We start from the raw sequence: 57671 nt of genomic DNA, 5'->3' as shown, positions 1-57671 counted from the left end.
TGATTTTACTCAAGATGATCTAGCAGGAGCGAGCCCGTCGTTAGTCAGCATGGGTGATACAGTCTTATTACCTGAGGCCGGTATAGATCTTAAAGAGTATATGTCTGATTTAGAGCAAAATCTGATTCAACAGGCACTGGATAACAACAGTGGTGTTGTGGCCAGAGCTGCTGAGCAACTAGCTATACGTAGAACAACCTTGGTCGAAAAGATGCGTAAATACGGCATGCAGCGTTAAATTAATGTACTTACTATAAGGTTAATAATTAAGTATTGGTTTCTTGTTTTTTTTTAGTTCTTATTGCTTATAAGTGATCGTATTGTGTACTATGTGCATACCTGTTTAGATTAATTACTAATAAACAGTGCGAATTATTGTGCTTGATCATGTCTACAAGGAAGTCATGGCAGTTCTAAGTAAGAATTAATACGAGTAATCCTATAGGACCCGTACTATGAAGTTTTCTACTAGCGAGCTTTCAGCTTTCGCTCTTTTTAAGCGTATGACTATCTGTTCTTCAGTTGCTTTATTAGTGGCTTGTGGCGGCAGTGATAACAAGTCTGAGGCAGCAGCCTCACCAAGCCCATCTCCTGTTGTAAGTACATCTCCTGAAGCTAGCCCTGAGCCAAGTTCAGAGCCAAGTTCAGAGCCAAGTTCAGAGCCAAGTTCAGAGCCAAGTTCAGAGCCAAGTTCAGAGCCAAGTTCAGAGCCAGTAGGCCATGACCTGAGTGATCTAGATTTCAGTTTTGAGTCCGGCCTATTAGACGATGCTTATTGGCAGTCAGGTATTGGTTCTGCGAGCATCAGTTCTGGTGACGCGAGTCAAGGCACTTATGCTCTAAGTTTTGCAGGTGGTACCGCTGGAGATAGTGCAACTATTACAATTGCTGCTGATGAGCTAGTGGCTAATACAAAATACATTTTTAGTTTTGATATAAAGGGCGAGTCTAACTACGATACGTTTTCTGTAAACCTCTATGAAGAAGGTACTGTTGATGCTGTCGCGACAGCAGGCTTTCCTCGATCACGTGTTCCAAATAGTACTGAATATTTTGATCGTGCTGTAACTTTAATGACTCCTGCAAGTATTACAGGTAAAGCACTGACTTTAGAAGTTGCTATTACCCATTATGCTGATAATGCTGAAGCCAATCAGTTGGATAATTTTAGTTTAAATGCAGCCGCCACACCTATCTACGAAGACGGCTTTGAAACCCAAGATATTTCTTCTATTACCTCTACAAATGCGACACTTGCAGTTAATACAACAGCCCCGATTTCCGGTGCTGCCTCTTTAGAGTTTGTTGGTTCTGCAAATGGTTATTTTGTCGATATTCCCCTGACAGGTATTAGTTTAGAAGCTGGTAAGCGCTACGCAGTAAACCTTAATACAACAGTGGTTGCTAATGGTGGTAATGGCGGCCCACTATGGGTATCTATTATTGATGTTAACTCATGGGATGCAGGTTCGAGCTCTTACTTAGGTATGGTAGGATCGAATAATGGCTCTGATATTAATTACACTAATATTAGTCAAAATGACACACTGTTTAACTCCACAGTGATTTTGGATTTTACTGACGAAGTTTATGATTGGTCAGCAGCGACTGCTCCTACTTTACGAATTACGGATGCTTATTTTGGTGCTCTTAATTATCAAGCGTTAGTAGATGACATCATTATTACAGAACTTTAAGCGCTAAGCTTGTTCTTATAAAAAATGCCGGTATCTACCGGCATTTTTTTTGTCTGTTAGCTTGTGCTTAGTTTTATAGGGTTCAAGTAGACAGTTTTTTGACAGCTTATATCAAAAAAATCTTTAACTTACTGATAAATAACAAAAAAATACATTGGCAAACTCTTTGCTCTATTACTTAAGTCGTCAAAACTTAAGTGGTTTCGCCCTTGTTAGCACACGCTTCCAATACCTCGTCTAAAGATCAAACAGAACAGCAGCAAAGTCTGGCTGCGGCGTTTAATTTCTTTAATGAAACAAGTACTCAGCTCGAGAGTTCGTATCGTGCCTTGCAGAACAGGGTACAGGTATTAAGTGAAGAGCTGAGTCACAGTGAGCTTGAACTTGAGAATGAGCATCATCGGCATAACCAGTTAGAAGAGCGTATGCAGGCGCTTTTACACTTTTTACCTGGTGGCGTTTTAGTGCTTGATGAAGCGGGTCTTATTGTTGAGGCAAATCCTGCAGCAGAAAACATGTTAGGTCGTAAGCTTACAGGCAAAATATGGCGCAACATTATTCACAAGTGCTTTAAGCCTCAGAATGATGATGGTTTAGAGGTAAGCACCCACAGTGGCCGTAAGCTGAGTGTATCAACATCGTCGTTGATGGATCAGGGCCAAATCATCTTACTGACCGACCAGACTGAAACCCGGGCCTTGCAAGAGCACTTAAGCCGTAATGAGCGCTTATCTGCAATGGGTAAGATGGTCTCAGCCTTGGCCCATCAAATTCGAACTCCTTTAAGCGCGGCATTACTGTATGCCTCTCACCTGCGCGATGAAAAGTTAGAGCCAGAGCTTCATACGCGTTTTGCTGATAAATGCGTCAGCCGCTTACGTCATATGGAGCAACAAGTTCGCGACATGATGTTATTTGTTAAAAGTGAGCTGCCCCTAAATAACACCATTAGCGTGGCTGAACTAGAGCGGCAACTTAAGTTGGCATCCGAACATTTAGTTGAGCAATCGGGTATTTCTTTTATTTGGGAAAATCACTGCACAGAGTCGGGGTTGAAGTGCCATCAAGATGCTTTGGTGTCTGCCCTTATGAACTTGATTAATAACGCCTTGCAAAGTTTGGAAGCGGTAAGTGCTGCAAGTTTGCGAATTGTTTTTTTGGTGAATACAGAAAAATCCGAGCTTGTCGTGTCGATCCAAGACAATGGTGCAGGCATGAATAAAGAAACAATGGAGCGGATTAAGCAGATGTTTGTCACCACTAAAGCGAATGGTACAGGTTTAGGACTTGCGGTTGTGAAAGCCGTAACCCGCGCCCACGGTGGTGTGTTTGAACTCAAATCGAGTGAAGGCTCTGGCTGCGAAGCGATTGTGCGTCTTCCCCTTGTTATTAATGAATCAGAAAGTGTTTGAGGTAGTGATGTCTGAGCGTACAAAGTCAAGAATACTCGTGGTTGAAGACGATACCGATTTACGTGAAGCGGTGGTTGATACCTTATTATTAGCCAAGATGACATGTGTAGAGGCGGATTGCGCCGAGCAAGCTATTACTGTGCTGAAAAAGGACCTCGACTTCGATTTGATCGTCTCCGATGTCAATATGGGAGAAATGTCAGGCCATGATTTATTGCTTATGGTCAGAGAAAACTGGCCACAAATCCCCGTATTACTCGTAACGGCTTATGCCAGCGTGGAAGATTCTGTACGCGCTATGAAAGATGGGGCAGTTGATTACCTCGTTAAACCTTTTTCACCAGATGCCTTATTGGAGTGTGTCGCTCGTTTTTGTCATAGCAAGCCTGTGAGATCCGATAGCCCAGTTGCAGAAGCAGAATGTAGCCGACAGTTACTTAAACTAGCTGAACGAGTCGCTCAGAGTGATTCAACCGCTTTACTTATGGGTGAAAGTGGAACCGGTAAAGAGGTACTTGCGCGTTATATTCATGAGCATAGCCCTCGTTGTGATGGACCATTTGTTGCCGTCAATTGTGCGGCTATTCCCGAAAATATGCTTGAGGCTACGTTATTTGGTTATGAAAAGGGTGCTTATACCGGGGCCTTGCAGAGCACGCCAGGAAAGTTTGAGCAAGCCAATGGCGGCACTATCTTATTGGATGAAATATCTGAAATGGAACTGGGCTTACAGGCTAAGTTATTGAGGGTATTGCAAGAGCGAGAAGTTGAGCGTCTCGGTGGCCGTAAAACCATAAAATTGGATGTGCGAGTGGTAGCGACGTCGAATAGAGACATGCGCTTAGAGGTGGAAGAGGGCAAGTTTCGTGGTGACTTGTATTTTCGTTTGAGTGTTCTGCCCTTAGCATGGGCTCCCTTAAGGGAGCGGCAAAAAGACATATTGCCACTGGCGATGGGGCTGTTGGCTAAACATGTTCAGAAGCAACACAGGGGCTCTGTCAATTTAAGTGCTGAAGCACGTCAGGCCTTGCTTGACTATTCTTGGCCTGGCAATGTTCGGGAGCTCGATAACGTAATGCAGCGTGCCTTAATTTTGCAAAGTGGCACTCATATAAATGCGGCTGACTTGGGTTTGGATCTCGATCAGCTCTACAGCACAACAAACATGGCGGCTAGCCATAACGCAACTATGAGCAGCGCTATTGAATCTTCGCTCGCTTCAGACTCTTCTGATACGTTAACGGATGTAGAAAGTGGTATGGAAGAAAGTGGTGCTCGCTTGGGCTCTGACATGCGCCGACATGAATTTGACATCATTGTTAAAACCTTGAAGCAGGAGAGGGGCAGCAAAAAGAATACGGCGCAGCGCTTAGGCATAAGCCCTCGAACCTTACGTTATAAAATGGCTCGCTTGCGAGAGTTAGGTTTTGATATCGAAAGTGTTATGGCTTAGGCATCTTATGAGTCGAGAAACTAAGATGACGTAACTTTCATAAGATAGTCATATAACTGTCATTAGTTCTAGGCAGCATAGCAACTGTTCACTCAGTCAACATGTTAGAGGGCAGTTATGGAAATGGAAACTATTGAACTAAGTAATGATGTTCAGCAGTCGATCGATGATTCATTCTGGTCTGCATTTAGCAGCCCGCTTAATGGAACGGACTCACGCAGACGATTAGAAGATAAGCTTGAAGATCAGCGTTTACGCAAAGCGCTAATGGATTACGACTTCGATTTTTAGTCTTAAAGAAAGCGCGCTGCTATAACCTTTGCCGTTAATAGATTCAGAGCGCATAGTCTTATTGTTAAAGCACGTGAGCCTAGTGGGTTTAGCGTGCTTTTTAGTTTCCGCCTTCAATTCTTATTCTGTTTATCTTCCAGTTTTACTCTATTTGAGCTGAATATTTTAGCTTCTAGCGTTGTTATCTTTTAGCTTTCGGCAACACCCTTCCTGCGGCAATCTTTGGCCTACTTTATGCAGAGTCCCTTATACGCTTGAAAAAGCCAATTCTTTGGCAGTGATAAGAGAGCTTCATATGACAGATAGAATTGATGTAAATCGACTGCTTGTTGAAATGCGTGCGATGAAAAATCAAGCACAAGCATTTGGCAATGTTAACAATGTGGATGTCTCTTCATCGTCTCGAGTCGCGCCAAACGAAGGTGTTAATGGGCCGCGCTTTAATGACGTATTAGCCAGTGCAGTTGATAAGGTTAATGAAGTTCAGCAGGCATCAAAAGCGATGAGCAACGCCTATCTGCAAGGAGATTCAAATATAGATGTTACCGATGTCATGATTGCATCGCAGAAAGCGAGTGTGGCATTTGAATCTATGGTTCAGGTACGTAATAAATTAGTTGAAGCGTATCGTGATGTTATGAATATGCCGATTTAATTGGCCTGAGCAGCGACGGAAAACACTATGGCAGAAGCCACTGCATCGAGTAATGACTTAATAGAAGGTTTTAATAACCTTAATTTAATACGACAAGCCGGCTTAATGATTGGCCTTGCAGCGAGTGTGGCCTTAGGTTTTGCAATTGTACTTTGGAGCCAAGGAGAAGATTGGAAGCCTCTTTACGGTTCTTTAGATAGGCTTGACTCTTCAGAAGTAGGGCGAGTACTCGATTTTAGCGAAATTCCTTACAAAATTGATGGCTCAACGGGTGCTCTGCTTGTTCCTGTTGAGGATGTTCGTAAAGCTCGTATTGTACTGGCAGACAATGGTATTAAAGGTGATCAAAACTACGGTTACGAATTATTAGATCAAGAGCAACAGTTAGGCACTAGCCAATTTATGGAGGCGATAAAATATCGCCGTGGTTTAGAAGGTGAACTGGCTAGGACCATTGCAAGTGTTAATTCAGTACGCAGCGCTCGTGTTCATTTGGCTATCCCTAAGCAAACAGTTTTTATCCGAGACGGTCGCGAACCCAGTGCTTCTGTCTTTCTTGATTTGTATCCCGGTCGCCCCATTGATCCAAAGCAAGTACGAGGTATCGCCAACCTAGTTGCTTCAAGCGTACCTGAAATGGATTTAGAGAATGTCACCATCGTCGATCAAAAGGGCAATTTGATGTCCGTTGAGATGGAAGATGCCAAACTTGCCCAAGCCACCCAGCATATTGAATACACCCGAAAAATAGAAAACGACATGATTTTAAGGGTACGTCGTTTATTGTCACCAATCGTTGGCGAAGGCAATTTTAAAACTGAAGTGGCGGCCGATATAGACTTCACTGAAATCGAACTCGCAGAAGAAAGTTTTAATCCCGATTTACCGGCTATTCGTTCAGAACACAGTGTCGATGAGCAGCAAGTTGGTGCCGCTGGAGCCGGAGGTGTGCCGGGGGCCTTGGCAAATCAGCCTCCTGCTGATGGCGCTGCCCCAGAACAAGCCGCCCCAGGCGCAGCCGGGGCCGAAGGTGGACAAGCACCTGGGCGTTCACGTTCTCAATCGGTTAAAAATTATGAGTTAGATCGTACCGTTAGTTATACCAAACATGAAAAAGGGCGTTTACGTAGAATTACTGTTGCGGTTGTTGTTGATGATAAGGAAAGAATCAACCCTGAAACCGGTGAAGTTGAATATACCCAATGGACGGATAATGAAATTGAGCGTCTTTCTATATTAGTTCGAGATGCAGTTGGTTACAGTGCCGTCCGTGGGGACAGTGTCAATATATTAAATGAGCGTTTTATGCCTTTGCCTGAATTTGAGGGTGCAGAAGAGCTGCCAATTTGGGAGCAAGACTGGTTTATTAAACTAGCTAAGCAGCTAGGCGGCGTATTGATTATTGCTCTGCTTGTTATCGGCTTGCTTCGGCCTGTGCTTAAAAGTTTGGCATCTTCTGGCGTGCAGGCGCGTGCAGAGGATGAGGCTAAAGAGTTAGCTGCTCTACAAGCTTCTGGCTTAGATAGCTTTGATTCTTTATCAGATGAAACGGTCACATTAACTGGAGGTGATGCCTTAGCGCTGCCTTCACCAGAAGAAAGCTATGAGCAACAATTAAATGCAGTAAAAGGCTTAGTTGCTGAAGATGCTGGCCGAGTGGCTCAAGTAATTAAACGTTGGATTAATGAAGAATGAGCAATACCGCCCCTGTTCCTGCTGGTGATGCAAAGCCTAAGGTCACTTTAGATAAAGTTGATCAAGCGGCTATTTTATTGATGTCTATGGGTGAAAGTGCTGCGGCTGAAGTACTTAAGCACATGGGGCCTAAAGAGGTACAGCGTTTAGGTACGGCGATGGCCGGTTTAACCAATGTGCAGCAATATGAAGTTGAAGTGGTGTTAAACAACTTTATGGAAGAGGTCAGTACACAAACCGGCCTTGGCATGGGAGCTGATGGCTATATCCGTAACATGCTTGTCAGCGCCTTAGGTGAAGATAAAGCTCATGGTTTAATTGATCGCATTTTATTGGGGGGGAACACCACAGGCTTAGACACTTTAAAATGGATGGAGGCTCGCTCAGTTGCCGATATTATTCGCAATGAACACCCTCAAATTCAGGCTATTGTACTTGCTTATTTAGACGGTGATCAAAGTGCTGAAGTATTGCAGTTCTTTCCCGAAAAAGTGAGGCTTGATGTTATGTTACGTGTTGCGTCTTTAGATACGGTGCAACCAAGTGCCTTACAAGAATTAAATAACATTCTTGAAAAACAATTCTCCGGTAATGCAGGCTCACAAACTAAAGACATTGGTGGATTTAAAACGGCTGCGGAAATCATCAATAACCTTGATAGCTCGGTTAGTGGTGAGCTAATGGATAGTATTCGTGAGGTAGATGAAGATCTCAGTGTGCAAATTCAAGATCTTATGTTTGTCTTCGATAATCTTAAAGATGTTGATGATAGAGCGATTCAAGCACTGCTACGTGAGGTTAGTTCAGATGTACTTATTCTTGCCCTTAAAGGGGCTGATGATATGTTACAAGAGAAAATCTTTGACAATATGTCTAAGCGTGCAGCAGAACTCCTTAAAGATGATCTTGAAGCGAAAGGCCCAGTCAAATTAAGTGATGTTGAAAATGCACAAAAAGAAATCCTAACTATTGCTAGAAGGATGGCAGATGCCGGTGAAATTACCTTAGGTGGCGGTGGTGAGGAAATGATCTAAGCATGAGTGACAATCCAAGTAATAAAAGTGGATCAAGCAAAGAGCGTATTCCGTATGAAGATTTAGAGGGATCATCCGTTAAGGGGTGGGCACTGCCTTCTATGCAAGGACGAGCGATTAAGCCTAAGAAAAAAAATACGATAAAAAAAGACAAGGTTAAAATAGAGAATGTTCCTGCCAGCGAAAGCGTTCAACCACTTACAGCTGAACAACTTCAAGATATCAGTGAGCAAGCAAGGAAAGAGGGATTTCAACAGGGCTTAAAAGAAGGTACTGAGCAAGGTTTACTCAAAGGTCAGAAAACCGGTGAACGGACAGGGCATCAACAAGCTTATAAACAAGCAGAAAAAGAAATACAAGCGCTTCAATCTCAGCTGGAAAATTGTGCACAGCGACTCTTTGAGCCTATGCAAAATCGTGAGGCCTTACTTGAGAATGTTATTGTAGACATGGCTTTAAAATTAGCCTCACGCTTAGTTGCCGATGAGATCGCAGCATCACCTGAACGATTGCTTGCTATTGTTCACAAAGTAATGGCTTCAGTGCCTAAGTCAGCAAAAGAGATTCACCTGCGATTAAATAGTAAAGATGCTGAATGTATTCGTTCTTTAGTGCCTGAAAGCAAGCAATGGCAGCTTGAGATCGACGATAACTTAAGCTCAGGAGGTCTTATTGTTAATACTGAAAGTAGTCATATTAACTTTAGTGTAGAGCAACGTTTACAAGAGTATCTAGACAAAAGTAGCCAACTAACAAATCATGAACATGCTTTAAATGATGTTCCTGATTACCATGTAGAAAGTGATTTAGTTCAGCGAGAAATACAAAATCTGAATTCTGAAACTAATACTGGTAATCAGCAAGAAGCTGACGCGCTTGTCTCAGAGGCCCTTGAAGTAGAACTACTATCAGATAAAACAATAGAAACGGTTACAGAAACGCCCCCCTCAAATCAAGATGACTCTCTGACTGAGCAAGTTGACCCCAAGGTTAAGAGCGACAAAATAGGCGATAAAAATGCTTGAGTTGGGTGATGATTTATTGACACGTTTACAACCTAAGCTTAATTATGATGCTCTGCCAAATTCACCACTGAGTATCGGGCGTTTAACTCGAATGGTTGGGTTAACAATGGAGGCGGTGGGCTTAGATGTACGTGTTGGTCATCATTGTCTTGTGATAGGCAAAGAAGGCAAAAGCGTTGAAGCAGAAGTCGTCGGTTTTGATAAAGAAATAAGCTATTTAATGCCTATTCAGCGTATCGAAGGTATGCAACCAGGAGCCTTGGTCAAACCCGTCGATAGGCGTTCTAATTTAGTTATGGGTGAACACCTATGTGGTCGAGTTCTTAACGGTTTAGGTCAGCCCTTAGATCAGTTAGGGCCGCTCGATGAAGTGAGTCGTGACGATTTTAAAATTAAGCATATTAATCCCCTACATAGACATCCTATTGATGAACCCTTAGATGTAGGTATAGGTGCTATTAATGGCTTGTTAACCGTAGGTAAAGGTCAGCGTATAGGTCTTTTTGCCGGCAGTGGTGTTGGTAAAAGTGTCTTGCTGGGCATGATGACTCGTTTTACCGAAGCCGACATTGTGGTTGTGGGCTTAATTGGTGAACGTGGACGAGAAGTCAAAGAGTTTATTGATCACATCCTGGGTGAAGAGGGCTTAAAAAAAGCGGTTGTTATTGCTTCTCCTGCAGATGATGCTCCTTTAATGCGTTTAAGAGCGGCTGAGTTAGCTTCCCGAGTGGCTGAGTACTTTCGCGATTGCGGCAAGAATGTCTTACTGCTGATGGACTCTTTAACTCGTTATGCTCAAGCCCAGCGAGAAATTGCTCTTGCGACAGGTGAGCCGCCAGCAACCAAAGGCTATCCTCCATCTGTATTTGCTCATATTCCTGAGCTAGTCGAGCGCGCTGGCAATGCTGAAAAAGGTGGTGGTTCTGTTACTGCTTTTTATACAGTGCTAACAGAGGGGGATGATCTACAAGATCCTATTGCCGACTCTGCTCGAGCGATACTTGATGGCCACATCGTACTGAGCCGCTCATTAGCTGAAGAGGGGGTCTACCCTGCGATTGATGTAGAGGCTTCAATCAGCCGTGTCATGCCTAATATTGTAGAACCTATGCGCTTGCAACAAGCTCAAGCAATCAAACGTTTATTGGCACTCTATAGGGCCAATAAAGACCTAGTTACAATTGGTGCCTATACTCAAGGTAGTGATCCTATACTTGATGAAGCTATTCAAAAACAGCCTAAAATTATGGACTTTGTGCGTCAAGAATTGGGTAGTGGTCGTGATCTAGCCACAAGCTGGGGGCAGTTAGAAACCTTATTAGCAGCACCTTCAGCGCTAAGTGCAACAGCAGAAGCACCAGTTCAAAGCCCTTTGCGAGGCCAGCATAAGCAAGTGAGTCAGGGGGCGATTAAGCCTTAATTTCTCCTTTTAAGAGTGAATAAGTTGTGGCGGATAGTAAAAGTAAACGAATCAAGCTTCTCCTTAAACTCGCTCAACAAAAGTGTGATGAAGCCGCTCAGCAGTTTACTCAACAGCTTGAAATCTTGGAGCAGCAAACACAGCAGCTTGCCACTTTGAAGCAATATTATGCGGATTATGAAAAGCAGTTTTCACAGTTCCACATGCGCCCAGATGAACTAGAAAAAGCACGAACCTTTCTTGCGCATTTACAAGATGCATGTAGCTCCCAAGAGCGGGTTTTAGAGCAGGCACAAGCGCAATGCCAAAGAGCTAAGGAACACTGGCAAAAAGAACATCATCGCAACCAAGCAATTGATGACTATCGTCTTCGCCATCAGCAGGAGCAGCATTCTTTGAGGCAGAAGCAAGATCAGAAACTAATCGATGAGCAAGTCATGCTGCGTTACCGCCGTAATTGATGCCTATTTCTTAGCAAAACCACATGTGCTGTCTACACTTAGGGCAGTGAGATAAACACAAGCGAGAGGAACGCATGCCCGATAAGCTCGAATTCACCCTTCCAGAAAGCTTAACGATTGCACAAGCTCATGCGCTACACGATGAATTAGAAGCGCTGATAGAAAAAAAAGAAGCAGATGAACTTGTCTTGCATGCAAGCAATGTTGGTCGGGCTGATACAGCGGGCATGCAGTTAATGTTGGCACTTGTGCGCTTTGGTAAAGAGCGTCAAATGAGTATTTCATGGGACCAACCATCTGAAAAAATAATCAGCGCGGCCAAGATACTGGGAATCCACTCCGAACTCGGTTTGCACTAAGGTATTGATGATCTAAGGAGTAACACGATGGCTAAAATTCTTGCGGTTGATGATTCTGCATCAATGCGACAAATGGTGAGTTTTACGCTTAAGGGGGCTGGGCATGATGTCATTGAAGCTAGTGATGGCGCTGAAGCGTTAAAACTTGCAGAAGGTACAAGCGGGATAGATCTGGTGATATCTGATATTAATATGCCGAATATGGATGGTATTGCACTTATCAAACACCTTAGGGCTTTGCCTTCTTATAAATTCACGCCCATTTTAATGCTGACAACAGAGTCCAGCAGTGACAAAAAGAATGAAGGGCGTGCAGCTGGTGCTACAGGCTGGATCGTAAAACCGTTTAATCCCGAGCAGCTATTGGCCACAATTGGCAAGGTGCTTTAATGAGCTAAGGAGGCCGGGATGTCTATCGATCTCGAACAATTTCATCAGGTGTTTTTTGAGGAGAGTATCGAAGGCTTAGATATTATGGAATCGGCATTAATGGAGCTTGATGTCGATGCCATTGATGATGAAACCATTAATGCTATATTTCGTTGTGCTCATAGTATTAAAGGTGGTAGTGCTACTTTTGGTTTTACATCTATATCTGCTTTTACGCATATTCTTGAAACCTTACTCGATCAAGTTCGTTCCTCCAAGCGATCCCTGACGGTAGAAAACATCAATCTATTATTACAGTCTGTTGATTGCATGCGTGACATGCTGGGCTTGTTAAAAGTAGGTGATGATAGTGATACTCAGCAAGCTATTGAGCTAACAAAGCAGTTTAAATCGCTTCTTGAAAGTGAGGTTCATGATAATACTGAAGAGCCTAAATCTAATAAGCCTGAACCATCTAAAACTCGAGAATGGCATATAACTTTCTCTCCTTATTCTGATATTTTTCGATCTGGTAACGACCCTTTAAGGAATATATCCGCACTTTCTGAACTCGGTCATATAAGTTGTGTATGTAATTCAGACAACTTACTTAGTTTAAGCGAGTTGGACTCGGAAAGGTCTTATCTTTCTTGGCTTATTACTCTAGTTAGTGACTGCTCAGAAGAAGATATTAAAGAAGTTTTTGAGTGGGTCGAAGATGAGTGTGATTTAACTTTATCCCAGCAAGGAGCTTCTTTACTACCAGATGTGCCAATATCAAGTGAACAGAACCCATCTCAAGATTGGTTGATTAACTTCAAGCCCTCTTTAGGTTTGCTAAGAACAGGTAATGATGTTCTAAAGTTATTTGAAAACTTGGCTGAACTAGGTTTGGTAGAAGTTGATGTTGATGCTTCTTCCTTGCCTGAGTTAATTAGCATGGATGCCGAGAGCTGCTATTTAAGCTGGGCTATTAAATTACTGGGATCTAAAGCAAATGAAGACGACATTCACGAGGTGTTTGAATGGGTCTCTGATGATTGTGAGCTTGGAATAAGCCTTGTTGAGCAGGGAAACAAGGATGAGAATGCCATCAGTGCATCCAGCTCATCGGCTAAAGAGCAAACAAAAATAATGCCTAAGCCGAAACCTAGTAGTAAGAAGAGCAGTAGTGATACCTCTTCTATTCGAGTAGGTATTGATAAAGTGGATAACCTCATCAATATGGTGGGTGAACTTGTTATTACTCAGAGTATGTTGGGGCAGTTAGGAACGCAATACGAATTAGATCGAGTTCCGAAATTAATGGAGGGGCTCAGTCAGCTTGAACAAAATACACGGGAGCTACAAGAAAGCGTCATGAAAATACGCATGCTTCCTATTAGTTTTGTATTTAGTCGCTTCCCTAGAATGGTTCGAGATCTAGGTCAAAACCTTGGTAAGTCAGTTGAGCTTGTACTTACGGGTGAAAACACCGAATTGGATAAAACGGTGATGGAAAAAATAGGCGATCCGCTAGTCCATTTGGTTAGAAATGCTGTGGATCACGGAATTGAAACCCCTAGCGAGCGCAGTGCAAATGGAAAAGACCCCACAGGGCATATCGAGCTTAATGCGTTTCATCAAAGTGGTAATGTCGTTATCGAAATTAAGGATGATGGTAGAGGCCTTGATAGAGAGAAAATAATAATTAAAGCGATAGAAAATGACCTTGTTTCAGACAAGGAGAGTCGGTTAATGAGTGACGATCAAGTTTACGATTTGATCTTTCACCCTGGTTTTTCAACAGCTAAAACAGTAAGCGATGTCAGTGGTCGCGGTGTAGGTATGGATGTTGTTAAACGTAATATTCAGGCCTTAAATGGTGTAGTGGAAATTGAGTCTAAGCTCAATCAAGGATCAAAGATCACGGTGAAACTGCCTTTAACCCTTGCGATTCTTGATGGTCAATTAGTCCGCGTTGGTAGCAACACCTTTATATTTCCCCTTGTCTCTATTGTTGAGTCTTTACAGTGTGAAGAAGAGAAAGTTCGCCAGCTTGGCAGTGGTTGCAGTGTGTTTAAACTGCGTGATGATTATGTGCCAATCATTGAGCTACATAAGGCGTTTTCTGTTCAGTCCGATTCTGGGTCTATTGACGAATCCTTGCTGGTTGTCGTGGAGAATGACGGTGATAAATTTGGTATTTTAGTTGATGAACTTTTGGGTCAGCAGCAAGTTGTTATTAAAAGCTTAGAGCAAAACTATCAGAAGGTTGAAGGCGTATCGGGAGCCACAATTCTAGGGGATGGTACAGTCGCTCTTATTTTAGATATTCAAAGCATTATCAACCTAGCCGCCGAAAACTTAGGGGTTAAAACTCAGACTTTGGGCTTGATTCTGGAGAATCAAAGAACGGGAGTTACAGCCAGTCAGCGGATAGCTAGCTAGAGGACTTATTATGGAAGTAAAACAACTATCAATGGAATCCGGCGCAGTTAAATCTACAGATGCAACAGATCTAAATGCAAGCTCTGATAACCAATATCTGACTTTTATTATGGCGGGTGAAGAATATGGTGTTGATATTCTTGCTGTACAAGAAATTAGAGGTTGGGAAACGGCTACGCCGTTACCAAATGCGCCGCCTCACATTAAAGGCGTCATTAATTTGCGCGGTACGATTGTCCCTATTATTGATCTTAGGCAGTGCTTTGGTATGAAGGCTATTGAATACACTCCCATCACTGTTGTTATTGTTCTTAAAGTGGAAAGTGAACAGGGGGCGCGTGTGATGGGTATAGTTGTTGATGCTGTGTCTGATGTCTATGCCCTTGCTGATAGCGATATGAGAGAGGCTCCTGATTTAGGTGCTTCAATTAATACCGATGTAATCAAAGGTTTGGTTAATGTTGATGAAAAGATGGTTATTTTATTAGATATAGATCGGCTCTTGAATCTAGAGGATGTTCCCAATATGCAAACTCTTCAGAAACAAATTGAGGGTATATGTGATAAGACCAGCAAAGGAGTGGAGCAATGAAAATTATGGATCTTTTTTCTTCATCTGGTGGTTCAGATTGCCAAGAGCTTCGGGATAAATATAAAGCTGTTGGACGTGTTCAAGCAATTATTGAATTTACGCCGGATGGAACGATTGTTGATGCTAATGAAAATTTTCTATCAGCGGTTGGTTACCAAAGAGATGATATTATTGGTAAGCATCATTCAATGTTTATGCCAGGTAATGAGGCGCAGTCAAGTGAATATCGAGAGTTCTGGTCTCGTTTAAATCGCGGAGAATATATTGCACAAGAGTTTATGCGAGTTGGTTGTGGAGGCAAGGAGATTTGGATTGATGCATCTTATAATCCTTTGAAAGATGAACATGGAGAAGTTTATAAAGTCATAAAGTTTGCATCTGACATAACAAAAACTAAAAAAATATCTTTAGAAAATAATGCAAAGATTGACGCAATTTCACGCTCCCAAGCAGTTATTGAGTTCGACATGGATGGCAATATCTTGACAGCGAATGATAACTTCTTACTAACACTTGGTTATAGCCTTGATGAGATCAAAGGTCGGCACCATAGTATGTTTGTCTTAGAAAATGAGGCCTCTAGCAATGATTACAAAGAGTTTTGGAGTAAGTTGAACAGAGGTGAACATGATTCAGGTGAGTATCAGCGCATAGGCAAAGGAGGCAAAGACGTTTGGATTCAAGCCTCTTATAACCCAGTATTAGATACCCTAGGTAAACCATTTAAAGTCATTAAATTTGCCTCGGATATTACCGAGCAAAAATTGCAAGCGGAACAGAATCGCAAAACGGCGGATATTTCAAACGCCCTGCAGCTATGTCAAGCCAATGTGATGCTTGCGGATAATGATCTTAATATTGTCTATATGAATGACGAAGTGGAGAAGATGCTTCGATCTCGAGAGCAAGAAATTAGAAAGACCTTACCTAGCTTTAACGTTGATAAGCTTATTGGTGCAAATGTAGATCAGTTTCATGTTAATCCGAAGCATCAACGCTCTATGCTAACTCGATTAACTGAGGCCTATAAAGCAGATGTGAAGGTCAACGAGTTAACATTTAATTTAACGGCAACCCCTTGGCATGATACTCAAGGAGAACGTATTGGCACTATTGTCGAGTGGATCGATAAAACAGATGAGTTAGCGAAGATAGAGCAGGAGCAGCGAACAGCGGCAGAAAACGCCCGTGTTCGCCAGGCTTTAGACAATGTTAGCGCCAATGTAATGATTGCAAATGTTGACTGCGACATTATTTACACCAATGAATCTGTACTCGCTATGATGAAGAATGCGGAGGGAGATATTCGTAAAGAGCTCCCTAATTTTGATAGCTCTAAATTGATTGGTACAAACATTGATGATTTCCATAAAGACCCTCGTCATCAACGCTCATTACTCAAGGATTTAAAAACCACCTACTCAGGTAAAGCTTCTGTGGGAGGGCGTACGTTTACAGTAATAGCTAATCCCGTTTTTCAGGATGGCGAGCGAGTGGGTACCGTTGTTGAGTGGGCCGATAAAACCCAAGAGCTTGCCATTGAGAAAGAAATTGATGACATCGTAGATGCCGTTAGCAATGGTGACTTTACGCAGCAAGCTTCACTAGAAGGTAAAACGGGTTTTGCGCTTAACTTGAGCAAGGGGCTGAATAACCTAACCAGCACCGTTGAAGTGGCTTTTAACGATATTTTAAGAATGTTGGGCGCGATGGCCAAAGGCGACTTGTCTGAACGAATGACACGAGAGTATGGCGGTGCATTTGGACAGTTAAAAGACGATGCCAATGCTACAGCGGATAAACTAACCGATATTATTAGTAAGATTCGCATCAGTTCCAGCTCTATTTCAACAGCGGCTAATGAAATTGCACAAGGGAATACCGATCTTAGTCAGCGTACGGAAGAGCAAGCCTCTTCGCTCGAACAAACGGCTTCGAGTATGGAGGAGATGACCTCTACAGTGAAGCAAAGTGCAGACAATGCTGAGTCTGCTAATACAAAAGCGAATGAAGCCCGAGATAAGGCTCGAGAAGGTGGAGAGGTCGTTGAAAGGGCGGTTGTCGCAATGGGCGATATAAATGAGGCCAGTAAGAAGATTAGTGACATTATCAGTGTTATTGATGAAATTGCTTTCCAGACTAATCTGCTTGCTTTAAATGCTGCTGTTGAGGCCGCCAGGGCGGGTGAGCAAGGGCGGGGTTTTGCCGTCGTAGCTGGTGAAGTACGCAATCTTGCGCAACGCAGCGCTGGTGCAGCAAAAGAGATTAAGGACTTGATCCGTGATACCGTCAATAAGGTTAATGATGGCACCCAGCTAGTAAATCAAAGTGGTGAAACACTTTCTGAAATCGTGCAGTCAGTTGAAAATGTAACCGCCATGATGCGTGAAATTGCCGATGCGGCTAGAGAGCAAACATCAGGTATAGAGCAGGTTAATGCTGCGGTAAGCCAAATGGATGAAATGACACAGAAAAATGCGGCTCTTGTGGAAGAAGCGACTGCTGCGGGTGAGGCCATGGCTGATCAGGCTAAAGAGATGACACAAGTTGTTTCCTTCTTTAGTACGGTGTCAAGTCAGGGTTCTGTAAGCCATACCACAATGAGTGCACCGTCTTATACCGAAGCTGCTTCCAGCAAGCCTGCAAGTGTTTCAAATGTACTTACCATGCCGGAATCTACATCAAACGCAGTGGTAGATGATGAGTGGGAAGATTTTTAATACGGTACTTGTATATACATTACCGTGGTACTCCTAAAATAAGGAGAGGCTTGTGAGCCCTCGCGAAGCATTTTCAAATCGCGAATTTCCGATGACCGATGCGGATTTTGTGCACATCCAGAAGGTCGCTTACAAATTGAGCGGCATTAAGCTGAGTGAGCATAAAAAAGATATGATTTATGGTCGTTTAGCCAGGCGTTTAAGGTGTTTAGATGTCCCGACTTTTTCTGAGTATTGTTTGCTAATCAGCAGGCCCGATTCGGAAGAGTTGGGTGACTTTGTTAATGCGATTACAACTAATTTGACTGCTTTTTTTCGAGAGAAGCATCATTTTGAATTCTTAAAAGATAAGCTTATACCTTCTCTGTTAGAAACAAATAAATCGAAAAAACGAATCAGAATTTGGTCTGCAGGTTGTTCTACGGGAGAAGAGGCCTACTCCATTGCTATGGTGCTTTCCCAATTTTCTGAGTTAAAAACATGGGATGTGAAAATTTTAGCTACCGACCTTGATAGCAACGTGGTAGCTCGCGCTAAACAGGCATATTACGACGCCGATAGAGTGCAAAAAGTGCCTTCTTTTTACTCCTCGTGCATCAAAAACAGTGAAGACAATAAACGCTGCTGTATCCAAAAAGATATAGCTTCTCTGGTTACCTTTAAGCAGTTGAACCTATTACATTCATGGCCCATGAAAGGTCCCTTTGACATTATTTTCTGCCGTAATGTTGTAATTTATTTTGATGCTGAAACACAAAGGCGGCTTTTTGATCGCTATGCCAGCATGTTAAGTGCTACGGGGCATTTATTTATAGGTCACAGTGAGAACCTGCATAACATTAGTACTCGCTTTGAGTCTCTTGGTCGAACAATTTATAGGAAGCTTAATTAATGACTTCCTGCCGCCGATCTGGAAAAAACCTGCCTAGAGCCCTCGAAGGTTTTGAGCATGTTAATCGCTATTGGGATAAACGCATGGATCTTGTTGCAGCTAAGATTCTTCCTGGAGAGTGTTATGTTAGTGATAAAGGCGAGATGATAGTCACTGTGCTTGGATCATGTGTTGCCGCGTGTATAAGGGATAAACGCTTGGGGATAGGGGGTATGAATCATTTTATGCTCCCAGTTCAGGGGGGGGGGCGAACTATTGATCGCCCATCTCTTGTTAATTCGGCCCTGTGTTATGGCAACTGGGCTATGGAGTTTTTAATTAATGAGATTATTAAGCGTGGCGGAACACGTAGCCAACTTGAGGTTAAAATCTTTGGTGGTGGTCGAGTTCTTTCCGGTATGTCCAATATTGATATTGGCGCAAGGAACGTAGGGTTCGTATTAGAGTATTTAGATAAAGAGGGGCTCGATGTTCATGCTCAAGACATAGGCAGTGACTGCCCTAGAAAAGTTTTGTATTTCCCTGATACAGGCGCGGTAAAGATGAAACGGCTGAGGGTAAGAGCTAATGACACGGTAGAGCGACGTGAAAAAGCGTATATCGAATCGATGATGAAAAATAAAAATCAAGACAACCCTTCCAATGTTGAGTTGTTTTAATTAATAGAGTGGTTTGCAATGAAATCATCTGTTGTAAAGGTATTAATTGTTGATGACTCAGCCCTTATTAGGGCTTTGCTATCAGAGGTTTTCAAGTCAGATCCCTCTATTGAGGTCTGTGGTTCTGCAAGTGATCCATATGAAGCGCGAGAACTTATAAAGCAGCTGAGCCCCGATGTATTAACTCTTGACATTGAAATGCCAAAGATGAATGGCATTACCTTCCTTAAAAACTTAATGCGACTGCGACCAATGCCTGTCGTCATGATATCTACCTTAACCCAGGAGGGCGCGCCAGCGACATTGGAAGCGCTAGAGCTGGGGGCTGTCGATTTTGTACCTAAACCTAAGCAACAAGGTGCCGATGCCTTGGCTGCATACTCTGATACTATTTGTTCAAAGGTTAAGGCCGCTGCAAAGGCGAATATCCGGCAGCGTTTACAAGACGAGGGCAAAGATGTTCCTAAGCCTGCCGTGCCGGCTATCAAGCCCTCTCGTAGTGGTTATCTCTGCGCTATTGGGGCTTCCACTGGTGGCACAGAGGCTATTAAAGAGCTAATTTGTGGTTTCCCTGAAAACTGCCCCCCAACCGTTATAGCGCAGCATATTCCGGAGAGTTTTAGCGCCTCCTTTGCTAAACGGGTTGACTCCCAAGCAGCACCAAACGTTTATGAGGCTGAGCATGATCAGTTGATCGAAGTTGGCGGTGTATATATTGCTCCTGGCCACTCACATTTAACGATTAAAAAACGAGGAGGCCAGTATTATTGTCATTTAGATCAGAGTGACCCTGTAAATAGGCACAGACCATCGGTGGAGGTTTTATTTGATTCTGTCTCAACTATTGCTGGCTCAAACTGTAGTGGTGTCTTGCTAACAGGCATGGGTGCTGACGGTGCAGAAGCATTATTGCGAATGCGTAAAGCGGGCGCATTAACGGTGGCTCAAGATGAATCGTCTAGTGTTGTCTGGGGGATGCCCGGTGCTGCTGTGGCCATTGATGGTGCCTCTAAAGTATTAGACTTGCATAAAATTGCAGCAGTTGTGCTCGCAGATTGTGGTAGAACGCAATAATTGTTAATTCGTCTGGTGCTGTGGGATGCGAATTGGTCTATCATTATGGCTATAGGAATGTCGTAGCTAGATTGTAAGTTTCAGGAGAACTTCTTTATGTCAATCCACTCAAATGTTTCGTCGGACGGATCTATTTTGACGATTTCAATCGACGGACGCTTTGATGCGAGCTCGCTGGATGATTTTCGACGTAGCTATGAGGACTTGGATGCCGGTTCTGTCGGTGAGTATCAAGTAGATTTACAAGATACTGTCCACCTCGATAGCTCGGCCTTGGGAATGCTACTCGTATTACGTGATTTTGCAGGTGGTGATCAGGCTAACATCAAAATTAAAAACTGCTCACCTGAAGTGAAAAAGATTTTTGCCATTTCCAGCTTTACTCAACTGTTTGATATTCAGTAGCAGTGCTCTACCAAGCTGGGCGAATATAAGATGGATGCATCTTCTCCATTACGTATTTTAATTGCCGAAGATTCAAACGCGGACCGTTTGATACTGGATGGTATTGTTAGCCAGGCAGGTCATACGGCAATCCCTGTGGCCGATGGGCAACAAGCCCTAGACGCTTTTGAAGAACACAGGCCAGATATTGTACTGCTTGATGTGATGATGCCTGTAATGGGGGGGCTAGAAGCTGCTCAGATACTTCGTGCCCGCTACGAAGACGACCTTGTCCCTATCCTCTTCTTAACATCATTGACCGATAATGAAAGTCTTGTTGAGTGTATCGAGGCTGGTGGCAATGATTTTATCCCTAAGCCTTATAATTCTGTCGTCTTACAAAGCAAAATTAAAGCATTCGCGCGCGTGCGTGAAATGCATCAAACTCTAAGTCGTCAAAAAGAGCAGATTGAGTTAAACAACCAGCACTTAATTCAAGAGCAAACGGTCGCTAAGCAAGTGTTTGATCAAATCGCTCATACAGGCTGCTTGGATGATAACTATTTGCGCTTTTATATGAGCCCATTAGCCGTTTTTAATGGCGATGTGATTGTTGCTGATGTAAGCCCTGCAGGTAGTCTTATTGTGCTTTTGGGTGATTTCACAGGTCATGGCTTACCTGCGGCAATAGGCTCAATGCCATTGGCGACCACGTTTTACGGCATGGTGCGCAAAGGTTTTTCGGTCTCAGATATTATGGCTGAGATAAATCAAAAGCTGCATGAGATTTTGCCCGTTGGTTTCTTCTGCTGTGCTACTTGTATCGATATTAACCTTCATCATCGCCGTATTCGTTATTGGAACGGCGGTTTACCCGCTAGCTTCTTATATCGTAAAGAAACTGATGCCTTTGAAGAGCTGGCATCAAAAAACCTGCCTTTGGGAGTACTCTCAAGTAAAGAATTTAGAGCGCAAACAGAAAGGGTGCCTATCGAGCTAGGTGATAAAATCTTTCTTTGGTCTGATGGTATTTTTGAAGCTCGAAATTCTAAAGGTGAAATGTTTGGTGAAGATCGCCTGCATAGCTTTTTTGAAAATCATAAAAATGATGATGATTTATTCACTCGAGTTTTGGATGAAGTGCAATCCCATGTTGGTGAATCTGAAAAAGATGATGATATCTCTTTAGTAGAAATCCCTATTGCCGATGTGGTTTATGAGAATAAACATCAGCAATTTGAGGGTATGAGCACAGAAAAATTAGCCGACTGGGGTATGGAGCTAAACTTAGATGCCAACACGTTACGCCAGTTTGACCCATTGCCACTTGTCACGGGCTTATTAAATGAGGTGACAGGCTTAACTCCACATAGGACCTTATTATATACCGTAGTGGCTGAGCTTTATTCTAATGCTCTAGAGCACGGTATTTTGCGTTTAAAGTCTTCTCTAAAAGCGACACCTCAAGGTTTTGTTGAATATTATGATGTGCGCAGAAAAGGTTTGGCCGAATTAGCTGAAGGTCGAATTCAGTTTTTGATAAAACATCGAGAGTCTTCTGATGAGCATGGGCGCTGTGGAACCTTGCGTTTACGTGTCATCGATAGTGGCCAGGGATTTGGTGTGCTTGAAGACCAGATTTACGAAAAGGCTGAACCCGAGGCAGATGGATCGAAGCATAATTATTTTGGTCGCGGTCTATCTCTTATGAATAGTGTCTGTGATGAAGTTATTTTGCGTTCGCCCGGCAACGACATTGAAATAGCTTTTAGCTGGCACGAACAAGATCAGTGAGCCGTAGATGGGTGAGTTAATCGATAAGGTGATGCTGGAGAGCTTGCAGGGTTTGCTGGCAGATAAGTTTGATGAGTTGATAAACGTTTTTATCGATGACTGCCAAGCTCGATTTATGCGTTTAAGCTCCGCCGTATTGCGCGGTGAATTTGAAGAGATTCGGGCAGAAGCTCATGGAATTAAAGGCAGTTGTCGTAATATTGGAGCTAACAGTCTCGCAGATATATGTGCTCTTATTGAAGACAAGGGGCGGCATAGTGATGCCACTGGTTTGAAGCAAGACCTTGCCTCTGCCAAGCAACAATTTGCCGCAGTATCAGAGCAATTACGCGATTATCTCTAATTTCCTGTTGATTCTATTGTCATTAAAGCCAGTTATTTACTTGGCTTATTGCTTGCTATGTTTCTTTTGAGTTTAAAGATTGATAAAGAGAAGCGTGTATGCAGTTACTGCCTTTTTCCCAAACAGCAAGTGACGTAACTAACTCTGGCTCTGAGCCTGTATCAGGCTCAATTAATATAAAAGCTGAGCAAGGCGAAGATAGTGCAGGCGGGGCTTTAAGGTCTGCGTTTGCTGAGGTTTTTGCTGATACTCAAGATGAAGCGGGGGCGCTACAAAAACAAGCAGAGGTTTCACCGCAGATATTTGAGGCAGAGCAGTTTGTAGCTAATACATCTTTGCTTGATGCTACCGACGAGCTGGTATCTGATGCTGACCTCCTTGCTTTAACGCAACAAGGCCAGCACAGTCAGCAATTAGAGGCTCAAGATGTTCCAGTTATTCTTACAGAAGCTTCTCCTATTAGCCCTATTTTTTCGGCTTCTGATGCCTCAAAACCACTCGTTGGCGCTATTAACAACTTATCTCTAGAAGTGAATCAAGGTCCTGCAGCGGTTGGAGCTCAAATATTAGCCGTTCAACAGGTATTACAGGCTCAAAAAGACTCTCAGTTAAAAGATGGTTTGAGTAATGTGTTAAGTGTTAAGGCGGGGGCTGAAATTAAGCCTGATGTGTTTTCAACGACAGCGGTGTTGCCATTAGCTTCGTCATCAATGCAGTCGCATGTAGCTACTTCACCGGCTTCAGCCCTTGAGCTGGGGGCTTTGAATTTAAGTTCCGATTTTAAACTGACAGAGGCTCTTAAGGGGCCGAGCAAGCCGATGTTTGATGGTGTAAGTGATCTTGGTGCGTTGATGAAAAAAACGGGCTTGGCTACTAATAAAGATCTGTCAGGATTTACGCTTGAGCAAAGTTCGCCCGTATTGAGCTCTAATCCGATTCCATCGCCTATGAAAGCAGACGGTCTTAATGGTGAAACCGTACCAAGATTTCAATTACAGATGAGCTTTGGTCATGCGCGTTGGAGCGAAACGGTTAGCCAGCAAGTCATGCAGCTTGCTGCCAAAAACTTAAGTTTTGCAGAGATTCAGTTAGATCCTCCTGAACTGGGACCTTTGCAAGTGCGTATCCAGGTTCAGCATGATCAAGCGGCTGTGACATTTAATGCTCAGTCATCACTGGTTCGAGAGCAGTTAGAGCAGGGCCAAGCACGTCTTAGAGAGGTCTTCTCAGAGGAGGGGCTCAATCTTGTTGATGTGGATGTACGAGACCAAAATCAAAGAGATTCCGATGAGCTAGACTCAGAAGGCATGCTTTCTGGTGTTGAAGAGGCAGAAGAGGAACTTGGTTCTGAAACTAGCGCTAGCACTGTGGAGGCGACTCTCAATATGGGCGTGGATGATTTTGTTTAGTTTTATGTAAACACGTCGTGGCATAAGTCTTGCTGCCATGCCTATAAGCTCCTCTTAGTCGACGGAACTTTGACATGGCAGATGAAGAAGAACAGCAAGAAGAAAATAATGACGAAAATCCATCAGGTGGTGGTAAGAAAAAAATCTTACTTCTTGCCTTGGTGGGCCTATTGCTTATAGGTATTTCTGTTGGCGGCACGATTACAGTGCTAACTCTGATGCAACCTGAGCCTATCCCTGAAGAGGGGGAAGAGCTTGAAGTGCCTGTTGATGAACTGCCTAGCCCTGCTATTTATTACCCCTTAAAACCTGAGTACATACTAAATATTGACGCTCGTGGCCGTCGTCGTTATTTGCGTTTAGATCTCACTGTTATGACTCGGGATGATGATGTGATTGCAGCCATTGAATTACATCGAGCCACCATCGATCACACCATCAATTTAATCGCAGGCGGACAGCTTTTTGAAGAGGTGCAAACTCCAGAAGGCAAAGAATTTCTACGCTTGCAGTTATTACAAGAGTTGCAAAAAGTGCTTGATAAAGAAATCGGAAAGCCTGGTATAGAGCAAGTTTTATTTACTAATTTTGTTATGCAATAAGGTAGTTGATTGTGCAAGATTTATTAAGCCAAGATGAAATCGATGCGCTCTTACACGGCGTTGACGACGGTGATATTGAAACCGAGGGTGACGATGACCCTTCTGGTGTCTTGGCCTATGACTTAACCAGCCAGGATCGTATTGTTCGTGGTCGAATGCCAACGCTTGAGATGATTAATGAGCGTTTTGCACGTTATACCCGCATTAGTATGTTTAATTTATTACGTCGCACAGCAGATGTGAGTGTCGGTGGTATTCAGATTCAAAAGTTTGGTGAATATGTCCACACACTTTACGTACCTACCAGTTTAAACATGGTTAAGTTTCGCCCTTTACGTGGTACGGCATTGATTATTCTTGATGCAAAACTTGTATTTAAATTAGTTGATAACTTTTTTGGTGGTGATGGCCGTCACGCAAAAATTGAAGGTCGAGAATTTACCCCGACCGAACTGCGTGTGGTTCAAATGGTGCTAGAGCAGGTTTTTGTTGACTTGCGAGAAGCTTGGAAAGCCGTCTTAGAAATTGAATTTGAATATATTAATTCAGAAGTTAATCCATCCATGGCAAATATTGTTAGCCCAAGTGAAGTGGTCGTTGTCAGTACCTTTCACGTTGAGCTTGATGGCGGTGGTGGAGAATTGCATATCACCATGCCTTACTCGATGGTCGAACCTATTCGTGAAGTACTCGATGCAGGTTTACAAAGTGACACTGATGAGCGAGATGATCGCTGGGTGAACGCTTTGCAAGAAGATGTAATGGAGGCAGAGGTAGCGGTTGAGTGTGATGTTGTTGAGAAAAAAATCTCACTGCGAGACATTGTTGACTTAAGAGACGGTGACATTATCCCAATTACTATGCCTGATTTTCATATTGTGACCGCTAATGGGGTGCCTTTATTTAAAGCTGAATTTGGTCAAAGTAATGAAAACTTAGCTTTACGAGTATTAGAACAAATAGAAAAGCCTGCTAGTAGCAACGATAACGGCCCTGTTGGAGAAGTTCATGAGTGAAGATGATGACAATGTAGATCAAAATGATATGGCGGACGAATGGGCTGCCGCGATGGAACAGCAGGAGGAGGTTGATGGTGTTAGTGATGATGCAGAGCCTGATCCCGCACAGCCTGTAGAGCTAGATGATTTTGATACGGCAGCAGCACCAGCTCCAATGGAGGGGCAGCCTGATTTAGAAGTGATCTTAGATATTCCCGTTAGCATTTCAATGGAAGTTGGTCGCACTAATATCACTATCAGAAATTTATTACAGCTTAATCAAGGCTCGGTTATTGAATTGGATCGCTTAGCTGGTGAGCCCTTAGATGTGCTTGTCAATGGCACTTTAATTGCCCATGGCGAAGTGGTTGTTGTGAATGAAAAATTTGGTATCCGTATGACAGACGTGATAAGTCCATCGGAACGTATTAAACGTTTGCGTTAAGAGGTGTATGTGCAAAAACCGAATGTAGAACATGTTACTTCATTAGCGCCAACTGAGGCCGCTTCGAGTTTGTCATATGCTGATATGGCCTTACAGGTTGGCGTAGTTTTAAGCCTTATCGTAGCTTTAATTTTAGCTTTAGCGTGGTTGAGCAAGCGCCTTCCAATAAGCGGTATTGGGGCAGGGCGTTTGAAGGTGCTTGAGACATTAAACTTGGGGCGTAAAGAACGTATTGTTTTACTTAAAGCAGGTTCAGATACCTTGGTGTTGTCGGTGGCTGATGGCGCTATTACTAAGTTGCATGAATTAAATGATACTCCGCCGCTGCTAGGTGATGAAAGTAATCGTAGTTCATGTGAAAACACAGAACCGAGCTCTGAAGTCAAGGCCAGTGATTTTTCTGTTGAATCAGATTTCTCTGGTTTTTTAAAGAGAGTGTTGAAGTCAGGAGGGCACACTAATGCAAGTTAGAGGCTCTCTGCTGTTCAGTTTTTCCTGTTTATTTTTACTATTCTCCCTGATGACTCATAGTGTACACGCACAAAGTGCTAATACACCGGATCAAGGATCCCAGTTGGAAAAAGCTGAAGCTATGTTGGGGGCATCATCGGTTAAAGCACTGCCTGCATTACCTGCTTTAACGGTAACAAAGAATGCAAATGGCACAGAAGACTACAGTGTTACTTTGCAAATACTCATATTGATGACAATGCTGACATTTTTGCCAGCGATGCTCATGATGATGACGTCATTTACTCGTATTATTATTGTCTTTTCAATATTGCGTCAGGCCTTAGGCTTGCAGCAAAGCCCCTCCAATCAGATTTTAATCGGTCTTGCTCTGTTCTTAACCTTTTTTATTATGACGCCCGTCATTGAAGAAATTAATCAGGAAGCTCTTCAACCCTATATGGCAGAGCAGATAAGCTCAATTGAAGCCATTGCTATTGCAAAAGAGCCGGTAAAGCGTTTTATGCTTGCCAATGCAAGAGAGGATGACATTAATTTGTTTTTTAGAATTGGTGGCGCTGATCCTGTTGCCACGCCTCAAGATATTCCTTTCACGATATTAATGCCGGCATTTATTACTTCGGAATTAAAAACAGCCTTTCAAATTGGTTTTATTATTTTTATTCCTTTTTTAGTTATTGATATTGTTGTCGCGAGTGTATTGATGGCGATGGGTATGATGATGTTGTCACCATTGATTATTTCACTGCCATTTAAAATTATGTTGTTTGTTCTTGTTGATGGCTGGGGGCTTATAGTGGGAACCCTAGCAGCAAGCTTTGGTATATAGGTAAACATATGAGCCCAGAAACGGCATTACAATTGTTTGCTCACGCATTTTACTTGGTTGTGATTATGGTACTAGTGATCGTTGGGCCTAGCTTGTTAGTTGGTTTAACTGTGAGTATCTTCCAAGCAGCTACCCAGATTAATGAGCAAACCTTAAGTTTTCTCCCCAGGCTGATTGTTACCCTATTAACGATTATGTTAACTGGGCCTTGGTTAACTCAGCAGTTTATAGATCTATTTCACAAGCTGGCTTTACAAATACCTGAGTTGGTTGCTTTGCAATGATGACAGAGCAAGACATAGCGCAGTTTGTACAGCAATATTTTCTGCCTTTTGCTCGTATAGCGTCTATGTTGATGGTTGTTCCGGTTATTGGATCACGAGTTATTTCCCCCCGTGTGCGCTTGGCCATGGCGATGTTGCTGACACTGATAGCGGTACCTTTATTGCCCGCATTTAATGCGCCGCCAATGTTGTCTTTTAATATGATTCCTATCCTACTGCGTGAAGTCGCAGTAGGGACTTTAATGGGCTTTTGTTTTCAGGTGGTTTTTCATGTTTTTGTTCTAAGTGGGCAGTTTATCGCAATGAAAATGGGCCTTGGTTTCGCCATGATGAATGACCCTACAAACGGCGTTCAAACAACGGTTGTCAGTCAGTTCTTTTTAATCCTAACCACCTTAATGTTTGTTGCATTCAATGCCCACCTATATCTAATTTCCATGCTTATCCAAAGTTTTCAAACCTTGCCGATAGGCTCCGGTATGCTTAACACCGATAAGCTCTATATGTTGGTGCAGTTGGGTGCGTGGATGTTTGCCTCCGCACTGTCTTTTGCTTTGCCTGTGTTAACCAGCTTGCTGGTTATTAATATGGCTTTTGGGGTAATGAGTCGAGCCGCTCCTCAACTTAATATTTTTGCTATTGGTTTTCCGTTTACGCTTATTTGTGGTCTTGCCTTAATTTGGCTGGGGCTAGGGAATTACCTAGAGGCATTCGAGAAGAATTTAGATGTGGGTTTTAATTTTGTTCATGAATTAATCGAGGCACCTTAATGTCAGAGAATGACAGTGCCCAAGAAAAAACGGAAGAGCCAACGGCTAAGCGTCAGGAGAAGGCGCGAGAAGAAGGGCAGATCCCTCGCTCAAAAGACCTCACGACATTTGCCGTGTTATTGGCAAGTGCAGTCGGTTTTTTCTTGTTTGGTGGGCAGATGGCCCACGGTTTACAGCGCGTATTAAGACATAACTTCTCGTTAACGCGAGAGCGCTTATTAGATCCTAACGCCATGTTTAGCCACTTGGGCTTGGCCTTTGAGGAGATGTTTTGGTCAACTCTTGCTTTTTTCTCCGTTATTGTTTTGGCTGCGTTGGTCGGGCCTACGGTCCTTGGCGGGCTTCTATTTAGTGGTAAATCACTGGCTCCTAAATGGAATCGTTTAGATCCCATTGCAGGTATTAAGCGTATGTTTAGTATGCGCTCTTTGGTTGAGTTATTTAAAGGCATAGCAAAAGTATCGTTGGTAATTGCGACGGCTTTTATTTTGTTGTGGAGTATGCAGGAGCCTATTCATGGCTTGGCTCGAGAGGCTTTAGCGCCAGGCTTAAACCATGCATTAGAATTGAGTTTGTACGCAGGAGTGGTTTTGTCGTGCTCAACCTTAGTGATTGCGATGATCGATGTGCCGTTTCAGTTATGGGAAAACAAGAAAAAGCTTCGTATGTCTTTGCAGGATATTAAAGACGAGCTAAAAGATTCGGAGGGTAAGCCGGAGGTAAAAGGTAAAATTCGTCAATTGCAGATGCAAATGGCTCAGAACCGAATGATGTCAGCCGTACCTGAGGCTGATGTTGTGATTACTAACCCCACCCACTTTGCTGTCGCATTGAAATATCAGCCAGATACCATGTCTGCTCCGGTCTTGTTAGCCAAAGGGCTTGATCACAGTGCGTTGAGGATTAGAGAGGTGGCCAAACAAAACGGTGTTGAGCAAATAGAAAGCCCTGCATTAGCACGTTCCATCTATCACACGACAGAGCTCGAACAAGAGGTGCCAGCGGGCTTATATGTTGCTGTGGCACAAGTGCTTGCTTATGTCTTCCAGCTTAGGGAGTTTAGAAAGGGCAACGGTGAGAGGCCCGATCGCCCAGGCTCACCAGATATTCCTGCAGATATGCGTTACTAAGAGTGTGTATACTCCGTTTTTTTGAATGCTATTGGAGTAACACGATGAAGTTTGTGCAAGGTTTAAGTCTTACCGTTTTGCTTGTTTCTATGGGCGCCTGTACTTGGGTTAAGCCACAAGAAGGCGCTGAGAATATTAGCCTAGTAAAAAAAGCTCATACAGAGGCTTGTGAACGCTTAGGTAAAGCCCATGTATCGGTAAAATCTAAAGTGGCTCTTATTGAGCGTAAATCGTCCAAAGTTGCTGAAGAGTTGCTCACTTTGGCTAAGAATCAGGCCGTATCGATGGGTGGCGACACTCTGGTGTCGATAGACAAGCCTAAAGACGGGGCCCAATCCTTTGAGGTGTATAACTGCGCTAAATAACTAGCCTTTTAAAGTGGGGGCAGGCTTTTAATGTATACGTAGAAAAGCCGCTATACCAGCCTTGAAATTGAAAATACGGCCCCCATTTATCGCTTCAGTTCTAGATAAGCTTTCATAGGAGACAATATATGTGCGCTGAGGCGACAAAAGAAACACGTGGGTTTGAAACAGAAGCCAAGCAATTACTGCATTTGATGATCCATTCTCTTTATTCAAATAAAGAGATCTTCCTGCGCGAACTTGTATCCAATGCCTCTGACGCCGCGGATAAATTGCGCTTTGAAGCCTTAAATAAGGCTGAACTTTTTGAAAATGACCCGGATATTCAAATTCGTATCGACTTTGATAGCGAAGCCGGTACCGTCTCAATCAGTGATAACGGTATTGGTATGAGCCGTGACGAGGTTGTTAGTCATTTAGGTACCATTGCTAAGTCTGGTACGGCTCAGTTTATGTCTCAGTTAAGTGGTGACGACAAAAAAGACAGCCAGTTGATTGGTCAGTTTGGTGTTGGTTTCTACTCGGCCTTTATTGTTGCAGATCGTGTTGAAGTCTTTACTCGACGTGCTGGTGCCGATAAGTCTGAAGGCGTTCACTGGGAAAGCCATGGCGAAGCAGAATACAGCGTTGAAACTGTAGAGCGTGAACAGCGTGGTACTACAGTTGTGCTTCACCTTAAAGATGAGCAAAAAGAATTTGCTGATGGTTTCCGTCTGCGTTCGATTATCAAAAAATACAGTGATCACATCAGTATTCCGGTTGTTATGCAAAAAGAGCAGGCAGCGGAAGAGGGTGAAGAAAAAGTTTTTGAAGATGAGGTCGTGAATACGGCGAAAGCACTTTGGAGTCGTTCGCGCTCAGATGTGAGTGATGATGAGTATAAAGAGTTTTATAAGCACATCAGCCATGACTTCACTGATCCGCTTAAGTGGAGTCACAACCGTGTTGAAGGTAAATTAGACTACACCAGTTTACTTTATGTGCCTTCTAAAGCACCTTTTGATCTCTACAATCGCGATGCCGCACGTGGTTTGAAGCTCTACGTTCAGCGCACCTTTATTATGGATGAGGCTGAGCAGTTCCTACCTTTGTATTTACGCTTTATTAAAGGTGTCTTAGATAGCAATGACTTAAGCTTAAATGTAAGTCGTGAAATCTTACAAAAAGACCCCAATGTTGATTCCATCAAAGCTGCGCTAACCAAGCGTGTCTTGGATATGTTAGAAAAAACGGCTAAGAAAGATGCCGATAGCTATGCTGAGTTCTGGAAAGAGTTTGGTGAAGTTCTAAAAGAAGGGCCTGCAGAAGATTTCGCAAATCGTGAAAAGATAGCTGGTTTATTCCGCTTTGCGACCACTCATACCGATACAGAAGCACAGGATCAAGGTTTGGCTGCTTATGTAGAGCGTATGCAAGAAGGGCAGGACAAGATTTATTATGTGGTCGGTGAGAATCACAATACTGCCAAAAGCAGCCCACACTTAGAAATCTTCCGCAAGAAGGGTATCGAAGTTCTATTGCTCTCAGACCGCATTGATGAGTGGTTAATGGGGCATCTTACTGAATTTGATGGTAAGACTTTCCAAGACGTAGCTAAAGGCGCTTTGGATTTAGGTGAGCTCGATAGCGAAGAAGATAAAAAGGCGCAAGAAGAAGTTGAGAAGAAGTATGAAAGCTTCGTTAGCCGCTTAAAAGCTTCGCTAAATGATGATGTCGAAGATGTACGAGTGACTCATCGTTTAACTGATTCACCGGCGTGTTTAGTGGTTGGTCAGGATGATATGGGCGCGCAAATGCGTCGTCTATTAGAGCAGGCAGGCCAAGCGGTTCCTGAAAGTAAGCCGACTATAGAAATTAATCCAGAGCACCCTCTGGTTGAAAAAATGGATCAAGAGAGTGATGAAGATCGCTTCTCTGATTTTGCCAGCATCTTGTTTGATCAAGCGTCTCTAGCTGAAGGTGGATCGATCAAAGATCCGGCTGCTTATGTTAAACGCATGAACAAGTTACTATTAGAGTTAAGCCAAGCTTAATGTGTTAGACCGGTCTTAGTGTCTTACGACGCGAAGACCGGCTCTATTTTATTTTCCATCTAGGTTTTTCTTTTATATGTCGGTTCAGAAAATTGCGGTTCTTGGTGGTGGTAGTTTTGGTACTGCTATAGCAAACATGGCTGCAACCAATCGCTTAAATACATGGTTGTGGATGCGTGATAATACGCGAGCACAAGCATGCCAAGAAAAGCGAGAAAATACGCGTTATTTACCCGATTATCCTTTAGCTGACAGTTTAACGGTTAGCTCTGACATGGATGCTGTGGTAGAGGATGCGGATATTATTTTTGTTTCTGTGCCAAGTAAGGCTTTTCGTGAAGTTGCTCGTAAGTTAAGTCCTATGCTTAAGCCCGATACGCCGGTTGTATCTACAACCAAAGGGATTGAGCTTGAAGGCTTTAAGTTAATGAGTGAAATCTTAGAGGAAGAGCTACCTCAAGCAAAAGTCGGTGTGCTTAGTGGGCCAAACTTTGCCCGGGAGATGGTCAAAGGGCAAATTACAGGCAGTGTTGTTGCAAGCAGACATGACAGTGTTCAAGCCCTTGTTCAAACCATTTTTTCATCAAGCTCCTATCGTATCTATCGCAACAGTGACAGCTTTGGTGTTGAACTTGCCGGCGCTTTGAAGAACATATATGCCATTGTCTCAGGTATGGCCGAGGCGCTAGGCTCGGGTAAAAATACCCAAGCGATGCTATTAACTCGCAGCCTTGCCGAAATGGGGCGTTTTTCTCGTGAATTAGGAGCTGATCCACTTACTTTTCTAGGTTTAGCTGGCGTGGGTGATTTAATTTTAACCTGTACCTCTGATCAAAGCCGTAACTTTCGTGCGGGTAAAGCACTGGGGGAGGGCAAATCTTTAGAGCAAGCTATTGAAGAGATCGGCCAGGCAGTAGAAGGTATTAATACGCTAAAAACCGTTTATGCAAAAGCGCAGGCTATGGGTGTTTATATGCCGTTAGTGCAAGGGCTTTACGCCATTGTATTTGAGGGGCAGAATATTCGCCGAGTTGTCACGCGCTTGATGACCGGTGAAATGAGTTACGACGTCGATGCTCAACAGCAGTCGGACTGATTTTTAAACGCTCTTAAAACAAGTCTAAATCTAAGGAGATAGGAATGGACGAGCAACTGAAAAAAAATGTAAGAGATGGGCATACATGGGTACGCTTGGTTTACATGTTGCTGTTCTCATTTGTTATTTATGTCGCTATGGCTGCGTATTGGGTCTTAGCAGTAGTTCAATTTCTGTTTGCTTTATTAACTGGCCGCCCTAATCGTAAATTGGTTGAATTTGCGGATGTTTTGTGTCAGTACATCAGTCAGTGTCTTAACTTTGTTGGTTTCACCAGCGACGATAAACCTTTTCCCTTTGCGGATTTACCCGCTAGTGATGTCGTTGATGAGGCTGTTGTTGACGAGGTCGTTGTTGAAGAGGCCTCGGTTGATGCAGGTGCTTCAAATAAGGACGCTGTTAGTGTATCTGAAGCAGAGAATAGCGACTTAGGTGATCTTGAACAGAGTGCTGACTCGGGTAAAGACGCCGAGGTCAAATAATGAGATTGCTAATTCTGCGTCATGGGCATGCAGAGGCTGAGGCTTCAGCGGATAACCTAAGAGCGTTATCTGCTGAAGGTGAGTTAGAAGTGCATTCAGTCTGTCAAAAGCGCTGTGATGAGCTGGCTGAATTAGAGCTTGTTTTACATAGCCCTTATTTGCGCACTTGCCAAACGGCAGATATTTTAACTCAGTATACTCCAGCGCCTAAGCAAGAGCTTGATCTGTTGGTGCCCAATGCCAATCCTAAAGTACTGATTGACCAGCTTTATTCTTTGTCGCAAAAGCACAGCTGTATAGCCTTGGTAAGCCATCAGCCACTGGTAGGCACCTTAGTGGATCATTTATGCGCTTTTGAATATGGTCGCTACCGTATGGGAACAGCATCTCTTGCTTGTTTAAAGGGAGACCCCGTTGTCTCGGGTGTATGCGAGCTTGAGTGGTTAGATAGACCTTGAGCCAAGCTCAAGAAGAAGTGTTTAAGCTTGATGCGATAACACTTGCCGCTTTGCGTTGGAATAAATCGGCGGAGGTGCATGTTCTGGCCCTGCACGGTTGGCTTGATAACGCTAACAGTTTTTCTGTGCTTGCTCCTTTGTTAACGCAGTGTGATGTTGTTGCTCTTGATATGGCCGGCCATGGTTTAAGCCAGTCTAGGCCGGGCTGCGGGGCTTATAATATTTGGCAAGATATCCGTGAGTTGGTGCAAGTTCTGGATCAGCTTAATTGGTCAAGCTGTTATATTCTTGGTCACAGTCGCGGAGCTATGATTGCGAGCTTATTGGCCGCAAGTTTCCCTGAGCGTATTCAGGGTTTAATTCTGATTGACGCTATCTTGCCCTATACCGAAACGGAACAGAACTTTCCCAAGCGCTTGCGTGAAGCAACGTTAAGCAGCCTTGACTCTCGAAGGCTCAATCGGCGCAGTTATTACCCTGAAAAAGCCCTTGCACTTAAGAGCCGCAGTCATGCTTATTTTCCAATACCGATATCGGCGAGCGCTTTATTTGCTGAACGTTCATTAAAGTACTGTCCTGATAAGGGCTGGTATTGGCAGTACGATAGTCGACTCAATTTGGTTTCAGAGCTTAGATTAACGGTGAAACAGGCCGAAGCCGTATTAAGTGCATTCCCGCAAAAAGCACTTGTTTTATGTGCGACCGAAGGTTTGCTTAAGCGCCCTTTATGTCGTGAGTTAGAGTTAAGTGATCACTTAGATTTACACACGGTTGAAGGGCCACATCATGTGCATTTGAGTGAGTGTACTCAGAAACTAGCGCTTGTCGCTGAGCTGGTGCTCAGCTATATAAGTCACGATTAAGCCCGTATGATACGGAAAAGTAAATAAAGGCAGGTTGTATGATTCGTATTCTTAGTTTGTCATTTGTGCTGTTGCTGGGGTTGAGTTCAGTCGCAACAGCTGCAGAGTTGTTAGCGGGGCAGCGTGAGATCTCATCTAAGCAGGATGAGACCATTGAGTACAGATTAACACTGAGCTCGCTGAAAAATGTCAATGCTCAAATTGTGGCGGAACAAGAGCGCTGGATAAAGGGGGATTTGAATAGTCAAACGTGGGAGTTTGATTCTGCCTTAAGTAAAGATGAGGCTTGGTCTTTATTGGAAAGATTGGTAACGAGCGTTGGTGCAAGTGAATTATACGCTTGTGATGGTTTAGCCTGTGGCGCTTCAAACGCTTGGGCCAACGAGCGTTTTAATAATAAAGTGCTTTACGGTATGGATGCATCGCAGCGTTATCGTGTATTTAGCTTGAATCAGGGGCAAGAAATTTGGGTGCTGTATTTTGTCCAGCGCGGTAATCGTCGTATCTATGCCCACTTAGACCAGCTAAGTCTGACTCAGGCCGCTGTTGCCATCGTTCCAAACGCTTCGGCCTTAAATTCACGTGTACGTCGCCAAGGTTATATTCAGCTTGATGAAGATTTGGCCTCTATATTCATACAAAATAAAGCTTCTGCCGATAAGTCTTTGATCAAAACCCAGCGGCTTCAAGCTAAGCAGGGTCAGGCGTTTGAATATTTTGATGCCTTGGTGCTGGCATTTAAGAAACAGCCTCTTCAGCGATTTTATATCGTTGCCCATATTTATACTGAAGCAGATCAGCAGGCCAATGAGTTAAAGGGGCGTTTGCTGGCCGATCAACTTAAAGAGCGCTTACAGCAGGCTGGGCTAGACGGAAAACGCTTTGAGGTTTACAGTGTCGGCGCTTTGGCTCCCCGCCAATATCCCCCCCGTAATCGTATAGAGCTGGTATTGCGATAATGCTTGAACCTAATTTAGTGCTTATTACTTTTGCTGCCGTTGCTGGAGCTAGCGGTTTAGCCTTGTTGTTTGTTGGCTATCTTATCGCTTTACTGGTGGCTTTAGGGCAGCGTCAATGGTTTTGGGCTGTGCTTTGTATTGCTTTGCTGCCCGCTGTGATTTATTCATTTATTGAGCGAGATAAAAGTAACTACGCATTACGCTTACTGTTGGCAGGCTTGGCACTATTTACTTTGTTTATTGGGCTTATGTATTGGGAGTTAGGGCGTTTAGGCTTGGATTTTAGTGAGGTGATGAGTTCCACTAGACCGGTTCACTCCTTGCAAAAATAGGGCGCTAGGGAGCTGAACTCTGTAATTGCAGTTGTTATTTACCTGCATGTCGGCAATGGGTTCACCGAGAGTATTTATTGACGGTGTTTAAAATACCTTAAGCGAAGCCTGTTGGGCGCTTAAAATAAAAAGGCGTGACTGATCAGTGCACGCCTTTTGAATGTCTGTATCTCTTAGGTGGCTACTTAATAAGAGATAAGAACTCGGCTCGAGTTGCCGCACTTTCTCTAAATTGGCCCAGCATACAAGAGCTGCGCATAAGGGAGTTTTGCTTTTCTACTCCGCGCATCATCATGCATAGATGTTTGGCTTCGATAATAACGGCAACACCTGCGGCATCGGTTACTTCAAGGATGGTGTTGGCAATCTGGGAGCTGAGCTGCTCTTGGATCTGCAGGCGGCGGCTATACATGTCAACAATACGAGCAACTTTGCTTAAGCCCAGTACTTTACCTTGGGGAAGGTAGCCGACATGAGCTTTACCAATAAAGGGCAGCATGTGGTGTTCGCACATTGAATACAGCTCAATGTCTTTAACGATGACCATGTCGGTTGAATCAGATGGAAAGAGAGCGTCATTAACAACTTCCTCAACCGTCTGCTTGTAGCCCTTAGTTAGGTAAGCGTAAGCCTTTGCTGCGCGTTCAGGTGTGTCAACTAGGCCTGGGCGTTCTAGGTCTTCACCCATCGTGTTAATAATTTGTGCAAATAGATCTTTCATCAGTCACCGGCAACATTCATGGCGCGCCGAGGAGGCGGCCGGAAGAAAAAGGCGCTAGAATAGCGGCCTTTTTGACAATTGCCAAAGTTTTATGGAACAGAGTTTGGAACATAGCCTAAATCAAGAGCTGCTAAACCTCAGAGACTGGGTGAGATGGGCATCTAGTCGTTTTCGCAGTGCGGATCTGTTTTATGGTCACGGCACCGACAATGACTGGGATGAAGCGCTTGTGTTGGCACTATGGGCCATTAACCAGCCTTGGCAGCGGCTTGAGCAGTTATGGGAAGCGCGTCTTAGTTCTGCAGAAAAGCAAGCCCTGTTTGATGCGGTTGAGCGCCGAATCACCGAGCGTTGCCCAGCGGCCTACATTACTGGCGAGGCTTGGTTTGCTAATTTGCCTTTTTTTGTCAATGAACATACTTTGGTACCGCGCTCGCCAATTGCTGAGTTAATAGAACAACAGTTTCAGCCATGGTTGGATAACTACCCAGAGCGCATTCTCGATTTATGTACCGGCAGTGGCTGTATTGGTATCGCCATGGCACATGAATTTGCGGGCTCTGAAGTCGACTTAATTGATATCAGCCGCGACGCATTAGATGTGGCGCAGCGTAATATTGAGCGCTTTGATCTAAGTGATCGAGTTCGAGCGATTGATTCAGATGGGTTAAGCGCTGTCTTAGGCAAAGAAAAATATGGCTTGATTGTATCGAACCCACCCTATGTCAGTGAGAGTGAATACAGCGGCTTACCAACGGAGTTTTTTCGTGAGCCAAAGCTTGGTTTAACCTCGGGTGATGACGGTTTTGATTTTGTACGTCAACTGCTTGAACAGGCGCCGGAGTGTTTGCAGCCTGGTGGCTTATTAGTGGTCGAGGTGGGTTATGGCTGGCAAGAATTTGCTGAGCTTTTCTCTCAGTACCCATTCTTTTGGCCTGAGTTTGAACACGGCGGAGAAGGCGTGTTTATTATTAATCGTGAACAGTTAATTGAAGCGGCTGAGTAGGCTGCGTATATGGTTGTGTAAGAAATGTCTGGAAATACGTTTGGAAAATTATTTACCGTCACCACCTTTGGTGAAAGTCATGGTTTAGCTTTGGGGGCCATCATTGATGGCTGTCCACCGGGTATTGAGTTAAGTGAAGCTGATTTACAACGAGACCTTGATCGTCGTAAGCCAGGCACTAGCCGTTATACGACTCAGCGCCGAGAAGGCGATGAGGTAAAAATCCTCTCCGGCGTATTTGAAGGAAGGACTACGGGCACACCCATTGGTTTAGTGATTGAAAATACCGATCAGCGCTCTAAAGATTATGGCAAGATTAAAGAGCAATTTCGACCTGCCCACGCTGATTACACTTACGCACAAAAATACGGCACTCGTGATTATCGTGGTGGTGGTCGTTCTTCAGCCCGTGAAACGGCGATGCGTGTTGCTGCTGGTGCTGTCGCCAAAAAAGTACTTAAAGAATTGTGGAATGTCGAAATTTTTGGCTATTTGAGTCAGCTTGGCCCCATCGAGCTTGATTTGGTTGACGTGTCTGAAATCGAGAACAACGCCTTTTTCTGTCCTGATCCTGCAAAAATCCCTGAATTAGAGGCTTATATGCAGGCCTTGATTAAAGAAGGGGATTCAGTTGGTGCAAAAATTTCAGTGGTTGCGCGCAATATGCCTGTTGGTTTGGGCGAGCCGATCTTTGATCGCTTAGATGCCGATTTAGCTCATGGGCTTATGAGTATTAACGCAGTTAAAGGTATTGAAATTGGAGATGGCTTCCAAAGTGTTGTCCAAAAAGGTACGGAACATCGCGATGAAATTACACCTGAAGGCTTTTTAAGTAATCATGCTGGCGGCGTGCTAGGAGGCATTAGCTCGGGGCAAGATCTGATCGCGCACTTGGCCTTAAAACCAACCTCTAGTTTACGTATTCCGGGTCGCAGTGTGGATATGAAAGGGGAGGCTGTTGATATCATTACGACAGGTCGTCACGATCCGTGTGTAGGTATTCGGGCTACCCCTATTGCTGAAGCGATGATGGCTCTCACTGTTCTTGATCATGCTATGCGTCACAGGGCTCAAAATGGCAGTGTTGAGCACGACATTCCTGTGATACCTCCTCAGGCGCCTTAATTATTTCTCTTGGGCATAGGCCTATGCCTTATTGGCGTTTATCGGCGGTGTATTTTTTATACTTCGCCGTTATTGGTGCTATGGCTCCTTACTGGAGCCTGTATCTACAGTCACTTGGTTTTGGTGGCCAGTTGATAGGGGCGCTGGCCGCCGTTCCACTTTTTGTTCGCCTGTTTATGCCCAATGTGTGGGGGCATATCGCAGATGCCCTAGGCCGTAAGGCCTTGGTCTTACGTACTGGCGCTGTTGGGGCCTTACTATTTTATTCCTTGTTTTTATTTTTCCACGAAGCTTGGTCTATAGCTTTAATTCTGTTTTTTTATGCTTGTTTTTGGAGTGCGGTATTGGCTCCAGCGGAGAGCTTAACGCTACAATATCTTGGTGATCGAGCTCATTTTTATGGTCGAATTCGCTTGTGGGGCAGTATTGGTTTTGTTGTTTCAGTGCTTGTCTTGGGGGTTGCGTTTGCTGCCTTACCTTTAAGTTATTTACCTTTTGCTGTTTGTGCTCAGTTGGTGCTACTCGTTCTTGTTTGTTTAAGTTTTGGTGATAACAGCAATGAGCTCGCAGCTGGTGTTGATGCTAAAGGAGCCTCATTTAAAGATTTTTGGTCGCAATTAGGGCGCTTGCCTGTTGCGATGTTTTTTATTGTTTGTTTTCTTCTGCATGCCAGTCACGGCCCATATTATGTGTTCTTTTCGATTTATTTAGAGCAGCTTGGTTATACTCGGGTGGAAATAGGTTGTTTTTGGACCTTAGGTGTTGTTGCAGAGATTGTTTTTTTTCTTATCGCGCATAAGTTAATGCGATGTATTCCGCCTTACAATTTGTTACTTATTAGTTTGTTCTTTACTGCTCTACGTTGGTTGCTTCTGCCTTCTCTTGCAGGTAGTGCCTATAGTTTGTTCTTTTTGCAGTTACTGCATGCATTTTCGTTTGCGGCCTGTCATTCGGTGGCGATGGGTTTTTGTCGCAAGCGTTTTGGTGCTGACCAGCAAAGCAGGGCTCAAGCCTTTTATAGTTCGATTAGTTTTGGCGCAGGCGGAGGGGTAGGGGCTTTCTTTAGTGGTTATTTGTGGCAGTTTGGTGTGGAGCTTACTTTTATGGTGGCTGCCGTTATTGCTGTACTTGCCTTTGTGATAAGTTGCTACTTTCTTCGGACAATATTACCTCGCCCCGTCTAAATTATGTGAATTAGTGTTGATTTTTAAACAATGCTTGCATGATGGTTCTCATGCTTTAGAATCAAAACTAGACAAATAAAAATAATATACAATTCATTGCGGGGTTAAACTCATGCGATATGTAAGTGTTCGACGTCTAGGATTGATGTTTGCTGGTATTTGCATTGGCGCACTTTCCTCCCTAAGTATTGCTGAACAATGTGCTCAAATTGACTGTGATTGCTCTTCATTACCTTCCGCTGCATTCGAGGCAGCATGTAAATTAAATGAAAGCCGGCTTAAAAAAAGTTGCTCTGATGATTCAGTGGGGCTTGTTGGTTGGTGCACTGTGCATGGTCTGGATGCCAAGCCGGTGGCGGTTTCTACCAAGCGCAAGCCTTACTATTCACCCTCACAATCAATTAAGACTGATAATAAACAAATTGAAGCAGAGCTTTGGTCGCTTCGCCACGATGCCGATTTTGTTGTTTCGGAAGCTCAAAAGGGCAATGCTTCGAAGGCAATTAATATCCTTAAGATATCTCAAAAAAATGCCCGTTCTTTATTTGATAAGCAAAACTCAGTGATTCAGGTTTGGCAGGACAAACAAAAACAGCGTCGTATCGTGTCTGCCTGGGATGATTATGCCGAGGGTAATAGCGAACTTGCGGCTTACTGGAGCGATAAGTTGTTAGGGTTAGAGGCGGAAACTGCTAAAACAACAGAGCTTTCTGAATTTGGTGCTGAGCAAAAAATGCTTGTTCGACTTTACCTCTATGTTGGCCAGTTATACGAATATACGGCGTTTAGTTATGAGGGGCAAAAAGATTGGGAAAGTGCTGCTAAAGCATGGAGCCTGTCTGCGAGAAATAGTGCTCAGTTAACTCAAGTATTAATAGGCCTCGGTGCTGAGGGCAAGGCTTTGGTTCGCTATCAGGATTTGACGGCGGCACGTCTATACCGTGCAAGTGTGTTAGCCAGCATGGCAGATAAGCCGGAAATGTCTTATCAGGCAGCGAGTGAGGCTCAGGCTTTTAAACCAGATCAGTTGCTTATGGATATACTCAATGCAGATCTACCTAGCTAATTATTGCAGGCGTAAAACCGTTTCATAAAAAGCTCGACCTGCATTACTTAGGCTGCGCTTATTGTGCATTACCAGTCCGAGTTCTCTGCTTATTGTCAGTTCATTGAGCTCCAGCGCATGTAGTTGTTCATCAATCATTGTTGCTGGTAATAAGCTCCAGCCTAGGCCGACACTCACCATCATTTTGATCGTTTCTAAGTAATTTGTTGCCATATTGATTTTGATGTCAAGTTGTCGTTGTTCAAAGACTTCTTTAATGAGCCGTCCGGTGTAGGTGCTTAGGTCGGGTAAGATAGCGGCTTCATTACTTAACTCTTGAAGTTCGACAGCTTGCTTGTCTGCGAGTGTGTGTTGGCTGCCTACAACGACTTTGAGAGGGTCATCCCAGAGCTTTATGCCTTTTAATGGTGGCGCGATTTTTGGGGGGAGGGTAACAATGGCAAATTCACATTCACCGTTGATGATTTTCTCGTGGGCGCGCTCGGAATCTAGAAATTCAAATTGTAAGTTTACGTTGCCGTGCTTGGCTGAAAAGTCACGCAAAATGGGTGGGAGGTGGTGCAGTCCCACATGGTGACTGGTGGCTATTTTTAAGCTGCCTACTATCTCCCCACTAAGCTCTTTTACACTGCGCTCGGTTTCCCTTAGTTCAAGCAAGATGGCTTCTGCTCTTGGTAATAAGAGTCGGCCAGCATCGGTTAAATGTAAGTCTCGCCCAAGGCGATCAAATAAGCGGTGGTTAAGTTGCTCCTCTAGGCGAGCGATTCGCTTACTAATAGCTGGTTGGGTGAGAAAGAGTTGTTGTGCGGCAAGCGAGAAGGACTTGCTGTGAGCAACAGCAACAAAAGCGGATAGCGAGTCTGTGTCCATAAAGCCTCTATTTACCTTATTGGCTTGTATTATTGGGCTTTCTAATTTTTGTAACGTTCGTGTAAGCCGTTTGCCTATTGTTACCTATAACTTTGGGTAATGCAAAACATGAAAATAATGAATTTGAGTTATTCCTGCCTAGAGGTAGAATTAGCCCATAAACAATGCTTCTTTATTGGGGCTTATATTAATCGTCAAGAGTTAGAGTGATGGCAGCAAAAACGCTATACGACAAATTATGGGATGCCCATGTTGTGAAGCAGCGCGATGACGGATCGTCGCTGATTTACATCGATAGACACCTTGTTCATGAAGTGACCTCTCCGCAGGCCTTTGAAGGTTTGCGCCTTGCAGCTCGCAAACCGTGGCGCACCGGGTCAGTTGTGGCCACACCGGATCACAACGTTCCGACCACATCGAAAGAGCGTGAAAGTGGTGTTGAGGGGATTGAGGATCCAATTTCGCGTATTCAAGTTAAAACCTTGGATGACAATTGCGAAGAGCTAGGCATTACCGAGTTTAAAATCAATGATAAGCGCCAAGGTATTGTGCATGTTGTTGGTCCTGAGACGGGCGCGTGTTTACCGGGTATGACCATCGTTTGTGGTGACTCTCATACATCCACCAATGGTGCCGTGGGTGCCTTGGCTTTTGGTATTGGTACCAGTGAGGTTGAGCACGTTTTGGCGACCCAGTGTTTGGTTGCCAAGAAAATGAAAAACATGCTTGTGCGTGTGGATGGTGAGCTCGCCGCTGGCGTCACGGCCAAAGATGTGGTCTTGGCGATTATTGGCAAAATTGGCACGGCTGGCGGTACCGGTTATGCGATTGAATTTGGTGGTGATGTTTTTCGTGCGATGAGCATGGAAGGGCGCCTTACTGTCTGCAATATGGCGATTGAAGGCGGCGCACGCGCAGGCATGGTTGCTGTTGATGAGACAACGATTGAATACGTTCGCGGCCGTTATTTGGCGCCTAATGCCGATCAACAAGAAGCCGCTGAGGCTGCTTGGAGAGAGCTTTATAGCGATGCTGATGCCGTATTCGACAAGGTTGTTGAGCTCAACGGTGCCGATATTGTGCCTCAAGTTAGTTGGGGGACATCACCGGAAATGGTTGCTCCGATCACAGGTTCTGTGCCAAAACCCGCTGATGCTGAAGATGATGTTAAGAAGCGCGGTATTGAGCGCGCACTTGAGTACATGGGGCTTTCTGCTGGGCAAGCAATCACGGATATTCATGTGGATCGTGTTTTTATTGGTTCGTGTACCAACTCGCGTATTGAAGACATGCGTGCGGCGGCGGCCGTTGTTAAAGGTAAGCAAAAAGCCACGTCTGTTAAGGAAGCGATTGTTGTTCCTGGTTCAGGTGCAGTGAAAGAACAAGCGGAAGCGGAAGGCTTGCATACCATTTTTACTGAAGCGGGTCTTGAGTGGCGTGAGCCTGGTTGTTCTATGTGTTTAGCTATGAATGCCGACCGCTTAGAAGACGGTGAGCACTGCGCTTCGACTTCAAATCGCAATTTTGAAGGACGTCAGGGTTATGGTGGTCGTACTCATTTGGTGAGTCCGGCAATGGCGGCCGCTGCAGCGATAGCGGGTCATTTTGTTGATGTGCGTGACTTTTAAGGGGCGACAATGAATAAATTTACTGTACACACAGGTCTTGCCGCGCCAATGGATAGGGCCAACGTGGATACTGACTTGATTATTCCCAAGCAGTTTTTAAAGAGCATCAAGCGTTCAGGTTTTGGCCCGAATGCCTTTGATGAGTTGCGTTACCTCGATGTTGGTGAACCCGGTAAAGACAACAGCGCTCGGCCATTGAATCCAGATTTTGCGCTGAATCACGCGCGTTATCAGGGGGCAAGTGTATTATTGGCTCGCGAAAATTTTGGCTGTGGTTCCAGTCGTGAGCATGCACCTTGGGCGCTTGAAGAATTTGGTATTCGCAGCATCATTGCGCCAAGTTTTGCAGATATCTTTTTTAATAATTGTTTTAAAAACGGTATGTTGCCGATTGTGTTGGAAGACGCGATTGTCGACCGCTTGTTTGAAGAAATGTATGAAACCGAAGGTTATGAACTCACTGTTGATCTAGAAAAACAGTGTGTGGTGACACCTTCGGGAGAGACTTTTTCTTTTGACGTCGATGAATTCCGTAAGTACTGCTTATTAAATGGCTTTGATGACATTGGTTTAACTTTAAAAGAAGCCGATACCATTCAGGCCTACGAGCAAAAGCGCAAAGAACAGGCGCCTTGGCTTTTTCCTATTAACTAGCCTCGTTGGAGACTAAATTTTGACTAGAAAAATTGTATTGTTGCCCGGTGATGGCATTGGTCCTGAAATTGTTGCCGAGGCAGTCAAGGTTCTTGGGGCGGTTGATGAAAAGTTTAAATTAAAACTTAAATTTGAAAATGAGCTGATCGGCGGCGCTGCAATCGATGTTCACGGTGTGCCTTTAGCGAACTCTACGCTTGATGCGTGTCGCTCTGCTGAGGCTGTATTAATGGGCTCTGTTGGCGGCCCTAAGTGGGACACCTTGGATCCAAGCATTCGTCCAGAAAAAGGCTTGTTGAAGATTCGTTACGAGCTTGGTTTGTTTGCCAATTTACGTCCAGCTATTTTGTATCCTCAGTTGGCCGATGCCTCTTCGTTAAAGCGCGAGCTGGTTGCGGGTTTGGACATCATGATTGTTCGCGAGCTGACAGGTGGTATTTATTTTGGTGAGCCTCGCGGTATTCGTCGTTTAGAAAATGGCGAGCGCCAAGGTTATAACACCTATGTTTACGCCGAGCACGAAGTAGAGCGTATTGGTCGTTCAGCTTTTGAAATGGCAATGAAGCGCAACAAAAAAGTATGCAGTGTTGATAAGGCTAATGTGCTTGAAGCAACGGTCTTGTGGCGCGAAGTCATGCAGAGCTTGGCAGCGGATTACCCAGAGGTTGAGCTGAGCCATATGTACGTTGATAACGCGGCCATGCAGCTTGTTCGCGAACCGAAGCAGTTTGACGTGATTGTGACCGGCAATATGTTTGGCGATATCTTATCTGATACCGCCGCGATGCTGACGGGCTCCATTGGCATGTTGCCTTCGGCTTCATTAACTGAGGGCGGTTTTGGTTTATACGAGCCGGTTCACGGTTCGGCGCCTGATATCGCGGGTAAGGGAATTGCCAACCCCTTAGCGACTATTTTGTCGGCTGCGATGATGTTGCGCTATTCACTGAACGAATCTGAAGCTGCTGATGCGATTGAAGAGGCTGTGGGCAAGGTTCTGGATCAAGGCTTGCGCTCTCCAGATATCTGGTCTGACGGTTTAACAAAAGCAAGCACCTCTGAATTGGGTGATGCCGTTGTGGCAGCCCTAGTGTAAATAGATTGAATTGAATATTGAGGCCTAACTATTTGGGCCTTTATTGAGTTAGAGAGAAGAATATGAAAGTAGGATTTGTAGGTTGGCGTGGCATGGTTGGCTCCGTGTTGATGGGGCGTATGTTAGAAGAGAATGACTTTTCTGATATCGAGCCTATCTTTTTCACGACATCCAACGTGGGTGGGCAAGGCCCAAGCATCGGTAAAGACGTACCGGCACTAAAAGATGCTTATGATATCGAGGCTCTAAGTGCTCTTGATGCCATCGTTAGTTGTCAGGGTGGAGATTACACATCTAAAGTGTTTGAGCCTTTGCGTAAAGCTGGCTGGAACGGCTATTGGATTGATGCTGCGTCGTCATTGCGTATGGCCGATGATGCCATCATCGTTTTAGATCCTGTGAATGACAGTGTTATTCGCGATGGGCTAAACAAGGGTGTTAAAAACTACATCGGCGGTAACTGTACGGTTAGCTTGATGTTGATGGCTTTGGGTGGTTTATTTGAAAAAGGTTTAGTTGAGTGGGTTAGCTCAATGACCTATCAAGCCGCTTCTGGCGCCGGCGCTAGAAATATGCGCGAGCTGTTGACGCAAATGGGCGAACTGCGCGATTGTGTTGCAGCAGAGCTTGCTGATCCAGCCTCGGCTATCTTGGATATTGACCGCAAGGTTGCAGAGAAAATGCGCGGTGACCTGACTACGGATGCGTTTGGCGCTCCGTTAGCGGGCAGCTTGTTGCCATTTATCGATAAGCAGCTCGATAACGGCCAAAGTAAAGAAGAGTGGAAAGCTCAGGCTGAGACCAACAAGATACTAGGTTTGGATGGCAATCCTATTCCTGTTGACGGAACGTGTGTGCGTATTGGCGCTATGCGTTGTCACAGTCAAGCATTTACGATCAAGCTTACCAAAGACGTACCTCTTGATGAGGTATACGAGATCATGGCTCAGGCGAATGACTGGGTTAAGGTGCTCGATAATGACCGTGACACCTCGCTTGCTCAGCTTACGCCAACCGCAACGACTGGAACCTTAACGGTGCCAGTAGGCCGTATTCGCAAATTGAATATGGGGCCTGAGTACTTAACGGCGTTTTCCGTCGGTGATCAATTGCTGTGGGGCGCTGCCGAGCCTTTGCGTCGTATGTTGCGAATATTAAAAGAGGCCTAGTGTTAATCTAGGTTGTTGGGCTGCCTTGTTTCTAGCTGGGGCGGCCTTTCTTTTTAGCTTTGTGCCTGCCTGATAAACCTAGCACCTTACTTATTTCCGGTCTTCTCATTTCTGCTCTAAGGTTCCTCTTTTTCTGATTATGGCGACCTTGGCGCGTGAATCATCTTGCTGTTTTGCTCGCAACACGCTTTTTTCTGGCTTTAATATTGTAAATACTATGTATTCACCATGGTTTGTGATCTAAACATAGAGACATCTAAGTCTAAAAGTTGAAAAAAGCCTATTTATCCTGAATACTTACGTGCGATAGTGAAGGATCATTCTAGGTTTTGCCTCGAGTGGGAATTCGTGACTTAAATAGATGCTAATAAAACCTTTAGATAGGCTGGCTGAATTGTTTAAGTTGTGCACAGAGACCGGGTCGCTACCGGTTCGAACTAGAATCTTCTAATACAATTAAGGAAGACCACATGGGGCGTCGAATTGCATCCTATATATTGGCATCAGCTACGGTACTTGGTTCCGCTGGTGTTAACGCATTGGGCTTGGGAGACATTTCATTAAAATCTCACCTAAATCAAAGACTTGATGCTGAGATTGAACTACTTGAAGTGAGGAAACTTGCTGAAGAAGAGGTACTCATTAAGCTTGCTTCTCAGGCTGATTATGACCGCCTTGGGGTAGAGCGCTCATTTCATCTAAGTGCCATTAAGTTTGATGTTGATTTAAATGCGCCGGGTGGCCCAGTTGTTAAGTTGGTGACTGATGGCCCTGTGCGTGAGCCTTTCTTGGACTTTGTGCTCGAGGCACGCTGGCCTAGTGGCAAGCTTTTACGTGAATATACGGTGCTCTTAGATCTACCTGTTTATACGGATCAAAGCCCAGCTATTATTTCGAACGCTCAGTCGCAGGTTGTAGAGGTCACTGCTGAAAAAGCAGAAGAACCTACTACTCGATATAATCCTCGCTCTAATTACGGTGCGCCAACAGCAGCGGCACCAGTAGAGTCTTACGAGCCTTCTATTGCGGGCGGCCAATACAAAGTTCAGAACAGTGATACGCTTTGGGAAATTGCTTTAGCAAGTCGACCTGATAGCAGTGTTAGTGTGCATCAAACCATGATGGCTTTGCATAGGGCAAACCCTCAAGCTTTTATCGATGGAAACATTAACCTTCTTAAAACTGGGCAAATCCTCCGAATTCCTGAGCGTGACGAAATAGTTGGTGTTAATCGTTCTAGTGCAGTTCAAGAAGTTGCAGCTCATAATCAAGCTTGGCGTGGCGATACAGCGGCACCTTTAGAGGCGAGCACCCGCTCATTAAGCTCAAGCTCAAGTGAAGAGCCCGGTACTGGCCGCTTATCTCTCAGTGCGCCCGATGATAGTTTTGATGTTGAAGCGGGGCGTTTAAGTGGATCGGCTGAATCCTCTAGTGACAGCGCTGCGCTTGAGCAAGAGTTGAGTGCCGCAAAAGAAGCTTTGGATATGGCTCAAGGTGAAAACCAAGAGCTTCGTGGAAAAATTGATTCTTTAGAAGAACAAATCGAAACACTTGAAAAGCTCATTAAGGTTAGCAGTGAAACACTTCGAGCAATGGAGCTTAGTGCAGAAGAGCAGGCTCAGGAAGAAGAGGTGGGTGAGGCTTTAGATGCTCGTCAAACTGATCTGGTCGAGGAGCTTGAAGCTGAAGTCGAAGCAGAGCAAGCAGCTGAGTTGGAGGCTCCAGTAATTGATGGGGCTGAGCTTGAGGCGGCAGTGTCTGAGGCTGTCGAAGCTGAAGAAGAATCAGGTCTTGATGCGGTTCAGCCAGTTAAAGAAGAGGTCGCAGAAGCTGCGCCTAGTAAAAAGCCTACACCTAAACCGGTTGTAAGCACATCGAGTGCAGAATCTAGCTCAATTGTTGATATGCTGATGGGCTACATAGCTTACATTCTTGCCGGTATAGCTGCGCTTATTGCTGCAATTGTGTTTTTCCTTCGTCAGCGTGGTAAAGACGACTTTGATGATGCTGAAGACGACTTTGATGATGACTTTAATGTTGATCTTGAATTTGATGAGGCTGAGGACGAAGTAGATCCAGAGTTTGAGTCAGCCGAAGACGGGCTTGATATCACTGAACCTGAGCCTGTAGAAGATGAGCAGGAGGTCGAACAGCCAGAAGCAGAAACAGAAGATGTGGTTGCTGAATCGGATATCTATATTGCTTACGGTAAGTATGAGCAAGCAGAAGAAATGCTGCTTAAAGCGCTCGATAAAGATCCTGCACACCACGATGCTCGCCTGAAGTTATTGGAGATCTATGCGGCTCAAAATAATGCGGATGCCTTTGTGCCTAATTTGGCAGAGCTTAGTAAAAATGGTGCTTCTGAGGGTTTGATAAGTCGTGCAGAGGCGTTGCGTGAAGGGGTTGAAGGTTTAGAGTCTGTATCGGCAGATGAGGTAGAAGATGACGGTGCCGCTTTAGATTTTGATCTGAGTATTGGTCAGGATCAAGATGATACCTTGTTGGATATATCGCCTGCGGACGAATTACTTGATATCGAAGGTCCTGACGATACTAGTGAACAAGGCTCCGAGTTTGATCTGGATGATTTGGACTTGGATCTAGATTTAGATACTGCGCTGGATAACGAGACAGAGTCCGGTGCTGAAGATCTGTCATTAGATTTGAATGACTTTGATCTTGAAACTGATGAAGTTGAGGTGCTGGACAATAGTGCCGATAGTGAGCTTGAGAGCACAGATCTAGATGAAGAGCTAGCGGAAGATTTTGATCTCGATTTGGGGGATCTAGAGGTTCCTGATGAAAGCATGGAGTTTGACCTTAGTGAGTTAGATACGCTTGAATCAGAGCAGGTAGCTGATGATAAGACCGTTGTACTTGGTAATATCGCCGAAGAGAGTTCTAGCCTAAGTGATGACTTAGAAGCTGACTTGGATGCGCTTGATTTAGAACTTGGCAGTGGCGAGCCTGCAAGTGAACCTGTCGACCTGCAGGGTGAAGAGTCTGATCTGGATGCCTTATCTGAGCTTGAGGCTGAGCTTGATACTGAAGAGCCAGCCATAGAGACCTTAGATAGCGCCTTAGATGAGCTTGATCTTGACGAGTTTGATCAAGAGCTTGATGAGTTGGCGGGTGAGCTGCCTGATCTTGAAGGTGAGCTGGATGCGGGCTTGGATCTGGAACAGCCGGAAGAGCTAGACGCTTTGTTGGATGAAGCTCCTGATTTGGCGGAGATTGATCTTGAAGAGGGACTTGATGTCGAGGCTAGCGCAGAGCCTGTTGAGCCGTTTGATATTGATGCTGAGTCACCTTTACCAGTTGCAGAGGAGGAGCCTGAATTAACAGAGTTGGGTGAAACGGAAGTAGCTGATGATCTAGAGCCTGTGGCTGTAGATCTAGAGAGCTCTAATGAGGAAAACCTTGATTTTGAATTGCCGGATCTCGAAGGGTCAGAGGATGAAGATGAGGCCTTAGATTTCTTAAGTGACAGCGATGAAATTGCAACGAAGCTAGACTTAGCTGGAGCCTATATCGACATGGGTGATATGGTTGGTGCAAAAGACATTGTTGAAGAAATTTTATCCGAAGGTAACGACGAGCAAAAAGCAGAGGCTCAGAAGTTGCTGGAGCGAATTGCTGAATAAGCAGCCTTCGTTTAGATAGAGACAAAGGCCCCTAGGGGCCTTTTTTTTTGTGTTTTCTACAGTATTTTAAAGATGGTATATAGTCGCAATTGTGAAATTAGACCTGGCAGGGAGATGCCCGATGGCATGCATAGAATAGCATTAGGTCTTGAGTATCTAGGCGCAGATTTTAATGGGTTTCAGCGCCAAAAAAGCACGGATAATACGGTGCAAACTCAGCTTGAAAAGGCTTTGTCGAATATGGCGGGAGAGCCGGTGACAACGGTGTGTGCCGGTAGAACGGATGCCGGTGTGCATGCGACAGATCAGGTTTTACACTTTGATACTTTAGCTGTTAGGCCCATGGTTGCGTGGGTTCGTGGTGTTAATGCACAGCTACCAGATGAGCTTAGAGTGCATTGGGCCAAAGAGGTCGGTAGTGATTTTCACGCACGTTTTAGTGCTGGTGGGCGCACTTATCGTTATGTTGCTCAGCACGGCGGTGTTAAACCTGCGGTTTTGGCTAAGCAAATCAGTCATTTTATTTACGATCTTGATGTGGATGCTATGGCGATGGCATCTAAATGTCTTCTTGGTAAGCACGACTTTAGCTCCTTTCAGGCATCCCGCTGTCAGGCTCGCAACCCAGTCCGTACGATCTCTAAATTAAACTGGTATAGGCAGGGTGACCTATGGGTTATGGAGATCAAGGCGGATGCTTTTTTATATAACATGGTACGCAACATTGTCGGCACCCTAGTCGAAGTGGGCCGTGGGGTGCAGTCGATTGAGTGGATGGCGGACGTGTTAGAGGCGAAAAATCGCTGTCTTGCTGGCACTAAGGCGCCGCCTTACGGCCTGTATTTGGTGGATGTCGAGTACGATGAGCGCTTTGCGCTACCCAAGCGAGATACGGGCCCCGCATTTTTGGCTCTGTCTGCCGACAATCGTGTGTAAATCTGCTAATATCGCCGCCTTTTTATAAGAAAAACCGTTGTTGCGTGTCGTCTATGTCCTCTTGTCGAGTGAAAATTTGTGGTATTACCCAAGTAGAAGATGCTGTACGAGCTTCGGAACTCGGTGTCGATGCTATAGGCATGGTGTTTTACGGACCTAGCCCAAGAAACCTGGATGACTTGGTGCTCGCACGCGATATTGCTTTAAGTGTGGGACCTTTTGTTGAGGTAGTGGGGCTTTTTGTTGACGCTGAAGCTGCTTTTATTGAATCCGTTTTGGCCTCAGTGCCGTTAAACTGTTTGCAGTTTCACGGAGATGAGCGTGTCGAACAGTGTGAGCAATGGCAGCGCCCTTATATCAAAGCCTTAAGAATGAAGGCTGACATTGATTTGCATGAGCAAAAACAACGTTATAGCAGTGCCAGAGGCTTGTTATTGGACACCTATGTCAAAGGTGTGCCCGGAGGCACGGGCGAGGCGTTTAATTGGGATAGAGTACCAACTGATCTTGGTCCCATTGTTTTAGCCGGCGGTTTAAACGAACACAATGTGAAAGATGCAATTCAAGCTGCGTCACCATGGGCTGTTGATGTCAGTGGTGGTGTAGAGCGTGGCCATGGCCTAAAAGACGCCTCAAAGATGGCGGCTTTTATAAAAAATTCGAAGTTGGAGTACTGAAGTGACTGACAGTAAGAAAGTTGATTACAGCGCAATGCCCGATACCAAAGGCCATTTTGGCCCTTATGGTGGTCGTTTTGTTTCTGAAACCTTAATTTACGCGCTTGATGAACTTGACGAAATGTATAACCGTCTTAAAGCGGAAACGTCTTTTCAAGAAGAGTTTGATAAAGATTTGGCGCACTATGTCGGCCGCCCTTCGCCGATTTATGTGGCTGAGCGCTTAACTGAGAAAGTAGGTGGTGCCCGCATTGCCCTTAAACGTGAAGATCTAAATCACACCGGTGCTCATAAGGTCAATAACACAATTGGTCAGGCTTTGCTTGCAAAACACAGCGGTAAAACACGTGTTATTGCCGAAACAGGTGCCGGCCAGCACGGTGTTGCAACGGCAACTGTGGCTGCGCGTTTAGGTCTTGAATGTGTGGTTTACATGGGTTCTGAAGACGTACGTCGTCAGGCACTTAATGTATATCGCATGAAATTGCTGGGCGCCACTGTGGTTCCGGTTGAAAGTGGATCAAAAACCCTAAAAGATGCCATGAATGAAGCCATGCGTGATTGGGTGACCAATGTTGACAACACTTTCTATATCATTGGTACGGTTGCGGGTCCTCACCCGTATCCACAGCTTGTTCGTGATTTTAACTCGGTAGTAGGGCGTGAAGCCCGTGTTCAGAGCATGGATATGTTTGGGCGCTTACCAGATGCCTTAGTGGCCTGTGTTGGCGGCGGCTCTAATGCAATTGGTTTGTTCCACCCATTTTTGGCCGATGAGAAAGTGGCCATGTACGGTGTGGAAGCTGGTGGACACGGTCTCGAAACGGGTGAGCATGCAGCGCCATTGAATGATGGGCAGCCTGGTATCTTGCATGGCAACCGCACCTATCTTATGTCTGACGAAAGTGGCCAGGTTATTGAAACACATTCCGTGTCAGCGGGTTTAGATTATCCTGGCGTGGGCCCAGAGCACAGCTGGTTAAAAGACCTTGGTCGTGTTGACTATGTGACCGCTAACGATGACGAAGCGATGGATGCTTTCCGTCAATTAACGCAAGTTGAAGGTATAATGCCTGCCTTAGAAAGTAGCCATGCGGTAGCCTACGGTATGAAGTTGGCAGCACAAATGGATAAAGACGATATCGTATTAGTCAATTTGAGTGGTCGAGGTGATAAAGACATTCTCACCGTAGCTGAAATTGATGGCATCGAAGTATAATGGATGTGAATGTGAACAGAATAAACCAAATTTTATCCGATCTTAAAAGCCAAGGCCGTAAAGCCCTTGTTAGCTACATCGTTTGTGGTGATCCTAAGCTCGAGCAAACAGTATCAAGTATGCACGCTCTTGTAAAAGGTGGCGCTGATATTATTGAACTGGGTGTACCATTTTCAGATCCTATGGCTGAAGGCCCTGTTATTCAAAGGGCACACGAGCGTGCTTTAGAACATGGTACAAGTTTGCGTGATGCTATGGCCTGTATTGCTGAGTTTCGTAAACAAGACACAAAAACAGCCGTGGTGCTAATGGGCTATGCCAACCCTGTAGAGCGTTACGGTTATGAGGCTTTTGCTCAAGATGCTAAAAGCTCCGGCGTTGATGGTTTATTAACCGTTGACTTGCCGCCTGAAGAAGCAAAAGAGCTTGATGAACACTTGAAAAAAGCGGATTTGGAAAACATTTTCCTCATTGCTCCTACAACAGCATCAGAGCGCAGAAAAGAAATATGTGACTTAGCCTCCGGTTTTGTTTATTACGTGAGCTTCCGTGGTGTAACGGGAGCAAGTAGTTTAGATAGTGATGAGGTCGCACACAAAGTTAAAGCCATTCGTGAAGTTGCTCATACGCCAGTGTTAGTTGGCTTTGGTATTAAAGATGCCGAGTCCGCAAAAACCATTGGCGCTTGTTCAGACGGTATCGTTGTTGGCAGTGCGTTTGTGAAAATTATGGCTCAAGAGAATTTGAGTGCTGACGACATTAATTTGCAATTAGAAACATTAGTTCGGTCTATGCGTGTTGCGCTAGACGAACTGTAACGGGGTTCTTTCTATGAGTTGGTTAGAAAAATTAGTTCCGGCAGCGGCCAAAGGCACGCGTAATTCAAGTAAGGTGCCTGAGGGGCTATGGAAAAAGTGCCCAAAATGTGCAGCAGTGTTATACCGCCCGGAACTTGAAAAATCTTTAGATGTTTGCCCTAAATGTGAACATCACATGCGTATCGGCGCTCGCCGTCGCCTAGATGTTTTTCTTGATCAAGATGGGCGTGAAGAATTAGCAACCGATGTTTTGCCAATTGACCGTTTAAAATTTAAAGACGTTAAAAAATACAAAGATCGATTGAGTGACGCTCAAAAGAAAACGGGCGAGAAAGACGCACTTATCGCCATGCAGGGCAATTTAAAAGGCATGCCAGTTGTTGCTAGTGCTTTTGAGTTTGCTTTTCACGGTGGTTCAATGGGGTATGTTGTGGGTGAGAAATTTACCCGTGCAGCCCACGTTGCCTTAGAAAAGAAAATTCCATACGTGTGTTTTGCTGCAACCGGTGGGGCTCGTATGCAGGAAGCGCTTATCTCGCTTATGCAAATGGCTAAAACCAGTGCTGTTATTGAGCGTATGAAACAACAGGGTGTTCCTTTTATTTCAGTGATGACAGACCCTGTTTACGGTGGTGTTTCTGCAAGTTTGGCATTGTTGGGGGATTTAAACGTAGCTGAGCCTGGAGCTCGAGCTGGTTTTGCAGGCCCAGGTATTATTGAGCAGACCATCCGTCAAAAATTACCGCCTGGTTTCCAGCGCAGTGAGTTTTTACTTGATCACGGTGCTATCGACATGATCATCCCACGTCACGAAATGCGTGATCGTTTGCATTCTGTTTTGGCGAAATTGACTCGTCAACCAGCCGCTTAAGCTCCTTCGGAGCCTTTTCTTTGACTGATTTTAATCGTCAAGATTTGCATGCTTGGCTCTCTTGGATGGAGAGCTTGCATCCAAATGAAATCGATATGGGGCTTGCGCGTATTCGCCAGGTTGCTGATAGCCTTGAGCTCTGTTCCCTCCCTTGTAAGGTGGTCAGTGTTGCTGGCACCAACGGTAAAGGCAGTTTTGTTAAAGCATTAAGCAGTCTGCTGATCGAAGAGGGTAGGCGTGTTGCTTGTTATACATCACCTCATATTAATTTTTATAATGAGCGAATTGCCATTGATGGGGAGTTCGTGTCGGATGAGCAGATCTGTTTAGCGTTTGACGCAATTGATAAAGCCCGCTTGGATATCAGTCTGACTTATTTTGAGTTTGGCACTCTGGCAGCATTGTATTTATTTAAGCAGGCTGAACTCGATGTGTGCATACTTGAAGTCGGCTTAGGTGGGCGTCTAGATGCGGTGAATATTGTTGATGCCGACATTTCCGTTATTACCTCTATCGGTGTTGATCACGAGGCATGGCTAGGCTCCGATCGCAAACAAATAGCGCTTGAAAAAGCCGGTATTTTGCGACAAAACAGGCCGTTTATTTCTGTAGAAGCTGATTTGCCCGAAACTGCGTCTAGCTATGCTGATGAGTTACAGTGTGCGAGTTATTTATTGGGCTCAGAGCTTGCAGTCGAGGCACAAGGGCAGGCTGCTATTTTGAACTACCAAGCACAAACAGGCTCTGCTAGTTTATTCTTGGCTGAGTCATCGTTGCCTTTGCCTAGTTTATTAGCAGCTTTACAGTGTTACCATCTTTTAGCTTCTGATAGCCAGAAAAAGATACTTAGTGATGCGCAAGTTGCGAGCGTGCTTAGCCGTTGTCGTTTGTCTGGCCGTTATGAACAAATATCTTATTCTGGCTGTGAGTTTATTTTCGATGTGGCTCATAACCCTCAAGCTGCCAGTTTACTTGCGGATAAAATAAAACAAAGAGAAGAGCGCTTACCCGTTTGTTTATTTACGGCCATGTCGGATAAAGATATTGCCGGTATTGTTGCACCACTTAGTGAGACGTGTGCAAACTGGATCTGTACCGAATTACTTGATGTGCCGCGTTGTTTAAGTGCCGTTGAGCTAGAGCAGTGCTTGCTTAAGCTTGATGTCGAGACTCAGCTTGAACCATCACCCATGCAGGCATTGCACGTGGCCATGAGTCAGGCACTTAAAAAGAAAACAAAAGTGCTTGTATTAGGCTCCTTTTTTATTGTCGCAGAAATTAAAAAGCTAATGGCTGAATATCCCAACGGCTTGAATGGTAATCATCAATGAATGACGGTTTAAAGCAACGAATTATTGGCGCACTTGTACTTGTGGCGTTGGCAATTATTTTTGTCCCAGTTATTTTTGATAAAGAGCGCATCACACCGGTTGATCGTACTACGCAAATTCCTAAGGCGCCTGATATTGAGGTGTTGCCTTTACCCGAGCGCCCAGCTTCTGGGCCTAAGCGTGAAGAAATTATTGCTCAACCCATTAGTGGTGAATTCTCTGCTCAAGTTGTGAGTCTTGAAGAGGGGGCCGAGAATCGCAGTCAAGAAACTGCTAAAAAGAGCAAGCAAAGTCATCAAGAGGTCTTAGCTAAGCCTAAAAGCGATAAGAATCTAGAAAAACCTCTTGTTAAGGCCAGCCCTTTGTCAAAGTCGGATGTTTTAGACTCTGCTAAGGCGCAGCTTAAACCTGAAGTAAAAGTATCATCCAAGCCGGCTGCTGATTTACGCCCAGTAAAAAACGCAGATTTGTGGGTTTTACAATTGGCGAGTTTTAAGGAAAGAGAGCGAGCAGATGAACTGGCTATAAAAGTGACGGCTATGGGCTATCGAGCGTTTGTTAAAGCGGCTCAAACTAAAGCCGGGCAGCGCTTTAGGCTTTATGTCGGCCCTAGTATGAATAAGGCTAAACTAGAGTCTGCGAAAAAAGAAATAGATAAAAAACAAAAACTCGATAGCTTGTTGTTGCGCTTTAAGCCTTAGTGTAAAGAATCTAATCACGTTTTAATGTGTCTTTTTAAGGTAGCGAGTCTTGATTGTGTACTATTTAGCTCGGGCGCGATTATTTTTCTTGAGTATGTTTGTGCTTGGCTTGATGTACGATGATCAGTAAAAAACATAAGCAAAGCACAAGAGCACTTCCATACAGGGCCAAGCGCGCTTGATCGATGGGCACTAATAAAAAGGTGCTGCTTAATTCGATGCTAACAATGGCACTTATTAATAGTACCAGAGTGGACGAACGTAAACGCCGACATATCGCTGCTCCAAAGGGCGCGCCAAATAAAACGACGGGCGCGGCCACATACCAAAGCCGCCACACCTGAGCATCAATGCCTAAATAGTATTTAGCCTGTAAAGCAAAACCAAAAATGGCACTGGCTGCCATGATGATAACGCTTGTTTGTGTTGCTAGTTTGATGTCTAAGCGAAAATATAAGGCTAATAAACTAAAGGCGATTAAGTCTGCCCCTGAGCCTAATAAGCCTGATGTAATGCCGCCTAAAAACCCACAGCCTATTGTTAAACTGATATCTCTAGGGCTTTTCTCTAAATGCGAGTGAGTGCTTTGGTTGCGGATTTTTTGAGTCAATAAGAAAATAATCAAAAAGCATAATAAAAATAGACTAAAGCTAATACGTAAGTCGAC

58 protein-coding genes (2 of these 58 cut by a window edge) are annotated in these 57671 nt (G+C 44.4%); 55 read left to right on the top strand and 3 right to left on the bottom strand.

Features of this window, described 5'->3' with window-relative positions:
• From AB1S55_RS14655 to AB1S55_RS14465, 39 genes are all read left to right on the top strand, one after another.
• Window positions 1–238, top strand: partial view of a sigma-54 dependent transcriptional regulator gene (locus tag AB1S55_RS14655; protein ID WP_370978927.1) — the end only. 1202 nt of this gene lie to the left of the window's left edge; 238 of the gene's 1440 nt are visible here — the last part of the coding sequence; its start codon lies off the left edge, out of view; its stop codon occupies window positions 236–238.
• 217 nt (window positions 239–455) lie between these two features.
• On the top strand, window positions 456–1697 hold the full coding sequence (locus AB1S55_RS14650; RefSeq protein WP_370978926.1) for a carbohydrate binding domain-containing protein: 1242 nt from the start codon (window positions 456–458) through the stop codon (window positions 1695–1697).
• 209 nt (window positions 1698–1906) lie between these two features.
• Entirely contained in the window at window positions 1907–3109 is a 1203-nt protein-coding gene (locus AB1S55_RS14645; RefSeq protein WP_370978925.1) for a PAS domain-containing sensor histidine kinase, read from the top strand.
• Between the two features lie 7 nt (window positions 3110–3116).
• Entirely contained in the window at window positions 3117–4562 is a 1446-nt protein-coding gene (locus AB1S55_RS14640; RefSeq protein WP_370978924.1) for a sigma-54-dependent transcriptional regulator, read from the top strand.
• A 117-nt stretch (window positions 4563–4679) separates the two neighbouring features.
• Window positions 4680–4853 (top strand): PA3496 family putative envelope integrity protein, encoded by a 174-nt coding sequence (locus AB1S55_RS14635; RefSeq protein ID WP_370978923.1) that lies wholly within the window; start codon window positions 4680–4682, stop codon window positions 4851–4853.
• A gap of 295 nt (window positions 4854–5148) precedes the next feature.
• Window positions 5149–5508, top strand: coding sequence for a flagellar hook-basal body complex protein FliE (gene fliE, locus AB1S55_RS14630; protein ID WP_370978922.1), 360 nt, complete (start codon window positions 5149–5151; stop codon window positions 5506–5508).
• Between the two features lie 27 nt (window positions 5509–5535).
• Window positions 5536–7203 carry a flagellar basal-body MS-ring/collar protein FliF gene (gene fliF, locus AB1S55_RS14625; protein WP_370978921.1) on the top strand — a complete coding sequence of 556 codons (1668 nt, stop codon included), beginning with the start codon at window positions 5536–5538 and terminating at the stop codon, window positions 7201–7203.
• Window positions 7200–8237 carry a flagellar motor switch protein FliG gene (gene fliG / locus AB1S55_RS14620; protein WP_370978920.1) on the top strand — a complete coding sequence of 346 codons (1038 nt, stop codon included), beginning with the start codon at window positions 7200–7202 and terminating at the stop codon, window positions 8235–8237. Before fliF ends, fliG begins: the two co-directional genes overlap by 4 nt.
• Before the next feature lie 2 nt (window positions 8238–8239).
• Complete coding sequence (locus AB1S55_RS14615) at window positions 8240–9262, top strand: flagellar assembly protein FliH (RefSeq protein ID WP_370978919.1); 1023 nt, start codon at window positions 8240–8242, stop codon at window positions 9260–9262.
• Entirely contained in the window at window positions 9255–10682 is a 1428-nt protein-coding gene (gene fliI / locus AB1S55_RS14610) for a flagellar protein export ATPase FliI (RefSeq protein ID WP_370978918.1), read from the top strand. The genes AB1S55_RS14615 and fliI overlap by 8 nt, the downstream gene beginning before the upstream one ends.
• Before the next feature lie 26 nt (window positions 10683–10708).
• Window positions 10709–11143: a flagellar export protein FliJ gene (fliJ, locus tag AB1S55_RS14605; protein ID WP_370978917.1), complete on the top strand. Its 435-nt coding sequence runs from the start codon at window positions 10709–10711 to the stop codon at window positions 11141–11143.
• Between the two features lie 74 nt (window positions 11144–11217).
• Entirely contained in the window at window positions 11218–11502 is a 285-nt protein-coding gene (locus AB1S55_RS14600) for a lipid asymmetry maintenance protein MlaB (protein WP_370978916.1), read from the top strand.
• A gap of 27 nt (window positions 11503–11529) precedes the next feature.
• Window positions 11530–11892: a response regulator gene (locus tag AB1S55_RS14595; protein ID WP_370978915.1), complete on the top strand. Its 363-nt coding sequence runs from the start codon at window positions 11530–11532 to the stop codon at window positions 11890–11892.
• An 18-nt stretch (window positions 11893–11910) separates the two neighbouring features.
• On the top strand, window positions 11911–14301 hold the full coding sequence (locus AB1S55_RS14590; RefSeq protein ID WP_370978914.1) for a chemotaxis protein CheA: 2391 nt from the start codon (window positions 11911–11913) through the stop codon (window positions 14299–14301).
• 10 nt (window positions 14302–14311) lie between these two features.
• Window positions 14312–14893: a chemotaxis protein CheW gene (locus tag AB1S55_RS14585; RefSeq protein ID WP_370978913.1), complete on the top strand. Its 582-nt coding sequence runs from the start codon at window positions 14312–14314 to the stop codon at window positions 14891–14893.
• Window positions 14890–17613, top strand: a complete 2724-nt coding sequence (locus AB1S55_RS14580) for a methyl-accepting chemotaxis protein (RefSeq protein ID WP_370978912.1) — start codon at window positions 14890–14892, stop codon at window positions 17611–17613. The genes AB1S55_RS14585 and AB1S55_RS14580 overlap by 4 nt, the downstream gene beginning before the upstream one ends.
• Window positions 17614–17665: 52 nt before the next feature.
• Window positions 17666–18505, top strand: coding sequence for a protein-glutamate O-methyltransferase CheR (locus tag AB1S55_RS14575; protein ID WP_370978911.1), 840 nt, complete (start codon window positions 17666–17668; stop codon window positions 18503–18505).
• Complete coding sequence (cheD, locus tag AB1S55_RS14570) at window positions 18505–19164, top strand: chemoreceptor glutamine deamidase CheD (RefSeq protein ID WP_370978910.1); 660 nt, start codon at window positions 18505–18507, stop codon at window positions 19162–19164. The genes AB1S55_RS14575 and cheD overlap by 1 nt, the downstream gene beginning before the upstream one ends.
• A gap of 18 nt (window positions 19165–19182) precedes the next feature.
• Complete coding sequence (locus tag AB1S55_RS14565; protein ID WP_370978909.1) at window positions 19183–20238, top strand: chemotaxis response regulator protein-glutamate methylesterase; 1056 nt, start codon at window positions 19183–19185, stop codon at window positions 20236–20238.
• Between the two features lie 96 nt (window positions 20239–20334).
• Window positions 20335–20643, top strand: coding sequence for an STAS domain-containing protein (locus AB1S55_RS14560; protein WP_370978908.1), 309 nt, complete (start codon window positions 20335–20337; stop codon window positions 20641–20643).
• Window positions 20644–20673: 30 nt separating this feature from the next.
• Complete coding sequence (locus tag AB1S55_RS14555) at window positions 20674–22416, top strand: SpoIIE family protein phosphatase (protein WP_370978907.1); 1743 nt, start codon at window positions 20674–20676, stop codon at window positions 22414–22416.
• A 7-nt stretch (window positions 22417–22423) separates the two neighbouring features.
• Window positions 22424–22759: an Hpt domain-containing protein gene (locus AB1S55_RS14550; RefSeq protein ID WP_370978906.1), complete on the top strand. Its 336-nt coding sequence runs from the start codon at window positions 22424–22426 to the stop codon at window positions 22757–22759.
• 98 nt (window positions 22760–22857) lie between these two features.
• Window positions 22858–24168, top strand: coding sequence for a flagellar hook-length control protein FliK (locus tag AB1S55_RS14545; RefSeq protein ID WP_370978905.1), 1311 nt, complete (start codon window positions 22858–22860; stop codon window positions 24166–24168).
• Between the two features lie 74 nt (window positions 24169–24242).
• Window positions 24243–24770 carry a flagellar basal body-associated protein FliL gene (fliL, locus tag AB1S55_RS14540; RefSeq protein ID WP_370978904.1) on the top strand — a complete coding sequence of 176 codons (528 nt, stop codon included), beginning with the start codon at window positions 24243–24245 and terminating at the stop codon, window positions 24768–24770.
• Between the two features lie 5 nt (window positions 24771–24775).
• Window positions 24776–25786, top strand: coding sequence for a flagellar motor switch protein FliM (gene fliM / locus AB1S55_RS14535; RefSeq protein ID WP_370978903.1), 1011 nt, complete (start codon window positions 24776–24778; stop codon window positions 25784–25786).
• Entirely contained in the window at window positions 25779–26213 is a 435-nt protein-coding gene (gene fliN / locus AB1S55_RS14530; RefSeq protein ID WP_370978902.1) for a flagellar motor switch protein FliN, read from the top strand. The genes fliM and fliN overlap by 8 nt, the downstream gene beginning before the upstream one ends.
• A 9-nt stretch (window positions 26214–26222) precedes the next feature.
• Window positions 26223–26684 (top strand): flagellar biosynthetic protein FliO, encoded by a 462-nt coding sequence (fliO, locus tag AB1S55_RS14525; RefSeq protein WP_370978901.1) that lies wholly within the window; start codon window positions 26223–26225, stop codon window positions 26682–26684.
• A 49-nt stretch (window positions 26685–26733) separates the two neighbouring features.
• On the top strand, window positions 26734–27513 hold the full coding sequence (fliP, locus tag AB1S55_RS14520) for a flagellar type III secretion system pore protein FliP (protein ID WP_370978900.1): 780 nt from the start codon (window positions 26734–26736) through the stop codon (window positions 27511–27513).
• Between the two features lie 8 nt (window positions 27514–27521).
• Window positions 27522–27797, top strand: a complete 276-nt coding sequence (gene fliQ, locus AB1S55_RS14515; RefSeq protein ID WP_370978899.1) for a flagellar biosynthesis protein FliQ — start codon at window positions 27522–27524, stop codon at window positions 27795–27797.
• Window positions 27794–28567 carry a flagellar biosynthetic protein FliR gene (fliR, locus tag AB1S55_RS14510; protein WP_370978898.1) on the top strand — a complete coding sequence of 258 codons (774 nt, stop codon included), beginning with the start codon at window positions 27794–27796 and terminating at the stop codon, window positions 28565–28567. The genes fliQ and fliR overlap by 4 nt, the downstream gene beginning before the upstream one ends.
• Window positions 28567–29697, top strand: coding sequence for a flagellar biosynthesis protein FlhB (flhB, locus tag AB1S55_RS14505; RefSeq protein ID WP_370978897.1), 1131 nt, complete (start codon window positions 28567–28569; stop codon window positions 29695–29697). Before fliR ends, flhB begins: the two co-directional genes overlap by 1 nt.
• 44 nt (window positions 29698–29741) lie before the next feature.
• Window positions 29742–30062: a DUF4156 domain-containing protein gene (locus tag AB1S55_RS14500; protein ID WP_370978896.1), complete on the top strand. Its 321-nt coding sequence runs from the start codon at window positions 29742–29744 to the stop codon at window positions 30060–30062.
• Window positions 30063–30190: 128 nt separating this feature from the next.
• Entirely contained in the window at window positions 30191–32095 is a 1905-nt protein-coding gene (htpG, locus tag AB1S55_RS14495; RefSeq protein ID WP_370978895.1) for a molecular chaperone HtpG, read from the top strand.
• Between the two features lie 76 nt (window positions 32096–32171).
• Window positions 32172–33191 carry an NAD(P)H-dependent glycerol-3-phosphate dehydrogenase gene (locus tag AB1S55_RS14490; RefSeq protein ID WP_370978894.1) on the top strand — a complete coding sequence of 340 codons (1020 nt, stop codon included), beginning with the start codon at window positions 32172–32174 and terminating at the stop codon, window positions 33189–33191.
• 44 nt (window positions 33192–33235) lie between these two features.
• Window positions 33236–33673 carry a DUF4389 domain-containing protein gene (locus AB1S55_RS14485; RefSeq protein ID WP_370978893.1) on the top strand — a complete coding sequence of 146 codons (438 nt, stop codon included), beginning with the start codon at window positions 33236–33238 and terminating at the stop codon, window positions 33671–33673.
• On the top strand, window positions 33673–34131 hold the full coding sequence (sixA, locus tag AB1S55_RS14480; RefSeq protein ID WP_370978892.1) for a phosphohistidine phosphatase SixA: 459 nt from the start codon (window positions 33673–33675) through the stop codon (window positions 34129–34131). Before AB1S55_RS14485 ends, sixA begins: the two co-directional genes overlap by 1 nt.
• Window positions 34128–34994 carry an alpha/beta fold hydrolase gene (locus AB1S55_RS14475; RefSeq protein ID WP_370978891.1) on the top strand — a complete coding sequence of 289 codons (867 nt, stop codon included), beginning with the start codon at window positions 34128–34130 and terminating at the stop codon, window positions 34992–34994. Before sixA ends, AB1S55_RS14475 begins: the two co-directional genes overlap by 4 nt.
• A gap of 38 nt (window positions 34995–35032) precedes the next feature.
• Window positions 35033–35953: a DUF4892 domain-containing protein gene (locus AB1S55_RS14470; protein WP_370978890.1), complete on the top strand. Its 921-nt coding sequence runs from the start codon at window positions 35033–35035 to the stop codon at window positions 35951–35953.
• Entirely contained in the window at window positions 35953–36285 is a 333-nt protein-coding gene (locus AB1S55_RS14465; RefSeq protein ID WP_370978889.1) for a hypothetical protein, read from the top strand. The genes AB1S55_RS14470 and AB1S55_RS14465 overlap by 1 nt, the downstream gene beginning before the upstream one ends.
• A 181-nt stretch (window positions 36286–36466) precedes the next feature.
• Here AB1S55_RS14465 and folE read toward each other — a convergent pair whose 3' ends face one another.
• Window positions 36467–37006: a GTP cyclohydrolase I FolE gene (gene folE / locus AB1S55_RS14460; RefSeq protein ID WP_370978888.1), complete on the bottom strand. Its 540-nt coding sequence runs from the start codon at window positions 37004–37006 to the stop codon at window positions 36467–36469.
• A gap of 103 nt (window positions 37007–37109) precedes the next feature.
• Here folE and prmB point away from each other — a divergent pair, with 103 nt between their 5' ends.
• The 4 genes from prmB (at window position 37110) to AB1S55_RS14440 (ending at window position 41387) form a co-directional block, all read left to right on the top strand.
• On the top strand, window positions 37110–38012 hold the full coding sequence (prmB, locus tag AB1S55_RS14455) for a 50S ribosomal protein L3 N(5)-glutamine methyltransferase (protein ID WP_370978887.1): 903 nt from the start codon (window positions 37110–37112) through the stop codon (window positions 38010–38012).
• 24 nt (window positions 38013–38036) lie between these two features.
• Entirely contained in the window at window positions 38037–39137 is a 1101-nt protein-coding gene (gene aroC, locus AB1S55_RS14450) for a chorismate synthase (RefSeq protein WP_370978886.1), read from the top strand.
• Window positions 39138–39160: 23 nt separating this feature from the next.
• Entirely contained in the window at window positions 39161–40321 is a 1161-nt protein-coding gene (locus tag AB1S55_RS14445) for an MFS transporter (protein WP_370978885.1), read from the top strand.
• A gap of 112 nt (window positions 40322–40433) precedes the next feature.
• Window positions 40434–41387 (top strand): hypothetical protein, encoded by a 954-nt coding sequence (locus tag AB1S55_RS14440; RefSeq protein ID WP_370978884.1) that lies wholly within the window; start codon window positions 40434–40436, stop codon window positions 41385–41387.
• Here the strand turns inward: AB1S55_RS14440 and AB1S55_RS14435 are convergent, their stop codons facing one another.
• Window positions 41388–42257: a LysR family transcriptional regulator gene (locus tag AB1S55_RS14435; protein WP_370978883.1), complete on the bottom strand. Its 870-nt coding sequence runs from the start codon at window positions 42255–42257 to the stop codon at window positions 41388–41390.
• A 209-nt stretch (window positions 42258–42466) separates the two neighbouring features.
• Between AB1S55_RS14435 and leuC the strand changes: the two genes are divergently transcribed.
• The 12 genes from leuC to AB1S55_RS14375 all read left to right on the top strand — a co-directional run bounded on the left by leuC (window position 42467) and on the right by AB1S55_RS14375 (window position 57004).
• On the top strand, window positions 42467–43885 hold the full coding sequence (leuC, locus tag AB1S55_RS14430; RefSeq protein WP_370978882.1) for a 3-isopropylmalate dehydratase large subunit: 1419 nt from the start codon (window positions 42467–42469) through the stop codon (window positions 43883–43885).
• A 9-nt stretch (window positions 43886–43894) separates the two neighbouring features.
• Window positions 43895–44539: a 3-isopropylmalate dehydratase small subunit gene (gene leuD, locus AB1S55_RS14425; protein ID WP_370978881.1), complete on the top strand. Its 645-nt coding sequence runs from the start codon at window positions 43895–43897 to the stop codon at window positions 44537–44539.
• 19 nt (window positions 44540–44558) lie between these two features.
• Window positions 44559–45635 carry a 3-isopropylmalate dehydrogenase gene (gene leuB, locus AB1S55_RS14420; protein ID WP_370978880.1) on the top strand — a complete coding sequence of 359 codons (1077 nt, stop codon included), beginning with the start codon at window positions 44559–44561 and terminating at the stop codon, window positions 45633–45635.
• 62 nt (window positions 45636–45697) lie between these two features.
• Complete coding sequence (gene asd / locus AB1S55_RS14415; protein WP_370978879.1) at window positions 45698–46804, top strand: aspartate-semialdehyde dehydrogenase; 1107 nt, start codon at window positions 45698–45700, stop codon at window positions 46802–46804.
• Window positions 46805–47274: 470 nt separating this feature from the next.
• Window positions 47275–50451 carry a FimV/HubP family polar landmark protein gene (locus AB1S55_RS14410; protein ID WP_370978878.1) on the top strand — a complete coding sequence of 1059 codons (3177 nt, stop codon included), beginning with the start codon at window positions 47275–47277 and terminating at the stop codon, window positions 50449–50451.
• Window positions 50452–50577: 126 nt separating this feature from the next.
• The gene (truA, locus tag AB1S55_RS14405; RefSeq protein WP_370978877.1) at window positions 50578–51387 is read left to right on the top strand and encodes a tRNA pseudouridine(38-40) synthase TruA; all 810 of its coding nucleotides are present in this window, start codon (window positions 50578–50580) and stop codon (window positions 51385–51387) included.
• Between the two features lie 53 nt (window positions 51388–51440).
• Window positions 51441–52064 carry a phosphoribosylanthranilate isomerase gene (locus tag AB1S55_RS14400; RefSeq protein ID WP_370978876.1) on the top strand — a complete coding sequence of 208 codons (624 nt, stop codon included), beginning with the start codon at window positions 51441–51443 and terminating at the stop codon, window positions 52062–52064.
• Between the two features lie 34 nt (window positions 52065–52098).
• Window positions 52099–53283, top strand: coding sequence for a tryptophan synthase subunit beta (gene trpB, locus AB1S55_RS14395; RefSeq protein ID WP_370981603.1), 1185 nt, complete (start codon window positions 52099–52101; stop codon window positions 53281–53283).
• An 11-nt stretch (window positions 53284–53294) separates the two neighbouring features.
• Window positions 53295–54101, top strand: a complete 807-nt coding sequence (gene trpA / locus AB1S55_RS14390) for a tryptophan synthase subunit alpha (protein WP_370978875.1) — start codon at window positions 53295–53297, stop codon at window positions 54099–54101.
• A gap of 13 nt (window positions 54102–54114) precedes the next feature.
• Window positions 54115–54972, top strand: coding sequence for an acetyl-CoA carboxylase, carboxyltransferase subunit beta (gene accD, locus AB1S55_RS14385; protein WP_370978874.1), 858 nt, complete (start codon window positions 54115–54117; stop codon window positions 54970–54972).
• Between the two features lie 20 nt (window positions 54973–54992).
• On the top strand, window positions 54993–56303 hold the full coding sequence (locus tag AB1S55_RS14380) for a folylpolyglutamate synthase/dihydrofolate synthase family protein (protein WP_370978873.1): 1311 nt from the start codon (window positions 54993–54995) through the stop codon (window positions 56301–56303).
• A complete protein-coding gene (locus AB1S55_RS14375; protein WP_370978872.1) occupies window positions 56300–57004 on the top strand; it encodes an SPOR domain-containing protein in 705 nt (234 codons plus the stop codon). The genes AB1S55_RS14380 and AB1S55_RS14375 overlap by 4 nt, the downstream gene beginning before the upstream one ends.
• Before the next feature lie 79 nt (window positions 57005–57083).
• On the opposite strand, the gene AB1S55_RS14370 is transcribed toward AB1S55_RS14375, so the two are convergent.
• A protein-coding gene (locus tag AB1S55_RS14370) for a sulfite exporter TauE/SafE family protein (protein ID WP_370978871.1) crosses the window boundary here: on the bottom strand, window positions 57084–57671 show its 3' portion. 402 nt of this gene lie beyond the right edge of the window; only the last 588 of its 990 coding nucleotides appear in the window; the start codon falls outside the window, past its right edge; the stop codon is at window positions 57084–57086.

It is taken from the genome of Agaribacterium sp. ZY112, assembly GCF_041346925.1.
In the GTDB taxonomy this organism is placed as follows: domain Bacteria; phylum Pseudomonadota; class Gammaproteobacteria; order Pseudomonadales; family Cellvibrionaceae; genus Agaribacterium.
Note: the sequence above shows the minus strand (reverse complement) of the source record. Positions and strands in the feature narration are given on the sequence as shown.

Coding starts and splice junctions, on each gene's coding strand:
- AB1S55_RS14650 (WP_370978926.1), top strand. CDS start 456: ATGAAGTTTTCTACTAGCGAGCTTTCAGCTTTCGCTCTTTTTAAGCGT.
- AB1S55_RS14640 (WP_370978924.1), top strand. CDS start 3,117: ATGTCTGAGCGTACAAAGTCAAGAATACTCGTGGTTGAAGACGATACC.
- AB1S55_RS14635 (WP_370978923.1), top strand. CDS start 4,680: ATGGAAATGGAAACTATTGAACTAAGTAATGATGTTCAGCAGTCGATC.
- fliE (WP_370978922.1), top strand. CDS start 5,149: ATGACAGATAGAATTGATGTAAATCGACTGCTTGTTGAAATGCGTGCG.
- fliF (WP_370978921.1), top strand. CDS start 5,536: ATGGCAGAAGCCACTGCATCGAGTAATGACTTAATAGAAGGTTTTAAT.
- fliG (WP_370978920.1), top strand. CDS start 7,200: ATGAGCAATACCGCCCCTGTTCCTGCTGGTGATGCAAAGCCTAAGGTC.
- AB1S55_RS14615 (WP_370978919.1), top strand. CDS start 8,240: ATGAGTGACAATCCAAGTAATAAAAGTGGATCAAGCAAAGAGCGTATT.
- fliI (WP_370978918.1), top strand. CDS start 9,255: ATGCTTGAGTTGGGTGATGATTTATTGACACGTTTACAACCTAAGCTT.
- AB1S55_RS14600 (WP_370978916.1), top strand. CDS start 11,218: ATGCCCGATAAGCTCGAATTCACCCTTCCAGAAAGCTTAACGATTGCA.
- AB1S55_RS14595 (WP_370978915.1), top strand. CDS start 11,530: ATGGCTAAAATTCTTGCGGTTGATGATTCTGCATCAATGCGACAAATG.
- AB1S55_RS14590 (WP_370978914.1), top strand. CDS start 11,911: ATGTCTATCGATCTCGAACAATTTCATCAGGTGTTTTTTGAGGAGAGT.
- AB1S55_RS14585 (WP_370978913.1), top strand. CDS start 14,312: ATGGAAGTAAAACAACTATCAATGGAATCCGGCGCAGTTAAATCTACA.
- AB1S55_RS14580 (WP_370978912.1), top strand. CDS start 14,890: ATGAAAATTATGGATCTTTTTTCTTCATCTGGTGGTTCAGATTGCCAA.
- cheD (WP_370978910.1), top strand. CDS start 18,505: ATGACTTCCTGCCGCCGATCTGGAAAAAACCTGCCTAGAGCCCTCGAA.
- AB1S55_RS14565 (WP_370978909.1), top strand. CDS start 19,183: ATGAAATCATCTGTTGTAAAGGTATTAATTGTTGATGACTCAGCCCTT.
- AB1S55_RS14560 (WP_370978908.1), top strand. CDS start 20,335: ATGTCAATCCACTCAAATGTTTCGTCGGACGGATCTATTTTGACGATT.
- AB1S55_RS14555 (WP_370978907.1), top strand. CDS start 20,674: ATGGATGCATCTTCTCCATTACGTATTTTAATTGCCGAAGATTCAAAC.
- AB1S55_RS14550 (WP_370978906.1), top strand. CDS start 22,424: ATGGGTGAGTTAATCGATAAGGTGATGCTGGAGAGCTTGCAGGGTTTG.
- AB1S55_RS14545 (WP_370978905.1), top strand. CDS start 22,858: ATGCAGTTACTGCCTTTTTCCCAAACAGCAAGTGACGTAACTAACTCT.
- fliL (WP_370978904.1), top strand. CDS start 24,243: ATGGCAGATGAAGAAGAACAGCAAGAAGAAAATAATGACGAAAATCCA.
- fliN (WP_370978902.1), top strand. CDS start 25,779: ATGAGTGAAGATGATGACAATGTAGATCAAAATGATATGGCGGACGAA.
- fliP (WP_370978900.1), top strand. CDS start 26,734: ATGACTCATAGTGTACACGCACAAAGTGCTAATACACCGGATCAAGGA.
- fliQ (WP_370978899.1), top strand. CDS start 27,522: ATGAGCCCAGAAACGGCATTACAATTGTTTGCTCACGCATTTTACTTG.
- fliR (WP_370978898.1), top strand. CDS start 27,794: ATGATGACAGAGCAAGACATAGCGCAGTTTGTACAGCAATATTTTCTG.
- flhB (WP_370978897.1), top strand. CDS start 28,567: ATGTCAGAGAATGACAGTGCCCAAGAAAAAACGGAAGAGCCAACGGCT.
- AB1S55_RS14500 (WP_370978896.1), top strand. CDS start 29,742: ATGAAGTTTGTGCAAGGTTTAAGTCTTACCGTTTTGCTTGTTTCTATG.
- htpG (WP_370978895.1), top strand. CDS start 30,191: ATGTGCGCTGAGGCGACAAAAGAAACACGTGGGTTTGAAACAGAAGCC.
- AB1S55_RS14490 (WP_370978894.1), top strand. CDS start 32,172: ATGTCGGTTCAGAAAATTGCGGTTCTTGGTGGTGGTAGTTTTGGTACT.
- AB1S55_RS14485 (WP_370978893.1), top strand. CDS start 33,236: ATGGACGAGCAACTGAAAAAAAATGTAAGAGATGGGCATACATGGGTA.
- sixA (WP_370978892.1), top strand. CDS start 33,673: ATGAGATTGCTAATTCTGCGTCATGGGCATGCAGAGGCTGAGGCTTCA.
- AB1S55_RS14470 (WP_370978890.1), top strand. CDS start 35,033: ATGATTCGTATTCTTAGTTTGTCATTTGTGCTGTTGCTGGGGTTGAGT.
- AB1S55_RS14465 (WP_370978889.1), top strand. CDS start 35,953: ATGCTTGAACCTAATTTAGTGCTTATTACTTTTGCTGCCGTTGCTGGA.
- folE (WP_370978888.1), bottom strand. CDS start 37,006: ATGAAAGATCTATTTGCACAAATTATTAACACGATGGGTGAAGACCTA.
- aroC (WP_370978886.1), top strand. CDS start 38,037: ATGTCTGGAAATACGTTTGGAAAATTATTTACCGTCACCACCTTTGGT.
- AB1S55_RS14445 (WP_370978885.1), top strand. CDS start 39,161: ATGCCTTATTGGCGTTTATCGGCGGTGTATTTTTTATACTTCGCCGTT.
- AB1S55_RS14440 (WP_370978884.1), top strand. CDS start 40,434: ATGCGATATGTAAGTGTTCGACGTCTAGGATTGATGTTTGCTGGTATT.
- AB1S55_RS14435 (WP_370978883.1), bottom strand. CDS start 42,257: ATGGACACAGACTCGCTATCCGCTTTTGTTGCTGTTGCTCACAGCAAG.
- leuC (WP_370978882.1), top strand. CDS start 42,467: ATGGCAGCAAAAACGCTATACGACAAATTATGGGATGCCCATGTTGTG.
- leuD (WP_370978881.1), top strand. CDS start 43,895: ATGAATAAATTTACTGTACACACAGGTCTTGCCGCGCCAATGGATAGG.
- asd (WP_370978879.1), top strand. CDS start 45,698: ATGAAAGTAGGATTTGTAGGTTGGCGTGGCATGGTTGGCTCCGTGTTG.
- AB1S55_RS14410 (WP_370978878.1), top strand. CDS start 47,275: ATGGGGCGTCGAATTGCATCCTATATATTGGCATCAGCTACGGTACTT.
- truA (WP_370978877.1), top strand. CDS start 50,578: ATGCATAGAATAGCATTAGGTCTTGAGTATCTAGGCGCAGATTTTAAT.
- AB1S55_RS14400 (WP_370978876.1), top strand. CDS start 51,441: ATGTCCTCTTGTCGAGTGAAAATTTGTGGTATTACCCAAGTAGAAGAT.
- trpB (WP_370981603.1), top strand. CDS start 52,099: ATGCCCGATACCAAAGGCCATTTTGGCCCTTATGGTGGTCGTTTTGTT.
- accD (WP_370978874.1), top strand. CDS start 54,115: ATGAGTTGGTTAGAAAAATTAGTTCCGGCAGCGGCCAAAGGCACGCGT.
- AB1S55_RS14375 (WP_370978872.1), top strand. CDS start 56,300: ATGAATGACGGTTTAAAGCAACGAATTATTGGCGCACTTGTACTTGTG.